The sequence below is a fragment of the Kribbella speibonae genome (genome assembly GCF_004331375.1).
GTDB classification, from domain to species: domain Bacteria; phylum Actinomycetota; class Actinomycetes; order Propionibacteriales; family Kribbellaceae; genus Kribbella; species Kribbella sindirgiensis.
On sequence record NZ_SJKC01000009.1, the window covers coordinates 1 to 56,462 of the forward strand.

Sequence of the window (56,462 nt, forward strand, 5' to 3'; positions counted from 1 at the left end):
CGCCCCGTCGGGCGCCCGCGTCCTGAACGGCTCGACCTTCGCGTACGGCTGCTTCCTCGTCGGCCGCTGCCCGTCGAACTGGACGGTCCCCTCCCCCGATGCGGCCTCGCAGAAGACGGTCGCGACCATGGTCGCCAACATCGCCGAGTGGGTCTCCCGCGGCACCATCGCCGTACCGGCCGAAACCACAGCCGCGAAGATCCGCGTCGCCGTACCGAAACACCCACTCCAAGCCAACAGCCAGCCCTAAGCGGCCACAGCGCACGACCAATTCTCGACATGTCTGACGAGCGGCCCGGTTGCCTGTCGGCGAGCAGCCGCGGCCGTCGCCACGACCCTGGTGATCTGGACGGACCGCTAGGGCGTAGATCGCGGGTCATGACGGAGCCCTGTGTCTGCAGGGCGGCCATGACCAGACCGAAAACGTCCCATCCAGCAGTTCGACGACCCAGGTGTGGTGCGGCCGAGGCCGTTCGGCCGACTCTCGGAGGAGACTCCGGCGCCAGTCGGCGGCGGACGACAAGTCACGCGCAGTCCGACGCAAAACCTCGAGTCGAACTCCTGGGAAGATAAGTCGACGCTTATCTTCCCAGATCACAGAGCCGGTGACGGGATTCGAACCCGTAGCCCCCGCTTTACAAGAGCGGTGCGCTGCCAGTTGCGCCACACCGGCCGGTGTGCGGATACATACTAGTGGATTGTGTGGGGGGTGCTGCGGGGGTCGGGGGCGTTTGGGGCGCTTTGGGGGGCTCGGGCGGTTTCTGTTTTGGGGGACTCGCTGGGGTTGGTGGCGTTGCTGCTTTATGTGCAGGCGTCTACAGGGGCGGCGATCGCGGTGGCGTTGCTGTTGCTGGCGGGGGACTTTGTGCCGGGGTTGTTCGGGGCGTTCGCGGGGGTGGTGGGCGACCGGTTCGATCTCCGGCGGGTGATGGTGGTTTGCGACCTCGTCCAGGGTGCGCTGACGCTCGTCATGGCCCTCGTCCTGCCGCCACTCGAAGTTTTGCTGGTGATGGTGGCGGTCCGGAGTGTTGCGGCGCAGGTGTTTCTGGCGGCTTCGCGGAGCGCTCTGCCGGCGTTGGTGCGGGACGATCAGCTCGAGGCGGCGAACTCGGCGCTCGGGGCGGGGACGAGCGGGTTGGAGGCGGTCGGGCCGATCGTCGCGGCGGGGTTGTTCCTGGTCACCGACGTACGTGGGATTCTGCTGGTCGACGCGGTGACGTTCTTCGTGTCCGCGGGGCTGCTCGCCAGGTTGCCGAAGATCCCGCCGACCGAGGCGACGGGCCACAGTGTGTTGAAGGACGCGCGCGACGGGCTCGGGTACATCCTCAGAACAGCCCAGATCCGCGTCATCGGGATCGGGTTCTTCGCCACGGTCGCGTTCAATGGGGTGGACGACGTCGCGATGGTGTTCCTCGCGAAGGACGAGTTGCGCGGGAGCGATTCGGCGTCGGCGACGTTGTACGCCGGGGTGGGCATCGGACTGATCGTCGGCTTCGCGATCCTGGCGCGGTACGCGGGCCGCCTGACGATGCCGATCCTCATCCTCCTCGGCTTCGCGGTGAGCAGCGCGGGCAACCTGGTCACCGGTCTCGCGTGGGCGATCTGGGCGGCGCTCGCGCTGCAGGTGATCCGCGGGCTCGGGATCGCGGGCGTCGACGTCGGCGTCAACACCCACCTGCAACGCGTCGTACCGCCGCAGCTGCGCAGTCGCGTGTTCGGCAATCTGTACGGCGCGATCGGGCTCGCGGCCGGGATCTCGTACGTGCTCGGCGGCCTGCTCCTCCAGCACACCGACGCCCGTACGACGTTCGTCACCGCGGGCGTGGGTGGATTGATCGCTACAGCTGCGACTGCGATCGCAATGCAGCGATCGGGGCGCGAAGAGCGCGAGCCCCCGGTACCGCGATGAGCGCGATCGCGGCCATCACGAGGAACGCCGCGAGCGGGTGATCGACGAGCAGGCCGACGACGACCGCGACGACCAGGCCGCCGAGGTTGCCGGCCATCCAGATCAGACCGGCTGCGGTGCCTTCGGCTTCTCCGGTACGGCGCTCGACGAGTTCGAGCACGATCGGGAGGGCCGGGAGGAGGAGCAGGCCGATGACGGTGATCGCGACGAAGCCGACGACCGCGCCGGGGGCGACGGCGAGGAGGACGCAGGCTGCGGCGGTGACGGTGAGACTGATGACGAGGAGGCTTGATTCGGCGCGGCGGCGGACCACGAGGATCGGGATGGTCGCGCTGCCGGCGACTCCGGCGATGACCTGGAGCAGGAGGATCGTGCTGGCGGTGCCGCCGCTGACGCCGGCCGGTTCGAGGAGCGCCTGGGCGAAGGTGCTCATGGCAACGAAGACGCCGAACGGGAAGATCGCGAGCACGCACAGGCGACGGATCAGAGGGTCGCCCCAAGCGGCTGCCAACGCACCACGGTCAGGCCCGTCGTGTGCGGCGGGGGTGTCGGTGGGCGTGGCGGCGGGGGTGAAGGGGCCGTTGGTGCGGAGGGCGGTGGCCAGGGTGATGGCTGCAAGGACGCAGAAGGTGGCGCTGAGGGTGAGCATGGTGGGGATGGATGCGGACGTGGTGAAGACGGCGGAGAGGAGGAAGGCGATGACGATGCCGGCGAAGATGCTGGCCGTGCCGATGGCGATGCCTGTCGGGCGATCCTTCTCGGAAAGGTAGCGGCCGGAGATGCCGGTGACGGCGTTCAGGACCAGCGGCTGTGCGATCGAGGCGAGGATCTGCCCCGCGAGCAGCCAGCCGAAGTCGTCGCCGATCAGCCGCACCACGGCGCCCAGAGCAGTCAGTACGGCGCCCGCGAGCAGCCCGCCGCGGAACCAGCGGTCCAGCACGAGGCCGCACGGGATCGCGAGGACGACGTACAGCAGCGGGAAGACCTGGGCGAGCCACCCGATCGCGCTCTCGGACACGCCGTACCGGGAGGCGGCGACGGTGGTGACGCCCGCGAAGTTCAGCCAGACCAGCTGGGTCGCCGCGCCGACCAGGGAATAGCCGACGATCGCCGACCACCGGCTCCGGATTTGCATGGGCGCACTGTACGGCCAGCCGACCCCGCAGGCGTACAAAAGAGGCATGGTTGATTGGGAGGGGCCGCTCAGCGAGGCGTACGAGCGGGCGACGGCGTACCTGAAAGGGCTTCCGGAGCGGCGGGTCGGGCCGCGGGCGAGCTCCAAGGAACTTCACGAGACGCTCGGCGGGCCGCTGCCGAGCGGGCCGACGGACCCGCGCGAGGTGGTGGCGCGGCTCGCGGAGGGGGTCGAGGACGGGCTGCTGCCGAGCGGGAGCGGCCGGTTCTTCGGGTTCGTATTCGGCGGCGCCACGCCGGCGGCGCTGGCCGCGGACTGGCTCACGACGACGTGGGACCAGAACGCCGGTCTGTACGCCGCCTCGCCGGCGGCCGCCGTGGTCGAGGACATCACCGCGGGCTGGCTGGTCGAGCTCTTCGGGCTGCCGCGCGGTACGTCGGTGGGCTTCGTGACCGGTGCGCAGATGGCGAACTTCACCGGGCTGGCGGCCGCGCGGCACGAGGTACTGCGGCGTGCCGGGTGGGATGTCGAACGGGACGGCCTGATCGGCGCGCCTCCGATCCGCGTGCTGGCCGGGGCCGAGCGGCACGACACCATCGACCGGGCGCTGCGGTTCCTGGGCCTGGGGACGAGCTGCATCGTGCCGATCGCGGTCGACGACCAGGGCCGGATGCGCCCGGACGCCCTCGCCGAGGCGCTGGACGACGACGGCCCGCAGATCGTCTGTGCGCAGGTCGGCAACGTGAACACCGGAGCAATTGACCCCATAACCGAGATCTGCGAGCTCGCGCAGCAGGCCTGGGTCCACGTCGACGCCGCCTTCGGCCTCTGGGCGGCGGTCAGCTCGCAGCTGAGCCCGCTGGTCGACGGGATCGAGCTGGCCGACTCGTGGGCGACCGACGCGCACAAGTGGCTCAACGTGCCGTACGACTCCGGCCTCGTCCTGTGTGCCCATCCCGAGGCCCATCGCGCCGCGATGTCGATCCGCGCCGCGTACCTGATCCAGGACGAGAACGGCGAACGCGACCCGCTCGACTTCAACCCGGAGTTCTCGCGGCGGGCCCGAGGGATCCCGGTGTACGCCGCGATTCGGGCGCTCGGCCGTACCGGGATCGCCGAGATCGTCGACCGCTGCCACGCGATGGCGCAACGGTTCGCCGGCATCTTGGCGGCCAACGACGTCCAGGTGCTGAACGACGTGGTCCTCAACCAGGTCCTGGTCCGCTTCGGGGACGACGACGCGGTCACCCGGCGTGTGGTCGCCGAGGTCCAGGACGAGGGCACCTGCTGGATGTCGGGCACCACCTGGCAGGGCCGGGCCGCGATGCGCATCTCGGTCTCCAACTGGACCACCGGGCCGGCCGACATCGACCGCTCGGCGGAAACTGTGCTCGCGGTGTTGCGGAAAGTTTCCTGATCGTCGGTGTCGATTTCCGCACGAGCCGCCCGACGCAGGGGTGTACGACCACCACCTCAGGAGGAAAACGATGTCGTTCCAGGCGTACTTGGACAAGATCGAGGAAAAGACCGGAAAGACCCCGCGGGAGCTGGTCGACGAGGCGCATCAGCACGGGTACGGGTCCGCCGACGTGAAGGCCGGCACGATCCTCGACTGGCTGAAGGCGGACTACGACCTCGGCCGCGGTCACGGGATGGCGCTGGTGCAGGTGATCAAGAACGGCGCGCAGATCAGCGACAAGCACGTCGGCAGCACCGGCCCGCACGCGGACCCGAGCAACATGCTCTGGCTGGACGGTAAGGCAACGAACCCGGCGCTACGGTAGGCGGGTGGATTCGAAGAAATCGCCTCGTGACAAGTGGATCACCGTCTACGGGCGCAAACCCGTGCTGGAGGCGCTGCACGATCCGGGCCTGTCGGTGGCGAAGGTCGTGCTCGCCGACAACGCGACCGGCCACTCGATGCAGGAGATCCTGCGGGCGGCCGAGCGGTACGGGACGCCGGTCGAGCGGGCGACCGCCAGCCGGGTGAAGTGGCTGGCCGGAAACGGTAAGCACGACCAGGGCGTGGTCGCGGACGTGGACGCGCCCCGGATGACCCCGCTGGAGGAGTTCGTGCGGGCCCGCGGAAAACGGCCGACCAACGTTTTCCTGCTCGACGGCGTGACCAATCCCGGAAACGTCGGAATGATTCTGCGGACCGCGACCGGCGCCGGGTTCGACGGCGTGATCCTCCCCCGGGCCGGTACGCCGCACGTCGGGCCGCTCGTCATCAAGGCGTCGGCCGGCGTCGCGTTCCAGGCGCCGATCGTGAACACGTCGACGGCGAAGGCGGCGGTCGACGTACTGCGGACCGCCGGGTACCACGTGTACGGGCTGTCGGCGCGTTCGCAGGACTCGCTGTTCAAAACCGAGCTCGCCCCGCGCGCCGTCTACGTACTCGGCGGCGAGACCAACGGGATCACGGTCACCACCGACTCCGACCTGCAGATCCCCCTGCACTCCGGCGTCGAGTCCCTGAACGTCGCCGTCGCCGCCGCGGTCGTCGCTTTCGAGGTCACCAACCGCTGAAATCAGCCGGTGATCTTCTTGGCGAGGGCCTCGGCGGTGGCGCGGGTGTAGCCGCCGGAGATCTGGACCTGGCCGCCGGTGATCTCGGACTGGACGGCCGGGGCGGCGGCCACCTCGCCGTGGATGACGATCGCCAGCTGGTTCGCCGGGGGCTGCTGCTTGGCGATGCTGCCGGTCAGCTGGCCGAAGAGCTTGGCGCCCTCGGCGTCGAGGGTGAGGTTCACGTACCAGGAGGTGCCCTGGGCCGGGTCGTACCCGGCCTTCACGTCGGACACGTTGCTGCCGTCGAGCTCGACCTTGCCCAGTGTGTAGAGGTTGCCCTGGTCGTCACACGCCGTACCGGCCGGCGACGGGGTCGCGCAGCGGCCGGGCTTCGAGGTGAGCACGCGGCGGAACTCGACGGCCTTGGGATCGGAAGGTTTCGTCCGGGCCGGTGGGGTCGATTCGGATACAGCAGCCGGTTTGCCGTCACCGCGATTCATGATCAGGACGAGGCCGGTGACGATCACAACGACGAGCAGCAGGACCAGACCGCCGACGATGAGCAACGGCCCCCGCGACTGCTTCGGCGGAACGGGCGGCAGGACCGGCGGCTGTGTCATGGAAGAACATGCTAGGTAGTCAGGAAGTCACCTTGAGCAGACGTGCGGCGAGTTCGGCGTTGCGCCGGGCGAATGGCTGCCACAGCTCAGGCGTCGCCGCCACTCGCGACCGCGCCGTCGCCTCGCCCACCGCGCGCTGCGTCCACGTGGACATCCGACCGCCCCGTACCTCGAACCGCACGAGTACGCCGTCCGCCCACCCGTACACGTCCGCGTCCCGCGGCTCGAGCCAAGTCACCTTCTGCTCGGAACAGATCCACTCGAGCGCCTCGATCTCGCCCTGCACCTTGGCCGCGAACTCGTACCGCAGCTCCCCCGCGGCCCGATCTCGCCGCAGGACCAAGGCATCGCGCAACGCCGCCACCGCGGCCGGGTCACGAGAAAGCACGGCGATCGCGGTCCGCGCCAACGCCTCCCGATCCGCCGGCCCGATCCCGAACAACCGTCCGAACTCCTCCGCCGACCCGTCCCCCGCGACCGTGTACTGCAGCGGCAGCACGCGATGCAGCCCCGAGATCGCCTGCCGGATCCGCAGCCCACCGAGATAGGGCCCGAAGCATGGCCCGCTGCCGTCAGCCGTGTGCGAGAAACGCAAGCCTGGCTTGGATCCGTCGGCGAGCCGGATGTACCCGACGACCTCCGCGCCGCCCTCCATCCGGTTCCAGCGCGGCTTGGACTGTTCGAGCAGATTGCGTTCGAGCCATGCCGCTTCGTGGTCGGAGTCGCACCAGACACCTTCCACGCGGGCGATCCGCCGTACCATCCGCCGCAGATGCGGACGGTCGCCGAGGTTCACCCAGTACGACTGCACGCGCCGCCGCAGATTGCGCGCCCGCCCGATGTACAGCACCTTCCCGGCCTCGTCCCGGAAACGATAGACACCGGGGCCCGTCGGCAGCTCCCGGACAGTGCGGATCATCAGCCCAGTGTGCCCGGTCCGGTCGGCGGAGTGACCACGCGGTGGATTGTTTGAAACGAATGCTGGCCGGGTCTTGCGCCGCGTCACCGGTGGAGGTCATCCTGACGCGGTCCGAGTGCCCGCAGGGGGTTATGAGGGGCCGGGTACCGGATTTCTGGCCTGGGGGGCTTTGTGAGGATTTCTGCCCGGTGGCTGCGCTGCGCGCTGTCCACGTTGTGCGTCGTACTGCTGCTGCCGCTGGTCGCGATCACGCCGGCACGCGCTGCTGTCACGCCCACCGGTTTCGGTGAGCAGGTGGTGTTCACCGGACTGAACAGTCCGACGAACGTCGCGTTCTCGCCGGACGGCCGGGTGTTCGTCGCCGAGAAGAGCGGCCTGATCAAGGTCTTCGACTCGCTCGACGATCCGGCGCCGAGCGTGTACGCCGACCTGCGGACCGAGGTGCACAACTACTGGGACCGCGGGCTTCTCGGCCTCGCGCTGCATCCGGACTTCCCGACGGATCCACGGATCTACGTGCTGTACACGCACGACGGCCTGATCGGCGGCCCGACGCCGAAGTGGGGTACGCCGGACACCGACGCGGACCCGTGCCCGTCGCCGCCCGGCCCGACCGCTGACGGCTGTCAGGTCAGCGCCCGGGTCTCGGTCCTGAACGCGAACGGCGCGGAGCAGGTACTCGTCGAGGACTGGTGCCAGCAATATCCGAGCCACTCGATCGGCTCGATCGAATTCGGCCCGGACGGGTTCCTGTACGCCGGCGGCGGTGACGGCGGCAGCTTCAACTACGTCGACTACGGGCAGGACAGCTTCCCCGCCAGCGATCTGACGCCGGACAATCCGTGTGCTGACGGGCCGGCGCCGGTCGGCGCGACGCTCACACCACCGACCGCCGAGGGCGGCGCGCTGCGTGCGCAGGACCTGCGGACACCGGCCGACCCGACCACGCTGGACGGCTCGATCATCCGCATCGACCCCGACACCGGGCAGGCCGCGCCGAACAACCCCTTGATCAAGAGCGCCGACCTGAACGCGCGCCGGATCGTCGCCGAAGGTCTGCGCAACCCGATGCGGTTCACGTTTCGTCCCGGGACGAACGAGCTGTGGATCGGCGACGTCGGCTACTCGACGTGGGAGGAGATCAACCGCATCGTCGTACCGACCGCGGGCGTCACCAACTTCGGCTGGCCGTGCTACGAGGGCGCCGCCCGCCAGCCCGGGTATGACGGCGCGAACCTGAACATCTGCGAGAACCTGTACGCCGCGGGCTCGTCCGCGGTAGCGGCGCCGTACTACGCCTACCGGCACGCGGACAAGATCGCCAACACCTGCACCAGCGGCAGCTCGTCCATCTCCGGCCTCTCGTTCTACAAGGGCGGCAACTATCCGGCGGCGTACGACGGGGCGTTGTTCTTCAGCGACTACAGCCGCAAGTGCGTGTGGGCGATGATGAAGGGCAGCAACGGCCTCCCGGATCCCGCGAACATCCAGCTGTTCGCGTCCGGGTACGGCGCCACGCGCCTGCAGACAGGTCCTGGTGGCGATCTGTTCACGGTCGACTACGACGGCGGCCGGATCCTGCGCTACGTCTACAACGGCACGAACAACCCGCCGACCGCCGTCATCCAGGCCGACCCGTCCAGTGGACCGACGCCGTTGACGGTGACGTTCGACGGGACCGCGTCGAACGACGCCGACGGCGATCCGCTCACGTACGCGTGGGATCTCGACGGTGACGGCGTGTACGACGACTCGACGGCCGCGACTGCGCAGCACACGTACACCACCACAGGGACCGTGACCGCGCGATTGCGGGTGTCCGACGGGAAGACGACCAGTACGACGACCACACAGATCAATGTCGCGAACACGGCGCCGACCGCGACGATCATGTCACCTGGTCCGGCGCTGACCTGGAAGGTTGGCGATGCCATCAACTTCTCCGGGTCGGCGACCGATCCCGAGCAAGGTACCTTGCCGCCGTCCGCGTTGACGTGGTCGCTGATCATGCACCACTGCCCGAGCGATTGCCACACGCATACGATCACCTCGCTGACCGGGGTGGCGAGCGGCTCGTTCACGGCGCCGGATCATGAGTATCCGTCGTACCTGGAGCTGAAGCTGACGGCGCGGGACGCTCAGGGGCTGACCGACTCGAAGAGCGTGCGGCTGGACCCGAAGACGGTGAAGACGACGTACGCGACGACACCGACCGGTTTGCCGGTGACGGTCGCCGACAAGAGCGGGGCGAGTCCGCTCGGCGTGACGACGATCATCGGTTCGAGCGTCTCGGTGGCGACGGACCCGACGCCGAACGCGGCGAACCTGCTGTACCGGTTCGGCGTGTGGTCCGACGGCGGGGCACGCGACCACAACATCGTCGCACCGGCGACGCCGACGACGTACACGGCCGCCTTCGGCCTGAAACGCAACCTCGCCCGCGGCCGGCCGGTTGTTGCCTCCAGCGTCTATCTGGCCGGGCGTGAGGCGTCCAAGGCCGTGGATGGTTCGATGAGTACGGCGTGGTCGAGCGCGCGGTCGGATCCGCAGTGGTTCCAGGTCGATCTGGGGTCGGTGCAGGTCGTCAATCGCGTGATGACGAACTGGCTGTCGACGGCGTACGCGAAGTCCTTCCAGATCCAGGTGTCCGGGAGCGGGCGCACCTGGAAGACGGTGGCGTCGAGTGTCGGCGGGGACGGCGGGACGGACAACATCAAGTTCACGGCGAACTACGCGCGGTACGTCCGGCTCGTCATGACGAAGCGGGCTGTTGCCGGGAGCTACTACTCGTTCTGGGAGTTCGGGGTGTTCCAGGACACCGGGCCCGCGACCGGGATCGGCGGCAAGTGCATCGACGTCTACCAGGCGTTGACCGCGGACGGTACGCCGACGACGCTCTACACCTGCAAGGGCTCCGTCAACCAGCAGTGGACACCGTCGACGGTCGACGGCACCATCCGTACGATGGGCAAGTGCTTGTCCGCGCGTGCCACCGCTCTCAACACGCCCGCGGTGTTGTGGACCTGCGACGACTCACCCGGTCAACGTTGGATCCCCCAACCGAACGGCGCCTTCGTCAACGCCGCGGCGAACCTCTGCCTCGACGCGACCGGCGGATCGTCCGCCAACGGCACCAAGCTGATCCTCAACACCTGCAACAGCGCCCTCAACCAGAAATGGGGGCTCCCGTAATTCGATCGTCGTTCCGGCCGTCCCAGGCCTATCGTCGTGCCCATGACTTGGGTGGATGAGGGGTTCGGGGCGGTCGCGGACACCTTCGCGGAGAACTTCTCCTTGTTTCCGGAGCTGGGAGCCGCCGTCAGCGTGTACGTCGACGGGCGGCAGGTGGTCGAGCTCTGGGACGGGGACGCGGCGCCGGGACGGCCGTGGGCGCGGGACACCGTCGTACCGGTGTTCTCCTGTGCGAAAGGGCTGGTGAGTGTCGTCGTACACCTGCTGGCGCAGGAGGGGCGGCTCGACCTGGATGCGCCGATCGGTACGTACTGGCCGTCATTCGTTGCTGAGGGCAAAGAGGCGATCACGTGCCGGATGGTGCTCGGGCACCGGGCCGGGATCCCGGTGCTCGACAAGACGTTGACATTCGACGAGATCGCGGCGTGGACGCCGGTGATCGCGGCCCTCGAAGAGCAGAGGCCGTTGTGGGAGCCGGGGACGGCGTACGAGTATCACGGGCACGTGTTCGGGTTCGTACTCGGTGAAGTGGTACGGCGGATCACGGGGCAGCTGCCCGGGGCGTACTTCCGCACCGTCATCGGCGATCCGCTCGGGCTGCGGGCCTGGATCGGGCTACCGGCCGCGGAACTGCCCACGCTCGCGCGGCTGGAGGAGGCCGAGGGGCGGCCGCCGGCGCTGGATCCCGAACACCTGTTGATGCGGATCGTGACGATGAACGGGGCGCTCGAGTTCCCCGGTCTCGACGTACCGCACGGCTGGAACGACCCCGACCTACTAGCGATGGAACTGCCCGGAGCCGGTGCGGTCGCGTCCGCGAGCGGGCTCGCCGGGGTGTACGCCGCCGCGATCACCGGGATCGACGGCTCGCCGCGGCTGCTGAGTCCGGAGACGATCGATGACGCGGTGCGCGAGGTCTCTTCCGGTGCAGGGTTCCTCGGGTTCGACGCCGGCGCTCGCTGGGGGTCTGGATTCCTGCTGGACTCCCCGTTCCGGCCGACCTTGGGTCCACGCAGTTTCGGCAACGACGGTGCGGGCGGGCAGTTCGCGTTCGGCGACGACGAGTACGGTGTCGCCTTCGCCTACACCGCCAACCGGATGCTCGGCCACGGCGATCCCCGCGCCACCCGCCTGATCACCGCCCTCCGCACCTGCCTCTAACTGGACAGCGGGTGCCAGGTGTAGGCGGCGCCGTCGCGTTGGACGTGGCCAAGGCCTGGGAACGGGAGGTGGTAGGCGTGGATCAGGAGCTGTTCGTCGGCGGCGCGGGACAGGAGTTGACGGCGGGTGCTGATCGAGGCCGGGGCGTCGAGGTCCCACGGGGTGGCCCAGGCCGGGTTGGTGAGTTGGAGCGGGTCATAGAACGTGTCGCCGACGCAGAGCAGGCGTTCGCCCTGGGACTGCAGGAGGATGGCGGAGTGACCCGGGGTGTGGCCGGGCGCGGAGAGGGCTTGGACGCCGGGCAGGATCTCGGCGTCGTACTCGAACGGCTGTAGCTTCTCGCCGAACAGCCGGATCGTTTCCCGAGCCGCCTCGAGGTGTGGCTGCGCCGACGGGAGGTCGACGGCGCCGGACCAGAACGCGACCTCCGAGGCATGCGCGAACGCGGTCGCCGCGGGGAAGGTCAGCTCGCCCGACCAGATCGCGCCGCGTGAATGATCCTGGTGGAGATGCGTGAACACGACCGCGGCCAGGTCCGACCGCGACAGTCCGGCGGAGGACATGCCGCCGTCCAGTTGTCCGACGAGCGGCTCGATGTACTCGCCGTACCCGAGGAAGCTCGCCCCCAGCCCCGTGTCGATCACCGCCGTCCCGTCCGGGGTGCTCACGAACAGGCAGTTGTATCCACAGGTCAGCGTCGAGCGGCCGTGGCACGCGTCCCGCAGTACGTCATCAGGTACGCCGGACTCAGGCGTGAAGAAGTCCTCCAACCGCGGCTCGAACGGCGGCCCAGGCTGACCGTCGCTCACCACCACACACTCCAACCGCCCGACCGAGAACCTGTAGATCATCACCCCACCCTCCCACGGTTTTCCGGGGGTTCATGGGATGGCGTGGTGGTGTTCATTCGGGCGGGTGAGGGTCACGTGAACCGGTGTGAGGGGAGTTGGAATGAGTCGGCGTGCGTGGGTGGTGGCGGCTTCTGTGGTGGGGGTTGCCGCGTTGATCGGCAGCTCGGTGCAGGCGGCTTCCGCCGATGAGCGCGGACCGCGAGTGGCCGGTACGGCGATCTTGCCGGACGTGTCGCTCGGGAAGTTCTCCAACGGGCTGATCCGCGGGTCGGTGGACGACGACCGTAAGGTCGATCTCGGCGGAATCGGGAGCGACATCTTCCCGGCCGGGAAGAGTGACGAGTTCTGGACTGTCACGGACCGCGGGCCGAACGGGCAGATCAAGGTCGACGGCACGAACCGCCGGACGTTCCCGGTGCCGGGGTTCGACCCGGCGATCGTGAAGGTGAAGGTCGCCGGCAAGAAGCTGAAGGTGATCGACGCGATCCCGATCACGACCCGGCACGGCAAGCCCGTGACCGGCCTCTCGAACCAGGAAAGCCGCGACGAACTCCCCTACACGTACGACGCCTCGACGCGGCTCCCGATCAACCCGAACGGTCTCGACACCGAGGGCATCGTGCGGGCGTCCGACGGCACGTTCTGGCTCGTCGACGAGTACAGCCCGTCGCTCGTGCACGTCTCGAGCCGCGGGCAGGTGCTCGCGCGGTACGTACCGAAGGGCCTGAACCTCACTGGTGCCGACTACCCGGTGATCGAGTCGCTGCCGGCGATCTTCCTGACCCGCAAGATCAACCGCGGCTTCGAAGGCCTCGCGCAGCTGCCCGGCGGCGACCTGGTGCTCGCGCTGCAGAGCCCGCTGTCGAACCCGAGCAAGAAGGTCGGCGAGGCCTCGCTCAACACGCGGATCCTGAGGTTCTCGCCGCGGGCCGGGAAGGTGACGGCGGAGTACGCGTACCGGTTCGACCCGGTCGGCGTGGTCGACCCGGGCGAGGACGACACGAGTGAGCTGAAGATCTCCTCGATCGTTGCCGCGGGCCCCGAAACACTGCTGGTCGAAGAGCGGACCGACAACGCCGCCCGGTTGCAGCGCGTCGTACTGCGGCCGTCCGCGAACATCCTCGGCTCTCGGTGGGACGATGCCGCGACGACACCGTCGTACGAAGCCTCGACCGACGCGCCGGCGCTGCCCAAGACGCCGTTCCTCGACCTGAACACGGTCAAGGACGCGCCGAAGAAGATCGAGGGTGTTGCGCTGCTGCCGCACAACACCCTCGTCGTGATCAACGACAACGACTTCGGCATGACCGACGGACCGGACGCTTTCGATGCCGACGGCAACCTGATCGACAGCGGCATCGAAACCACGCTCGTGACGATCCGCCTTCGTTAACACTTGTCGCGGCAGATCGTGGTGATCCAGGTCCAGCCGAGGATCACCGCGAGGTCGAACGCGATGATCGTGGGCCGGCTCCCGGCGCCGGCGCTGAGGCCCGCGAACGCGGCGAAGAACAGGATGCCGGTCACCACCGAGAAGCGGGCGAGGGTACGGCGGCCGGCCGCGCGGTAGTGCGCGCCGAACACCAGGCAGGCGGCGATCAGCCCGGAGAACCCGATCGTCCCGGCCACGAAATGCCCCATGCCCCGGGTGCTGATCTCGGCGTAGTCGGCCGGCGTACCGACCGGGAACCCGGCGGCCGGATCCGCCGGGAACGCGGCCGCGAGCAGCAGGCCGAGTCCGTACGCCGCCACCAGCCGCGGACCCCACACCCCGCCGCGAGCGACGGAACTGCGGGCGGTCATCCGTTGGCGGAGACCGATCGCGGCTCCGATGCAGAGCAGCCCGCTCACGATGAAGTTCGTGGTCTGGATCCACCCCGGGCCGCCGTTCGCGAGCAGGCTGGCGGGGTGGCGGGTGATGTCGAACCCGCCCCGGGTGAACGCCTGGATCAGCCACACCGCGACGTACAGCGGGCCGGCGACAACCCCGCCGGTCAGCAGCGCGCGGGTGGAGACACGGGCGGCCGGGAGCGTCACAGTACTCATGGCGAAGTCCTTTCACAGAGGAGAACAGTCACCACTGCGTCGACCGGGCCACCGCGGAATCGACACCACGGCCGATGACAGACGAAATAGCCCGGTGTTTTGTGATGTGGCGTTGTTCACGTCACACGGGCCACTCGGCGGCCGTCAGGTGTTTGTTCGATGAGGGCCAACGCAAAGGAACGTCATGAGCGCAGTAGTCGAAGGATTCGCTGGAAAGATCGTCGGACCGGAAGACCCCGAGTACGACGCCGCGAGCCGGACCGTGCTGGTCGGCGGCAGCCCGGCGTACGTCCTCAGGCCGGAAACCGTCGAGGACGTCCGGAAGGCCGTTCGGTACGCCGCCGGCAGCGGACTGCCGCTCGCGGTGCGCGGCGGTGGACACGCGTTCCCGGGATTCGGGACGAACGACGGCGGGGTGGTGATCGATCTCGTCGACCTGGCCGGGATCGAGCTCGTGGACAAGGACCGGCACATCGTGCGGATCGGCGGCGGCGCCACCTGGGGGCAGGTCGCGGCCGCGCTGGCGCCGCACGGGCTGGCGATCTCGTCGGGTGACACCAGGAGCGTCGGCGTCGGCGGGTTGACGCTGACCGGCGGCATCGGGTGGAAGGTCCGCAAGTACGGTCTCGCGCTGGACAGCCTGGTCGCCGCGGAGGTCGTGACCGCCGCGGGTGACGTCGTCCGGGCGTCCGTCGACCAGAACCCGGAGCTGTTCTGGGCGATCCGCGGTGGCGGCGGGAACTTCGGGATCGTGACCGCGTTCGAGTTCGCGGCGCACCCGACGACCGACATCCACTTCGGCAAGGTCGTGTTCGCCGCCAACGAGATCGCCGACGTGCTGCCGCGCTGGGCGGAGTACCTGCGCACCGCGCCCGCGGAGCTGACCTCGATCGCGTCGTTCGCGAACCCGTTCCTCGGCGGCCCTGAGGCGCCGCTGGAGATCCAGGTCGCGTACGACGGTGACGACGCGGAACTCGCCGCGCGGGCGATCGACCCGATCCGCGCCCTCGGTACCGTGGTCGCCGACGAGGTCGCGCTGACGCCGTACGCCGAGGTGCTCGTGGACGGACTCGTGCCGCCGCCCGGGATCCGGTTCGAGACCCGGAGTGCCTTTGTCGACAAGGATTCCGTGCCCGAGGTCCTGGGGATCCTCGCCGAGGCCGGTACCTCGCAGGGCTCTCCGGTCATCGCCGTCCGCAGCGTCGGCGGGGCCGTGGCGCAGGTCGCCGACGACGCGACGGCGTACGCGCATCGCCAGGCAGAGCTGATGTTCGTCACCATGACGGTCGGCCCGCCGCCGGTGCTCGAGGCGACGCGTCCGGCCCGGCAGCAGCTGTGGGATCGCCTGAGCCCGAACGTCAGCGGTGCGTACGCGAACTTCCTGTCCGCTGCCGAGGACGCCGACGTCGCCGCGGTCTATCCCGCGAAGACGTACGAGCGGCTCGCGGCGGTGAAGCGCGAGTACGATCCGGAAAACGTGTTCTCCGGCAACCACAACGTCCGGCCGGCTAGCTAGGTTCGCGATGCAGCCCGACCGCGACGACGATGATCGCGACCGCCACGAGTTCGGCGGCCTGCGGGATCTGCCGGAGAACGACGGCGCCGATCACCGTCGCCGTGGCGGGCAGCAACGCCAGCAGCAGCGCGAACGTCGATCGCTGCAGCCGTGCCATCGCCAACTGGTCCGCGACGTACGGAATCACCGACGAGCAGACGCCGACGCCGACGGCGGCGGCCAGCAACCCGACGTCGGTGAACGCCGGGACCGCCGCCCAGGCGCCAACAGGCAGTGCGAGCACCGTCGCCGTACCCATCGCGAGCGCGAGCCCGTCGATCCTTCGCAGGCCGTCCGTCCGTGACACGCGATGCCCGAGGACGACGTACGCCGCGAACAGGAGCGCGTTCGACGCCGTGAAGACCAGGCCGATCCAGTCGCCCGACAGGCGGATGTCGGTCAGCACATAGACCCCGGCCACAGCAAGCACCACTGCAAGCACGTTCCGGATGCTGCGGACCGCGATGGCGGCCAGGACGATCACCGGCGCGAACTCGGCGGCGGCGACCGTACCGAGCGGGATGCGCTCGATCGCCAAATAGAAGCAGGAGTTCATCAGCGCAAGCACCGCACCCCACCCGACAACGAGGCGTCGGGCGGGTCCGGACAGGACTCGCCACGCCCGCCACGGACGACGCCAGACAGCGAAGATCAGTCCGGCCGAGGCGATCCGCAGCCACGCGACACCGAGCGGTTCGATGCGCACGAACAGCAGCACCGCAAGGGCGGGGCCCAGGTAGTGAAACACTGCGCTGACGACGAAGTAGGTCTGCGGCGGAACGGTTCTTCGCACCAAGCCGACGCTAGGGAGCGGCCCGCCGGACGACCATGGCGTTCCGGTAAGCCCGCGGCCGTTGTGCTTTCCAGATCGGCAATGACCCCGGCGCTCGAAATACTGTGCGCCATGCGTCGATCAGGGATGTTTGCCGCGCTGGCCGGATGCCTACTTCTTGCCGTGTCACCGTTGACGGCGCACGCGAAGGTGGAGGCCACGACCGTGAAGACTCTGACGTTCAACATCCACCACGGCGCGGGCGTCGACGGCAGGCTCGATCTCGAGCGGGTCGCCAAGACCATCGAGGCGTCCGGGGCCGCGGTCGTCGGTCTGCAGGAGGTCGACAAGTTCTTCGACGCCCGCAGCAACTGGGTGGATCAGCCGGCCTGGCTGGCGGCGCGGCTGCAGATGAACTACGTCTTCGCCGCCAACCTGGACTGGGACCCCGCCGAGCCGGGCAAGCCCCGCCGTCAGTACGGCACGCTGGTGCTCTCGAAGTACCCGATCGTGGACTCCCGCAACACCTTGCTGCCGCTGCACGCGGGCAGTGAGCAGCGTGGTCTGCTCGAAACGCTGATCGACGTGAACGGTACGCCGCTGCGCTTCGCCGACACGCACCTCACCACGATCAACGACGGCGAGCGCATCGAGCAGGTGAACGCGATCGTCGCGCTGATGAAGGACGCTCCCGAGGCGACTCTCCTCGTCGGCGACCTGAACGCCGTACCGACGTCGGCCGAGGTGAAGACGCTGACGACGCACTGGACGGACACCTGGCCGCAGAAGGGGTTCGGACTCGGGCTCACCAGCCCGGTGCCGTTGCCGACCAAGCGGATCGACTACCACCTGCACAGTTCGCAGCTGGTGCCGACCGCCGCGTCGGTTCCGGTGAGCTTCGCGTCCGACCACCTCCCCGTCGCAGCCACCTATTCGCTCAGCTGACGCTCGTATGCCTCGGGTGACCAGCCGGCCGCGGTCTTGGTGACCAGTTTGGCGCCGAGGCGTTCGTAGAAGCGGTAGCCGGCTGTGTTCTCCAGGCGCAGACCCCAGCCGATCGGCAGCCGGTCGGGCAGTGCGTGCCGGGCCAGCTCCAGCATGAGCTTCCGTCCGAGGCCGGCGTCACGGAACTTGTCCCGGACGTAGAGGTCGTCCAACGCCAACTGGTCTCCGCCGACCCACAGGTACGGTCGCCGCAGCGCCGAAACGTACCCCGCCGCCTGGCCGTCGGCCTCCGCGATCAGCACGATCACCTCGTCGCGCCCGAGGAACCCTTGCCAGTCCTCGACGCTCGCCAGCACATAAGCGCCCTGGTCCTGGTAGTCGGCCAGCTCGCGCAACATGGTCAGCACAGTTTCCGCATCCGCGACCACCGCGCGGCGAATCTCAATGGGCATGGACTTCTCCACTCGAAGGCTTGAACGAAGGTACGACGATCAGCGCGAGGACGGCCGCCACCGCGGCAGTGACCGCGGCGAACGTGAACCCGCGGGTGAATCCGGTCGACACGGTCCCGGCCAGACTCGCCGCCGCGATGCTCGACACCACAGCGACTCCGAGCGAGGCGCCGAACTCGTGGAACGTGCTGAGCAGTCCGGACGCCAGACCTGCTTCCCGGTAGTCGATCTGCGCGAACGTCGTGGTCGACGACGCCACGAACGCGGCGCCCAGCCCGACCGTCCCCACAGACATCCCGATCACGACCATGGCAGCACCCTCCCAGATCGCGGGGACAGTCACACCCGCCGCCGTGATCAGGAACCCGGCGATCGCGATCGGCCGCGCGCCGGTCCGGCCGATGACGTGCCCGGCGAGCTGGGCGCCGACGATCGCCGCGACCGCCACCGGCAGGAACAGCAGCCCGGTGCGCAGAGCGCCGTACTGCTGGAAATGCTGCAGGTAGAACGAGCCCAGGAAGAACATCGAGATCATCAGCGCGGTCGCGACCAGGATCATGAAGATACCGGCGGTGACCGGCCGGCGGGTGAAGATCCGCAGGTCCATCAGCGGTGACCGTACGGTGCGCTGGACCCAGGCGAAGACGCCGTACAGAACCAGGGCTCCGGCCAGCGTGCCGAGGGTCGCGAGCGAGAGCCAACCGCGATCGCCGGCGTTGATCAGCGCGTAGATCGCCGTACCCGTTCCGGCCGTGACCAGCAGCGCACCCGGTACGTCGAGACGTCCCGGCTGCTCGCTCGGCCGGTCGGCGGGGAGCATGCGGAGCAGTACCGCGAACACGACCAGACCGATCGGCAGGTTGATGTAGAACACCCACTGCCAGCCGGGGCCAGCGGTGAGCAGACCACCGAGCAGCACGCCGATCGCGGAGCCGCCACCGCCCATCGCGGACCAGATGCCGAGCGCCTTGTTGCGCTCCTCGGCGTCGAACGTCTTGGTGACGACGGAAAGCGCTGCAGGCGAGAGCATCGCGGCGCCGATGCCCTGTGCGACGCGACCGCCGAGCAGGAGCTCAGGCCCGTTCGCGAGACCTGTGACGAGCGAGGCCAGCGTGAACACCAGCAGGCCGGTCAGCACGACACGGCGGGAGCCGAACAGGTCGGCGGCGCGGCCGCCGAGCAGCATCAGACCGCCGAACATCAGCGTGTACGCGCTGACCACCCAGGTCAGCGTCTCGCGCTGCAACTGGAGGTCGGTCTCGATGTTCGGCAGCGCGATCGCCACCACGGTGACGTCGAGGATCAGCATGAACTGCGCGACGGCGAGCAGCCCCAGCAGTCGCCACCGCCGGGGGTCGGGTTGATTCATGATCTCGTCCTTAAGTTGAACAGCTGTGTACGGGTTATGGTCGTACGGTAACTCGTACACTGGTGTTCGACAAGAGGAATTCGTACAGTGGTGTTCGAGATCATGGAGGTTCGATGGCTGTCACCACCCGGCGCGCGGACGCGCAACGGAACATCGCGGCGATCCTCACCGCCGCGGCCGACTGCCTGGGCCGTGATCCGGGCGCGAGTACGTCGGAGATCGCGAAGGCGGCCGGGGTCGGGCGGGTCACCCTGTACGGCCACTTCCCGTCCCGGGCCGAGCTGGTCGACGCCGTCTTCGTCCAGGCGATCGCGACCGGCGAGGAGACGCTGGGGCAGGTCGATCTGACCGGCGATCCGCGCGACGCGCTGACCCGGTTGATCGAATCGAGCTGGCACCTGGTCGACCAGTACCGGGCGCTGCTGCTCGCGGCTCAGGACGCACTGCCCCCCGGGCGGGTGCAGGAACTGCACGCCGATCCGATGGCGCGCGTGGAACGGCTGCTCGAACGCGGCCGGAGCGAAAACGTTTTCCGTACCGACCTGCCGACGTCCTGGCTGGTCAGCGTCATGCACAACGTGATGCACGGCGCCGCGAGCGAGATCCAGGCCGGACGCATCACGTCCGATCAAGCAGCGCCGTACATCACCGCGACCCTGCTGGCCGCGTTCACTCCCCCTCAGTCGGAGTAGCTACTTACTCCAGCCAGGTGGTTTCGAAGGTTGCGTTGGCGTGGATGTGCACTGCTTCGTAGCCGCCCGGACCGGTGCGGAACTTGTGCGGGGTCTCGGCCGGGACGACCAGGATCTGGCCGGCCTTGCCGACGATCTCCTCGGTGCCCACGGTGAACGTCGCCGAACCACGCCGGATGATGAACGTCTCGGCGTACGGATGCAGATGCAACCGCGGGCCGACGCCCTCCTGCGTGGTCGACTCGAGAATCAGCGAGACACCGGCGCCACCCGGCAGCTCGGTGTAGTTCTCGGTCCACTCCTCGCCGTCGTCCCGCCCGTCCGCCCGGCTGATCACCGCAGCCCCGGATTCCGCGATCTCCGTCATACACCCTCCTCGATCGATCCAGTCACCGTAGCGTCGCACTGGACGCTTTCACATCCCTTTCGGCGTGGGGCGAATCCGCTCGTGCGCCAACCGGCCGGCCACCGGAGCGAGCGCGGCGACGACCACCGCCAGTACGGCGACACTGGCCAAAGCGGCCGGCAGGGACCAGGCCGAGGAGAGCGCGCCGACCGCCGCGGGACCGATCAGGAAACCGAGGTACGCGATCGTGGTCACCACCGCGATCGCCCCCGCGCGCCGCTCCGGGCCGGCCCAGGCGCCTGCCATCCCGATGATCGTCGGCGCGCACACCGACGTACCGAGACCGGCGAGGCCGATGCCGGCCAGCGCGGTCCACGGGTTGCCGGCGGTGGCCGCGACGAGCGACCCGACCGCGGCAATCGCAGCACCGATGACTAGGAGCCGTACCGGTTGGATGCGTTTCAGGAGGGCGTTGCCGGCGAATCGACCAGTGGCGGCCGCGGCGGCGAACACGGCCGGGGCGATCGACGCGAGGCCCGCTGCGGCGTGCAGGGAGGTGTCGAGATGGACGGCACTCCAGCTCTGCCAGGCGTTCTCGACCAGGTAGGCGAGTGCGCAGAGTGCACCTAGGACGAGCAGCACCGGTTCGAGCCTGGCTCTGGCAGGCTTTCCTGGAAGGCGGGTCCCGGTGTCCTTCGTTGACCCCGGTGCGAGAGCCACGACCGCGGTGATCACGATCAGTGCCGCGGCACCGCCCAGTACCGGCAGCGCGCCCACACCGGCCGCCCGGAGTCCCGCCGTACCGAGGCTCGCCACCACGACCGCGACCGAGAACATGCCGTGGGCAAGGTTCATCACCGGACGTCCAGTGACGGCCTCGGCCTGCGACCCGGCCGCGTTGACAGCCACGTCCGCCGCGCCAGAAGTTGCTCCGAGCAACAACAGCGCGGCGCTCAAAGAGACGGCCGAGTCGGCCAGCGCAGGCAGTACGCCGCAGAGCCCGAACAGCACCATCACCACCGGCAGCACGACACCGCCGTACCGGTCGATCAGGTAACCGGTGAACCGCATCGAGACCAGCGCACCTAGCCCGATCATCAGCAACGCCACACCGAGCTCACCGTCGCTCACACCCGCACCCGACCGGATCGCGGGAAGGATCGCTCCCCACGCACCCCAGAACAGCCCGAACGCCGCGAACCCGGCCACTGGTTTGAGCATCCGGACACCCTAGTTGGCACCCACCGCCGGGCTAGGCTCGGCGGCATGGAGCTGTGTTCTTCCAGGCGGCGGACGGGTTCTGGTGGCTGGACACGCTCGAGGGGACGCTGGAGCGGCTGTGGGCGACCCCGGACGAGTTGCGGGACGTGCTGAACACGGAGGACGGTCAGGACCAGTACCTGCTGGCCGGCCTGGCGTTCGGCGCCGCGAACCAGGGCGTCGTACCGGGTCCGGAGCAGGTGTATTCGTTCACCCACCCGCCGCAGCTCGGCGGCGAACTCACCCTCGACAACGTCGAGGTGCTCGACTTCGTGGTGTCGCTGAACATCCTCGGGCAGATCCACCGCCAGACCCGCGACCTGCCGCCCGGGACGCCGATCTCCGGGATCACGATCAGCTGAGCCGTCTATCGTGTGGCGCATGCCGCTGTATTCGTTCGAAGGTAAGCGCCCGACCGTCCACCCCGACGCGTGGATCGCGCCCACGGCCACGCTGGTCGGCGACGTGGTCGTCGAGGCCGGGGTGTCGATCTGGTACGGCGCGGTGATCCGGGCCGACCTGGGCACGATCACGATCCGCGCCGGCGCGAACATCCAGGACAACACGGTCATCCACGTCGGCCACAACGGCTGCGAGATCGGCCCGAACGCGACCGTCGGCCACCAGTGCCTGGTCCACGACTGCACGATCGGCGAGCAGGCGCTGGTCGGCAACGGCGCGATCGTGCTGGACGGCGCGGTCGTCGGCGAACGTGCCCTGGTCGCCGCGGGATCCACAGTCACGCCCGGCGCGGTCATCCCGCCGGAGTCGGTCGCGATGGGCAGCCCCGCGAAGAAGATCGTCCCGCTCGACGGCATGGCGAAACTCTTCGTGGACCACAACGCCGCCGTGTACCACGCCCTGGCCGAACGCCACGCCGCCACCGTCGAACTCGTCGCGGACTGAGCGCGTCAACAGTTCCGTGATCGACGAATTCGCCAAGGAGTACCTGCACGACAGCCTGCGCTGGGTGCGCGAGTCGCTGCTGTCCAAGGTCGAGGGCCTGTCCGAGTACGACGTACGCCGGCCCTTGACCCACACCGGCACGAACCTTCTCGGCCTGCTCAAACACCTCACGATCACCGAGGCCCGCTACCTCGGCGAGATCTTCGACCGCCCGTACGCCGACCCGCTCCCGGACTTCACCGACCCCGGCTACGCGAACCGCGACCACCTGTGGGTCACCGAACACGAGTCGCGCGCACACATCCTCACCAGCTACCGCCGCGCCTGCGAACACGCCGACGCGACCATCGACGCGCTTCCGATCGACGCCCGCGCCACCGTCCCGTGGTGGCCGCGCCCCGACGTGATGCTGTTCAACGTCATGGTCCACGTCCTCACCGAATCCAACCGCCACGCCGGCCACGCCGACATCCTCCGCGAACAACTCGACGGCACCACGAACAACACCCCCGGCACCGACTGGACCACCCACCGCGCCGCGATAGAACGCGCCGCCCGAGCCGCCGACAGCTGACCATCTCGACAGGACGTATCCGTCCACTGGAAGGCGGTTCACACCCAGCCAAGCGCGAACCAGCCCCAGATCGAGCAACACCTCCTGTCGAGCTGCCGGTTCAGCTGGTGACGCAAGAGGTCCAGCGACCCACGCGTGCTCCGCGAGCGCTTACTTCGTCGCTCCGCTCCTCAACGCGCCCACTCCGCGCGCTCCCACCCACCCCCCCGGCTAGCGCCGGAGCATCCGTTTCCGGCTAACGCCGGGAGTTGCGGGCTGCCGCCCGCGGGCGACAGCTCAACTGACTGCTTCGGTGCAGACGACTGCGATGCGGGGCGAAGGACCCGTGCTGCGGTGGGAACCCAGTCCGTCCGAGAGCGGTCGGCACAGCCGGTGCTTCGGGTGGAACTTGCGTGTCCGAGAGCGGTCGGCACAGCTCGTGCTGCGGTGGGAACCGGCGCGTCGGAGAGCGACAGGTCGAGTCGACACAGTCACCTCCGGCCACCACGGTTGTTGGGCACTCGCTCGCGGGCGGTAGCCCGCAACTCCCGGCGATAGCCGGAAACGGATGCTCCGGGCGTTAGCCCGGGGGTGGGCGGGAGCGCGCGGAGTGGGCGCGTTGAGGAGCGGAGCGACGAAGGTAGCGCCCGCGTAGCACGCGTGGGTCAGAACCGTCAGATTCGCCAGGTGTAGCGGCGTTCGGGGCGGCCGGTGGTGCCGTAGCGGAGGGTTACTTCGGCTTGGCCTTGGGTGGCGAAGAACTCTAGGTAGCGGCGGGCGCTGACGCGGGAGATGCCGACCTTCTCGGCGCACTCGGCGGCGGAGAGGTTGTCGGGGGCAGCACGGAGAGCGGCCGTGACGAGGTCGGCGGTTTCCTGGCTGAGGCCTTTGGGGAGCCGGTTGACCAACTGGCGGGCAGGAGCCAGCACCCGATCGACGTCCGCCTGGGAGGTGACCTGGTCGGGCACGCTGGCGCGGCGGCGGGCGTATTCACGGAGTCGCGCCCGAAGATCCTCGAAACCGAAAGGCTTCAGCAGGTAGTTCACGACCCCCTGCCGTACGGCGCCACGCACGGCGTCGGCCTCACGAGCGGCAGTAATGACGAGGATGTCGACGTCAGGCTGGACCGCGCGCAGGCGGGCGATCAGATCAAGACCGAAGACGTCGGGAAGATATAGGTCAAGAAGTATGAGGTCAGGGGAAAGCTCACCGAGCGCCGCCACGGCCTGGTCACCGGAGTTCGCCGTACCGACGACCTCGAAGCCGTCCACCCGGTCGACGAATCCGCGGTGGATGCGGGCGACCATGAAGTCGTCGTCGACGACCAGCACCGTGATCATCGGGCTCCCTCCGGCGTACGCTGCGTGGACATCCGCGCGACGAACGCGGCCCCGCCCTCGGTGAGGTTGGTGACCGCCACCTCGCCGCCCCGGCGCCGGCAGATCAGGCGGGTCATCGCGAGGCCGATCCCGCGTTCGCCCTCGGCCGCGGCCTTGGTGGTGAAGCCGTGCGCGAACACCTCTTGCGCCAGCTCGGGCGCGACCCCCGGTCCGGAGTCCCGCACCACGATCTCGACGCTGGTCGCGTCCTGCCGGAGTTCGACCTCGACCCACGCGGGCGACAGCGGCGTACCGGACTGGGCGGCCGCGTCGACGGCGTTGTCGACGAGGTTGCCGAGGACGGTCGCGATGTCGGCGGAAAGCGCTGGATCCAGGCGGAGCAGCGTCGTCTTCTCGGACACCCGGAGCTCGACGCGGCGTTCCGCGGCGACAGAGGACTTGGCCATCAGCAGCGCGGCGACCGTGGTGTCGTGGACCCGCCGGGTCACGGTCAGGTCGAGCGATTCGCGATAGCGATTGAGCGCACCGACGTACGTGACCACTTCGTCGTACTCTCCGATCTGGATCAGCCCCGAGATCGTGTGCAGCTGATTCGCGAACTCGTGCGTCTGCGCCCGCAGCAACTCGGCCGACGAACGGAACGACCCGAGTTCGCGCTCCAGCTGCGCCAGCTCGGTCCGGTCCCGCAGTGTTGTCACCGATCCGAGGGACCGCCCGTCCTTGAGCACCTCCATCCGGTTCATCACGAGCACGCGCCCACGCCGTACGACGACCGCGTCGCGCGCCTCGTCCTCGCCGGCCAGTACGTCCCGCAGCCGTCCTTCGACACCCAGTTCCCGCAAGGACTTGCCGACCGCGTCCGACGGGAGGTCGAGGAGCCGCCGGCCGACGTCGTTCACCAGCGTCACGCGCAGATGCGGGTCCAAGGCAACAACTCCCTCGGCGAGCCCGTACAGCATGGCCTCCCGGTGCTCCGCCAGTCCCGCGATCTCCCGCGGTTCGAGCCCGAGCGTCTGCCGTTTGATCCGGCGTGCCAGCAACCACGACCCGAGCAGCCCCAGCACACAGGCGATGCCGAGATAGATCGCCAGGTACGACGACGCGCCCCGCAACCGCTGCAGTACGGACGGAACGCGCTCACCGACCATCACGGTCCCGAGGTGATCGCCCAGTGTCCCGTCCAGCTTGCCCTGAGCGTCCCGGCCCTCGCTCAGCACCGGAACCTGGGCGACCAGCTCCGTGCCGCCGTCGCCCCGCAACTGACCGGACCAGCCCCTCCTGACGTCAGGATCACCCAGCGTGAGCTGAGTACCGATCAGCGTCACATTGGTTGCCGCGATCACCTTTCCGTCGATGTCCGCGACCGTGATCGAGGTGACGCCGGACTGCGCGAGGCTGGTCTGCAGTGTGGGCGCGAGCATCTCCGCGGGCGCCGGGTTGCGGATGTTGAACCGCAGCGCGGGGTTCGACGACAACTGCTCGGCCAGCAAGGTGACCCGGCGGCCTTCGACCCGGTTGAACGTGGCGGCCGACTGGGCGAGCGACACCGCGGCGACGGCGACCAGCACGATCACCACGATCGCCAGCTGCAGCACCAGCAGCTGCCCGGCCAGGGTTGGCCGTCCCCGCAATCGAATCGCCATCGTCACCTCCTCGCCCTTCCGCACCGCATGATCACCGCTCCGGCGGCCAAGTGCCACACTTCAACCAGGTTCCGCCCGTGACCACAATGAACTCAACCACCGCTGCGGTCACAACGCAGACGCCAGTACCGCTGGAGGTCCACGATCGTCGCCACCTGATCCCCTCCAGAAAGGACTCAGCTGATGAGGTCTAGGCCGATGCTCTGGGTCACCACGGCGCTGGTCGCGCTGGTGACCGCGACCGCCTGTGGCGCGACCGCGGAAAAATCCGACAGCTCGAACGCCGACAGCGGAAAGCCGGCCACCGGCCTGCGGCTGATGGTGCCGAACACCGCGGGCGGCGGGTACGACACCACCGCCCGGACCGCCGCGAAGGTGCTGGACGACGCGAAGATCGCGACCGGGGTCCAGGTGTTCAACCTGCCCGGCGCGGGCGGCACGGTCGGCCTGCAGCGGATCGTGAACGAGAAGGGCAACGGCAAGCTCGCGATGCAGATGGGGCTCGGCGTGGTCGGCGCGACGTACACGTCGAAGTCGAAGGCGACGCTCACCCAGACCACCCCGATCGCGAAGATGATCGAGGAGGCCGGCGCGATCGTCGTACCGAAGAACTCGCCGTACAAGACGATCCAGGATCTCGTCACAGCCTGGAAGGCGAACCCGAAGGGCCTGGCCGTCGGCGGCGGCTCGTCGCCCGGCGGACCGGACCACCTGCTGCCGATGCAGCTCGCGCAGGCCGTCGGGATCAACCCGAAGGACGTCAACTTCGTCTCGTACGACGGCGGCGGCGAACTGCTGCCCGCGCTGCTCGGCAGCAAGATCGCGTTCGGGGCCAGCGGATTCGGCGAGTTCCTGGACCAGGTGGAGAGTGGTCAGGTCCGCGTACTCGCGGTGACCAGTGAGAAGCCGATCGACGCGCTCAAGGACGTGCCGACGCTGAAGGACTCCGGGATCGACCTGGTGTTCACGAACTGGCGTGGCATCGTGGCGCCGCCGGAGATCAGCGACGGCGACAAGAAGGTCTGGATCGACGCGCTGACCAAGATGCACGACTCCCCGCAGTGGAAGGCGGAGCTGACCAAGCACGGCTGGACCGACGCGTTCGTGACCGGTGACGAGTTCGGCACCTTCCTCACCGAACAGGACAAGGCCGTCGCCGACATCCTGACGAAACTGGGTCTGGCGGCATGAACGAGGCCGCTGCCCGGCGGCCGGATCGTGCGCAGTACGGAGTGTGCGGGTTCCTGGCGGTGGTCGGCGCCCTGGTGATCGTCGACGCCGCCCGGATCCAGCACATTGCCAACAGCAACGATCCGATCGGCCCGAAGCCGGTCCCGATCGTGCTCGGCGTACTGCTGCTCGTGGTCGCCGTTCTGTACGCCGTCGACGTCGCCCGCGGCGGCACCGGTGAGGCCGAGGAAGGCGAGGACGTCGACGTCACGTCATCCGTCGACTGGCGCACCGTACTGCTGCTGATCGCCGCGTTCGTGGTGAACCTGGTGCTGATCGACCCGCTGGGGTGGGTGATCAGCGGGACCCTGCTGTTCTGGGGTTCGGCGTTCGCGCTCGGCAGCCGGCACCACATCCGGAACGTGTTCATCGCGGTCGCGCTGGCGCTGATCACGTTCTACGCGTTCGCGATCGGGCTCGGCGTCAACCTGCCGGCCGGCGTACTGCAAGGGATTCTGTGATGGACAACCTGACGAATCTGCTGAACGGGTTCGGCGACGTGCTGACGCCGATCAACCTGTTGCTGGCACTGCTAGGAGTCACGGTCGGTACGGCGGTCGGCGTACTGCCCGGGATCGGGCCCGCGATGACCGTCGCGCTGCTGCTCCCCATCACGTATGGGCTCGAGCCCGTCCAGGCGTTCATCATGTTCGCCGGCATCTTCTACGGCGGCATGTACGGCGGCTCGACCACGTCGATCCTGCTCAACACGCCCGGGGAGTCGTCATCGGTGGTGACGGCGATCGAGGGCAACAAGATGGCCCGCGCCGGACGGGCCGCGCAGGCGCTGGCGACGGCGGCGATCGGGTCGTTCGTGGCCGGGACGATCGGGACGCTCCTGCTGGTGCTGGTCGCGCCGCAGGTGGTGAAGTTCGCGATCAGCCTGGGCGCGCCGGACTACCTGGCGATCATGCTGCTCGCGTTCGCCGGCGCGACGTCGGTGCTCGGGTCGTCGCGGATCCGCGGGTTCGCGGCGCTGCTGCTCGGGCTGGTGATCGGGCTGGTCGGGATCGACAAGGTGACCGGCCAGCAGCGGCTGACACTCGGCATCCCACAACTTGCCGACGGCATCGATGTCGTTGTGGTTGCCGTGGGCATCTTCGCGGTCGGCGAGGCGCTCTGGGTCGCGGCACATCTGCGGCGCAACCCGGGCACGGTGATTCCGGTCGGACGGCCGTGGATGGGGAAGTCGGACTGGCGCCGCTCGTGGAAGCCGTGGCTGCGCGGTACGGCGTACGGTTTCCCGATCGGCGCGCTGCCGGCCGGCGGCGCGGAAATCCCGACTTTCCTGTCGTACGCGACTGAGAAGAAGCTGTCCAAGCACCCGGAGGAGTTCGGGCACGGCGCGATCGAGGGTGTCGCGGGACCCGAGGCTGCGAACAACGCGTCGGCCGCCGGCACGCTGGTTCCGATGCTCGCACTCGGTCTGCCCACGAACGCGACCGCTGCGGTGATGCTGGCGGCGTTCACGTCGTACGGCATCCAGCCCGGACCGCTGCTGTTCCAGCGCGAGCCGAAGCTGGTGTGGGCGCTGATCGCGAGCCTGTTCATCGGCAACCTGTTCCTGTTGCTGCTCAACCTGCCGCTCGCGCCGGCCTGGGCGAAGCTCCTGCAGATCCCGCGCCCGTACCTTTACGCCGGGATCATCTTCTTCGCCTCGATGGGCGCGTACGCCGTGAACGCCCAGCCGCTCGACCTACTACTGCTCCTGGTGCTCGGGCTGCTCGGGTTCGCGATGCGGCGCTTCGGGCTGCCCGTACTGCCGCTGATCATCGGGGTGATCCTCGGACCGATTGCCGAACGGCAGGCCCGGATGGCGCTGCAACTGTCCAACGGCGACGCGTCGGGGCTGATCGGCGGGCCGATCGCCTACGTGATCTATGCGGTCATCCTGCTGATGATCAGTGCGCCGCTGCTCGCCAAACTCCGCCGGAAAATTATGACGAAAGATGTCGTATATACGCCCTGAAACTAGGTGCATGAACGATGTGCAACGGGCCTGGCTGGGTGTGGTCTCCGGGGATCACGCCCAGCGGGCCGTCGAGGGCGGATTCATCCAGCTCAACCACGGCAAGCGGTACGGCGTCGCGCGGCTCCGCGAAGGCGACGGGTTCGCGATCTACTCCCCTACCGAGCGTTATCGGTCGAAGGAACCGCTGCGGGCGTTCACCGCACTCGGGGTGGTCGCCGACGCCGCGCCGTACCAGGCCGAACCGATGTCGATGGGTGAGCGCGGCATGATCCAGCCGTGGCGGCGGCGGATCGAGTTCCTGCCCGTCCACCGCGCGGCGCTCCGCGACCTCGACCTCAAACTGACCCGCGCGCCGAACTGGGGCTACCAACTCCGTCGCGGCCTGGTCCCGCTCGAACCGGACGATTTCGAGATTCTTCGGGAGGCCATGTCAATTTCCTGAGGTCGCGTCCGACGTAAGGGTATGACGACGACATTCAGGCGGTTGCTGATCAACACGTTGGTGGCGAACGTGACGACCACGTTCCTGAGCTTCGGCTTCGCCTTCTGGGTGTACCTGGTGACGCATTCGGTGCTCGCCGCGTCACTCGTCTCCGGTGTCTCGATGCTGATCGGCGCCGCCTCCGGGACGATCTTCGGAGCGGTCGTGGACTCGCACCGCAAGAAGACCGCGATGGCGCTGTCCACCTCGATCACCGGCGTCGCCTTCGCGCTCGCCGGCCTCCTGTACGCCGTCGTCGGCCGGCAGCTCACCGACTGGCACGGGCCGTGGTTCTGGGCGTTCACGCTGCTGGTCCTGGTCGGCAGCACGGCCGGTCAGCTCCGCAGCATCGCGCTCTCGACCGCGGTCACGTTGCTCGTCCCGGCCGATCGCCGCGACAAGGCGAACGGTCTCGTCGGCACGGTGACAGGCGTCTCGCATCTGATCACGAGCGTTCTCAGCGGCCTGTCGGTCGGCTTCGTCGGCATGGGCGGCACGGTCGCGATCGCGGTCGTGTTCACCGGCGCCGTTCTCGTCCACCTGCTGGTCGCGATCCACCTCGACGAGCCGCGGCCGGAGCACCACGACCGCACCCGCATCGACATCCGGAGCGCCTGGCAGACGATGCGCGCCGTACCCGGACTGCTTCCGCTGGTCCTGTTCAGCACGTTCAACAACCTGATCATGGGCGTGTTCATGGCGCTGATGGACCCGTACGGGCTGAACCTGTTCTCGGTCCAGTCCTGGGGCCTCGTCCTCGGCCTCACCAGCATCGGTTTCATCGCCGGCGGCGCGCTCGTCGCCCGCTTCGGCCTCGGCCGTTCGCCGCTGCGGCTGCTGATGCTGGCGAACGTCGCGATCGCGATCGTCGGCCTGGGGACGGCGGCGCGCGAGTGGCAGTCGCTGCTGGTGCTGGGCATGTTCGGCTTCATGCTGGTGATCCCGGTCGCCGAGGCGGCCGAGCAGACGATCCTGCAGCGGATGGTCCCGTTCGAGAAGCAGGGCCGGGTGTTCGGCTTCGCGCAGAGCATCGAGACCGCCTCCACCCCGATCGCCGCCTTCGCCATCGGCCCCGCCGCCCAGTTCCTGCTGATCCCCTACATGGACTCCACAGCCGGCCGCACCACCTTCGGCTGGCTCCTCGGCGAAGGCCAGGCCCGCGGCATCGCCCTAGCCTTCATCGCAGCCAGCCTCCTGATGCTGATCGTCGTCCTCCTAGCCTTCCTCAGCACCGCCTACCGCCGCCTAAACCTCAGCTACACAGCCGAACTGGTCCCCGCCTAATCCGTCAGCCTGTGGAGGTCGCGAGCAATGGCCTCGAGCTCTTCGGGCGACAGAATAAGCAGCGTCTCCACCCTCCAGTAGGTGTGGCGCCGGCTGTTGTGGAGTTTGACTGTGACCCTGAAGTGATCCGGGCCCCCGGACGGTCGAGGGCCGCGATCGACCTGGAACTGGAGCGCGCTGCTTCTTCCCCAGACCATGAACGAGTTGTTCCACTCGGGCCAGTGCGCGACGACCTGATCGAAGAACTGCACCAGACCGGCGTACTCGTGCATCAGGTCGATCCTGGCGGTGGCGGTCAGGTCGTGGATCCGGAGTTCGGCGTCCAGATAGCGGCGCTTCTCCCTCGGCAGGTGCTCCGGGAGGTTGTCCGGCCGCCGGCGTACGGCGGACAGCCGGAGGTACTCGGGTGGCTTTCCGATCGTGATGAACTGCATGAAGCCAGTGTCGCGCTATAGGTTCGGTTCATGGCGGCCGTAGGTGATGAGATCTCGGTGGGCGTTGCTCGGCGGATTGCCCTGGGTGCGCAGGGGTTTGGGGACGGACGACCCAAGCGCGGTGATGTGAGGGCCGTGCGTGGGGCGATCGGGCAGGCAGGGGTGCTGCAGCTGGATTCGGTGAATGTGTTGTGCCGGTCGCATTATCTGCCGGTGTTCTCGCGGGTGGGGAACTACTCGCGGGCCCGTCTGGACGAGCTGAGTTGGGGTGCGGGCCGGGAGTTGTTCGAGTATGTCTGGGGACACAAGGCCGCGCTGCTCCCGTTGACGACGTACCCGTTGATGCGGTGGCGGATGCGGGCGGCGGAGCGGCAGGTGTGGGATCAGGAGCTGAGTCCGGACCTGGCCGTGCCGTGGTCGGTCGTGGTCGGGATGCGCCGGCTGACGGCGGAGCGGCCCGGGTACGTCGACCAAATCCTGCGGATCGTGACGGAGCAGGGGCCGCTGACCGCGGGCGAGGCGAGTCCGGACGACGTACGGCGGAAGCGGTCCGACCCCGATCCGGATCCGACGACCGGCAAGATGTGGAACTGGCAGGACGCGAAGATCGCGATCGAGTACCTGTTCAGCACGGGCCAGGTGACGATCGCGGGCCGGCGGCACTTCGAGCGGGTCTACGACCTCACCGAGCGGGTACTGCCCGCCGATGTACTCAACGCACCGGAGCCGACCGCCGACGAGGCCCGCCGCGAGCTGATCCGGATCGCGGCCCGCGGGCTGGGAGTCGCAACGCAGAAGGAGCTCTGCGGCGGCAGCGGCCAGGCGCACTTTCCGTTGCCCGCAGCAACCGGTCGCGAGGTGATCGGCGAGCTGGTCGAGTCTGGTGAGCTGATCCCGGTGCGGGTCGAGGGTGTGAAGCAGCAGGCGTACCGCTGGCACGAGGCCAAGGACCGGCCGATCGACGCGCAGGCGCTGCTGTCGCCGTTCGACCCGCTGATCTGGAACCGCGACCGCACCCATCACCTGTTCGACTTCTTCTACCGGATCAGCATCTACACGCCGGCCCCGCAACGCATCCACGGCTACTACGTCCTGCCGTTCCTCCTGGGCGACCAGCTGGTGGCCCGCGTAGACCTCAAAGCCGACCGCCAAGCCTCAACCCTGGTCATCCCCACCCTCACCGCCGAACCGAACGCCCCAGATTTCGTCGACCAACTAGCCACCGAACTCCACCTCATGACCAACTGGCTCAACCTCAACCACATCCAGATAACCGCAAGCACATCCCTCGCCCGCACCTTGTCCCGCCGACTGTGAACAAGCCCCGGCCGACTTGAGTTTCGGAGTGGAGACTGCAGCACACCTGCAATCACCAGCAGGACTCCCCACCTCCAACACATCCGCCCCGCAACTCAACCCGCAGGTACCGGGGGTCTCGAGTCGTGGGTTTCGGCGGCCGCGCAGCCTCGATCCACGACTCGCGGTGTCGGGGCCCGACCACATGCCACGACTCGGGGCTGGGCGCGCGAGTTGTCGCGCCGGCGTGGGGTGCGTTGTCGTGGCGGGCAAGAAATTGTGCAGTCGGTCGAAGGCCGGTCGGCGTACCGAAGAACGGGTGGTGGTGTGCGGCGTGGTTCATTCGGTAGGCGTGCGACGGCTCGGCACGCGGCGGGGCCGCGCCACTACCCGTTCTTCGGTACGTGTCGGGCGGGCGCTCAGTTGACGGAGCGGATTCGGGTGACGAGTACGCCAGCCAGGAGGGTTACCGCGGAGGCCGAGAGGTAGAGGACCGGGTAGCCGCCCAGGTGTTTGACGATGGGGGCGGCGATGGCAGGGGCCAGGACCTGGGGAAGGGAGTTCGCGATGTTGATGACGCCGAGGTCCTTGCCGCGGCTGCGCGCGCTGGGGAGGACCTCCGTAAGGAGCGCGAAGTCGACGGACAGGTACACGCCGAAGCCTGCGCCGAGGATGACGGCCCCGAGGATCGCGCCCGGCCAGGTCGGCCACACGGCGAGTACGACGCCGGCGGCCGCCATCACCCACCCGGACGCGGTCACGAACACCTTGCGTCGCGCGGAACGGTCCGACCACCGGCCGAAGCTGATCGCAGTGACCAGTACGCACACGCTGTAGATCGCCGTCAGAATCAGTACGCCGCTATCCGGGTCGGCGACACCGACCTCGTCCTGCAGGTAGTAGAAGAGGTACAACGTCCCCAACGCGTTGCCTACGTTGAAGAGGAAACGGGTCAGCCACGCCCACCCGAAGTCCGGGTAGCGCCGCGGGCTGATCCAGAAACTCTTCAGAAACTCACCGAGCACGAAGGCCGGTCGCTCCGTCAACGTGGCGTCGCCGCTCCGCAACAGGTACGGCACCACCGACAGCATCAAGAAAACGGCGCAGGCGACGTACCCGAGGGTGAAGCTGTCGAACGCGGCGGCCAACGCCGTCCCGACCAAGGCGCCCAGGACCTGGGAGATCGCGACCCACCCGCCGACGACGCCGCGCTGCGCGACCGGCACCCGGTCCGGTACGACGGCTGTGGCCGCAGCCAGCAATGCGTTGCCGAAGAGCTGCATCAAGCACCAGCCGAGGAGCATCAACGCGATCACGTGCGCACCCGACAGGATGCCGAGCCCGATCGCGCCGCCGACGGCGCCCGCGACCACCCACGGAACACGTCGTCCGTAGCGGGACGTCGTCCGGTCCGACAGTGCGCCGAAGGCCGGATTCGCCACCACTGAAACCGCTGCACCGACCCCGGTCACCAGCCCGAAAACGTATTCCTTATTGCCGGGAGCAACAGCTTCGGACTGCTTCGCCAGCAGTACCTGGATCGGACCGAGCCAGGCCGCGAACACCCCGACGTTGGCGAGTACGACGGCCGCGGTCCAGCCGCCTCGCACCCGGACAGTCGGTTCCGCCAACGCGGACGGCACCACGCCCGGCTCGGGAATCATGGCCGACCCGGTACCGAACGGCTCTGGGCAATCAGGTCACGTAGCCAGTGGTACGACGCTTTCGGCGTCCGCTGCTGCGTCTCGAAGTCGACGTGCACGAGCCCGAACCGCTGCGAGTACCCGGCCGCCCACTCGAAGTTGTCCAGCAACGACCACTGGAAGTACCCGCGAACGTCGATCCCGTCGTCCATCGCGGCCTTCAACGACCGCAGATATCCGTCCAGGTAGTCGATCCGCCGCTGATCCGCGACCACCCCGTCGACGGGCCCGTCGTTGATCGCGCACCCGTTCTCGGTGATGTAGAGCGGCGGCAGCTTGTCGCCGTACCGCTCCCGGAAGATCCGCAGGGTCTCGCCGAACGCGTCCGGCACGACCGGCCAGCCGAAGTCCGTGGTCGGGTATCCGTCGAGCCGGCGCGGTTCAAACGGCAGGCCCGGCGGCAGCAGGACGCCGTCGGTGGCCGCGGTGTCGGCCTGTCCGGTGGCGACGCCGACCGAGACCGGCGCGTAGTGGTTGATGCCGAAGAAGTCGAGCGGCGTCGAGATGACCGCGAGGTCGTCGGCGACCGGGCCGGGCATCGCGTCGCCCAGGCCGGACGGGTACTCCCCGAGCAAGATCGGGTCGGCGAACATCCAGTTGATCAGGTTGTCGTACAGCGCGGCCGCTTCCTTGTCCTCCGCGCTGTCGCTCGCGGGCCAGGTCGGTGCGTGGTTGGAGGCGATGCCGATACTCGGGGCGCCGGCCGCCCGCAGCGCCTGTACGGCCCGGCCGTGGGCAAGCAGCTGGTGATGCGCGACTGGCAGCGCGTCGAACAGCAACTCCTTGCCGGGGGCGTGCGCGCCGAGCGAATAGCCCATCAGCGTCAGCACCATCGGCTCGTTGATGGTGATCCACATCGGCACCCGGTCCGCGAAGTGCGCGGCCAGAATTCCGGCGTATTCCGCGAACCGGTCGGTGATGTCGCGGGACAGCCAGCCGCCGGCGTCCTCGAGCGGTTGCGGGGTGTCCCAGTGGTACAGCGTCGGCGCCGGCTGGATCCCGGCGCCGAGCAGCGTGTCGATCAGCCGGTCGTAGAAGTCCAGGCCGGCCGCGTTGCCCGGCCCGGTTCCCGACGGCTGGATCCGCGGCCAGGAGAACGAGAACCGGTAGGTGTCCACCCCCAGCTCACGCATCAGCGCCACGTCCTCGGCGTACCGGTGATAGTGGTCGCAGGCGACCGCGCCGGTGTCACCGCCCAGGATCCGGCCGGGCTCGGCGCAGAACGTGTCCCAGGTGGAGGGGCCGCGGCCGTCCTCGGCCACGGCACCCTCGATCTGGTACGCCGACGTCGAGACCCCCCACCGGAAACCCTCCGGAAACTTGAGGTCAGCTGTCATTGGCATCGTCCTCGTCGGGAGTGCTGTCCTTGGGTCGCGGCGCCTCGATCTTGCGGACGACGACCGCCGTACCGTAGGCCGCCACCTCGCTCATGGTCTGCGCGATCTCGTTGCAGTCGAACCGCATCGCGAGCACCGCGTTGGCTCCCATCTGCTGCGCCATCTGGCACATCCGCATCACGGCGACGTGCCGCGACTCGGCCAGCATCTGGGTGTACTCCGGGATCTCGCCGCCGCCCAGCGACCGGAAGCTGGCGGTGAAGTTCGACCCGAAGTTCCGGCTCCGCACGGTCAGCCCGAAGACCTCGCCGAACACGTTTTCCGCGACGTACCCGGGCAGGTCGTTCATGGTCGAGACCAGCACCGGGTACGGCGATCCCTGCGGAGCGACGTGCGGCACGTTCGACGGCGCCGGCTGGTAATTGCCCTGCTGGCCGTAGCCCTGCTGCGGCGGCGGCCCCTGCTGATACCCCTGCTGCTGCGGCGGACCTTGGTACCCGGGCGGCGGGCCCTGCTGGTAACCGGGCTGCTGCGGCGGATACGGCTGGTTCGGGGGAAAGTTCTGGCTCATGCCCTAATCCTGACAGGCCATGGGGCATCACCATCTGAAGACTTGCAGCTCGTAGAGTGAATGCCCGTACGACGTCGCGCGCTGCGTCCCCGTCACCCGCACGTACCGGGCCGGTACGGCGCCGAACCGGACCACATCCTCCCCACCGTCACCGGCCGTCGTCGCGTACACCTGCTGCCAGGTCGACCCGTCCCGCGACACCTCCACGCGGTAGCTCTTCGCGTACGCCGCCTCCCACCGCAGCACCACCCGGCCGACCGTCTGCTCGTTGCCGAGGTCAACCTTCAGCCACTGCGGGTCGGACCAGTCGCTGGCCCAACGGGTGTCGAGCTTCCCGTCGACCGCGTTGGCCGGCGGCGAGTTGTACCAGCCCTTCTCATAGCTGCTCGCGGTCGCCGTCTTCCCGGCCGCCAGGTTGCTGACGTCGTCACCGCGCCTCGCCGGGAACTCGATCACCTGCTGGTACGTCGGCCGGTTCACCCACGCGATCCGGTCCTGCGTGATGCCGCCCATCGGGTTGTGCGCGATCTGATCGGCGCAGAACTGGTCGCCCGCCGCACAGTCCGCCGTCGCCGGGTACGTCGTCGACGCCGGCACCTTGGTCGCCGCCAGCAACGTCTCGGTGAGGGTGCTGCGGCACGCGGCCAGCGATCCGGCACCGCAGTACGTCACCGGCTGATCGGTCTTGACCGGGTCGCCGAGGACCTTCCGGAGGTCGCGCTGGACGAAGCCCCACCAGCCGCTCTGGAACGCGGATCCCTGGGCACTCGGCCGCTCGTCGATCTTCAGGTTGGCGGTCAGTGCTCCGTACAGATCTGGTCCGAGATCCTTGAACTGTGCAGGGACAAGCAGCGGCCACCAGGCGTCGAGGATGCGGATGGCGTCGGCGTTGTCGTAGGTGCGTGACGCGGCATTCGGACTCTTCCGGTGGGCGCCGGCCTGGTCCCAAGCGGTCAGCTTGGCGACGGCGTCCGCAACAGCCGGATCCGTGATCGGCGCCGACTTGAGGACTCTCAGGAGATAGGGCAGGACCTGGTCGCCGCGGAGGTCGACCGTCGCCGCGTCCTCCATCGCCTCGACCAGCTTGCCGCGGGTGAACTTCTGGCCGTCGTCGATGACCGCCTTGATCCGGTCGTCGAGCGGCTGGCTCCGGTAGACCGCGTTGTATCCCCACTGCCCGTCCGACGCGGAGAACCCGGGCGCCTGCTTGTTGTTCCAGCTGGTCAGGTAGTCCTGGTTCACCACCTGCGGATGCTGGGCCGGCGGCGTATACGTCGCGCGGTTCGTGGCCGGGTTCCAGCCCTGCCACTCGTACGTGCTCCAGGACGGCAGGTTCGGGTCGGCGCTGGCCGCGCGGACCGGGTTGTCGCCGGAGTTGAAGTACGCGATCGAGGTCTTGTCGGTGTAGAACCAGTTGAACGTGTACCCAATGTTCGCCGCGGCCTTCTGGAAGTCGGCGGCGGAGTGGATCTTGTCCGGGTCGTTGAACTGCATGAAGCCGAGCGCCGACCCCGCCTCGTTGCCGTACGTCGACCGGTTCTTGGTGAACAGCACCGGTTTTCCGCCGACCGTTCCGCGGTGCGTGACGATTCCGTACTTGGTGCGCAGGGCAACCAACGTGTACGACCCGGCGGGCTCCGACGAGCCGAGGCTGGCGTACCACGCGTTGTGCCGCTCGAGCCGCTCGATCGGTACGCACTGGCCACGGAAAACGTAGTACTGCGAGTTCTTGGTCGGCGTCCCGCCACCGGGCTCACACAGCGGAACGGCGAACGTGTCGGTGATGTCCTGCCCCGCGGACGTGGCGCTCCACGAGTAGTCGGGGCCGCGGCCGATCAGCGTGTAGAAGTTCAGCCCGGCGAACGCGATTCCGCGCGAGCTGACCCCGGGACCCTGCAGTTCCTGACGGAGCAGCAGCTGCGGGGCGAAGTACCCGGTCTGCGGGCCGTAGACGGCGATCGGGTTGCCGGACTGCGTGTGCGCGCCGGAAACGAGCAGGGCGTTCGACATGCCCTTCTTTCCGAAACCTTCCGGAAAGAGTCCGCCGTCGAAGATTCCGCGCAGACTTTCCGCGTTCTTCGGGGCCGGCTTCGCGGTCGCCGTCTTGTTCACCGTCTGATCGATCACCTCGGGCTCCGGAGTGACCGAGCCGCGGTCCGGCAGCGCACGACCGGCCGGGTTCGGGCCGGTGGTTCCGTACGGGAACGTCGTACCGTTGTGCACCGTCGTACTGGCTTCCGGGTCGTTCTGGGAACGGAACGACTCCCACACCTTGGTGCCCTGGGCAACGCCGTACTTCGCCTGCGCCTCGAGGAGTGCCAGCGCGGACGTGACCTCGGCGCCGCCGCCGGTGCCGAAGATGCCAGCGACCACGGCCGCGGTCGCGACCACGTCAGTCACCTTCCAGTGCGGCGTCGGCCAGTCGAGACCGAGGGCGACGTACTCACCGGGGTACGCGATACCGATCGTGTCGATGTAGTGGTTGACGCCGTCGACCCAGGCCTGGATGTCCTGCTGCATCTTCACGCCGTCGGCGCCGTACAACTCGTCCGCGTCGTCGAACTGCCGCTGCAGATCCGCCTCGGTGTACGGCGCGGTCCGCCAGAACTCCTGCTCGAACGCACGGTTCGCCGCCGCACCGCCCGCGAACGGTGTCAGTTGGCCGCGCCCGAGATGCCGGAACACGTCCATCACGAACAGCCGGTCCTGCGCTCCGGCGTACCCGGCGCCGAACATCGTGCCCAGCCGGGTGGTGCCGGTGATGTGCGGGATCCCGCGCGACTTGTCGCGGACGATCGTGACATCGCTGCGCGGCTGCACAGTGCTTGCCACGTCACCCGGTTTCACCCCGAACGACGAGTCGTCGAAGTACGGCGCGAGACCGGCGTCGGTGATGCCCTGCGAGTTCCAGACCAGGTCCTGGTACGGCTTCACCGTGTCACTGAAGTGCGCGGGACGGAGCCCCAAAGCCTTGAAAGCAAGGAGATCCGTGAACGTCGCGTTACCGTTCTGGCCCGGCGGCAGGATGTCGCGACATTGCTCGAGGCAATAGTCTCCGGGGCTCGCGGCAACAGCTTGGGATGTCGCTCGCGGCGCCGCTTGGGTCGGCGCGGGCAGGGCCGCGAGCACGCCGGTGACGGCGGCCGCGGCGAGGATCGTACGAAGGCGGGTTCGGAGTGCGGGGCGGGGCACGGTTCCCTCCTCAGGTCGGTAAAAGTGAGAATGACTCACGAGTAGCTTCGGGTCAATAACTCGCACCGACAGACTCTCGCCAATTGCAGTCCGTGACCACTACGCTCGGCAACACCATGAGCATCCACGATCGTTATCGATTGAGTGTGGTGATCAATGCCAAGGGGACGTACACCCCGCTGGGGGTGTCGAGGAGCTCCGACGGGGTGGCGGCGGCCGTCGCACAGGCATTACCTGAATTCTTCGTGATGGACGAGCTCGGCGACCGCGCCAGCGAAGCCATCGCCCAAGTGACCGGCGCCCAGGCGGGCGCCGTCGTGCACTGCACCGCGGCCGGCATCACGCTCGCGGTCGCTGCCACCATGACCGGCGGCGACCCACGGCGTACGGCGGCGTTGCCGGACGCAACGGACATGCACAACCGCGTCGTCCTGCCGGCCTGCCACGTGGTCGACTACGGGCACTCCAACCTGCAGGGCATCCGGCTCGCCGGGGCGCAGGTCGACCTGGCCGGCGACGAGGACGCGTGCACGATCGCGGACCTGGAGGCCGAGCTCGACGGGCCCGACATCGCCTGCCTGATGCTGGTGTCGTCGCGGTTGACGGCGGGTGAGCCGATTGATCTCGTGGCCGCGGTACGGGCCGCGCACCGTCGCGGCGTACCGGCGATCATCGACGGTGCGGCGCAGTTCCCGCGGATCGCGGACCTGCTGGCGACCGGCGCGGATCTGGTGCTGGTCAGCGGCCAGAAGTACCTCGGTTCGCCGACCGCCGGGATGGCGGCCGGGAGCTGGGCGCTGGTGCAGGCGCTGCGGGCGCAGGAGAAGGGCATCGGGCGGGTGATGAAGCCGACGAAGGAGGCGATCGTCGGAGTACTCGCGGCGCTCGAGGAGTGGCAGGCGTTCGACCGGGTGAAGTGGGAGGCGGACGAGCTCGCCAAGGTGGACGCGTTCGTCGCCGCGGTCGTGCGGATCCCGGGTGTCACGGCCGAGGTCGTCCCGGACCCGACCGGTCTGCAGGTGTCGCGGGTCCTGCTGCAGGTGCCTGACGCCAAACGCGTCGCCACCGAACTCGAGGCCGGTACGCCGCCCATCTACGTGATGACCGACCGCGTGGCCGACGACGAACTGATGCTGGAACTCATCCCCCTGGACCCCGACGAGATCGAAACCATCCTCGCCCGCCTGTGGGCCGTCCTGACCTGAGGCGCTGCACACAAAACGGTGGGCTGACACAGGTTATTTCCTGTGCCAGCCCACCGTTTGTTGTGCTCAGTACTGGACTCAGTGCTGGTAGGACTTGCCGTCGCTTCGGCGGCCGCCGTTGCCGTTGCGGCGCGGGCCGTTGCCGCCGCGGCTGTCGTGGCCGCGACCCGGGCGGGTGCTGCCGAAGCGCTTGCCACCGCCCTTGTTGAAGCGCTGCGGCTTCGGGGCCGGCAGCTTCACCGGGTACCCGGACGGCTTGCTGCCGCCGGTGAGCTCGGTGACCAGCTCGTCGCCCGGACGAGCCCGAACCGGCTCGGCCTTGACGCCGGCCGACTCGGCCATCCGGATCATCCCGCGACGCTGGTGCGGCAGAACCAGGGTGACGACAGCACCCTTGCCGCCGGCGCGCGCCGTACGACCGGCACGGTGCAGGTAGTCCTTGTGCTCGGCCGGCGGGTCAGCCTGAACGACCAGGCCGACGTCGTCGACGTGGATACCGCGCGCGGCGACATCCGTTGCCACGAGCACCGGAACCGAACCGTCCTTGAACTGGTCCAGCGTCCGGTTCCGCATGCCCTGAGTGAGTCCGCCGTGCAGAGCCGCCGCCATCACGCCACGGTCGCGCAGCTGCGTCGCGATCCGGTCCGCGCCCAGCTTGGTCCGGACGAACACGATGGTCCGGCCGTCGCGGCTGGCCAGCTCGGCGGTCAGCGACTGCTTGTGCGCCGGCTCGATCACCAGCAGGTGGTGCTCCATCGTGCTGACCGAGGCCTGGCCGGACTCGGTCGAGTGCTGCACCGGGTCCTTCAGGTAGGTACGGACGATCTTGTCGACGTCGTTGTCCAGCGTCGCCGAGAACAGCAGGCGCTGGCCTTCGGCCGGCGTCATGTCGAGCAGCGTGGTGACAGCCGGCATGAAGCCCATGTCGCACATGTGGTCGGCCTCGTCCAGGACCGCGACCTCGACGGCGCCCAGGTCGGCCGCACCCTGCTCGCACAGGTCGATCAGGCGGCCCGGCGTGGCGATCAGCAGGTCGACACCGCGCCGGAGCGCGTCGATCTGCTTCGGGTACGGGAGACCGCCGGCGATCAGCTTCAGCGACACGTTCATCACGTGCGCGAGCGGCTCGAGGGCGTCGTGCACCTGCATCGCGAGCTCACGGGTCGGCACCAGGATCATGCCGCGCGGACGGCGCGACTCGGTGTGACCGCCGGACAGCCGCATCAGCGTCGGAAGACCGAAGCCGAGCGTCTTACCGGAGCCGGTCTGACCGCGGCCGAGCACGTCCTTGCCGGCCAGCGCGTCCGGGATGGTCGCGGCCTGGATCGGGAACGGCGTGGTGATCCCGTCCCGGGCCAGCCGCTGCACGAGCCGCGGCGCGAGGCCGAGCGCGGCGAACTGGTTGTCGTCAGCAACAGTACCGAGATCCACCGGCTGCTCCGCCTGCTCACTCCGCCGGTCGTCCCGGTTGTTCACCCGCTCATCCCTCCGAAAACTCTTGTTGTCCCGCTCGTTGGTGTAGCGCGGCCGCTCGTCCCGGTTGTACGACGGGCGGTCGTCCCGGTTGAAGCGCGACCGGTCGTCGCGGTTGTACGACGGACGCTCGTCGCGGTTGAACCGGGGACGCTCGTCGCGGTTGCCCTGCGAACGGTCGTCGCGGTTGAACCGCGAACGGTCATCCCGGTTGTACGACGGACGGTCGCTCCGGTTGTAGGACGAACGGTCGTCGCGGTTGAACCGAGGACGCTCGTCCCGGTTGCCCTGCGGACGCTCGTCCCGGTTGTACGACGGACGGTCATCGCGGTTGAAGCGCGAACGGTCGTCGCGGTTGTACGACGGACGCTCGTCGCGGTTGAACCGGGGACGCTCGTCGCGGTTGCCCTGCGAGCGGTCATCGCGGTTGAAACGCGACCGGTCGTCACGGTTGTACGAAGAACGGTCGTCGCGGTTGAAGCGCGGACGCTCGTCGCGGTTGCCCTGCGAGCGGTCATCGCGGTTGAAACGCGACCGGTCATCCCGGTTGTACGAAGAACGGTCGTCACGGTTGTAGGACGGACGGTCGTCGCGCTTGTACGTCGGGCGGTCGTCGCGGTTGGGGCGCTGGCCGCGGTCGGCGCGCGGCTGTTCGGAGCGGTAGCCCTTGACCGGCGCATTGTCCGCGCGCGGTGCTTCGTAGCTCGGGTCCGCCGCGAGGCGTTCGCCGTACGACTGGTTCTGGTGTTTCTTGTGCCGTGGCTTCTTGATCCGCCCGTCGGCGGACTCGGGGTCGTGCTGGTGGTGCTGGGTCACGCAAACTCTCTCTCGGATTCACGGACGAATTGCCGGATCGCAGCCGCACGGGAGCGCCGGTCACGAATATGACCGGACAACAACGTGCTCAGCAGGAGACGGGCATCGACCTGCGGGTGCTATCGCGTTGCACCCATGTCGCCGGACTTTCAGCGGATGCCGAAACCGACGGGTCGGAGCGCCTGGGAACATCTCTGGTGACGCGACGCGCGCACCGACACCCCAAAAGTATAACCGATCGTGACCGCCTCCCCGACCACAGACCCGACCCGCACCCGACCGTCAGACCACCCCTCCAAGTGGTCTCCCCCCGCACTTCAAGCAAGGTTGAGTTTTTGGGACGGGGTTCTAGGGTGGCGGGTATGGGAGAGGAGAACGTCCCCAGCAAGGAGCACTGGCTCTCGATCGGGGAGATCGCGCATCGTTCCGGGGTGGCGGCGTCGGCGTTGCGCTTCTACGAGGACCAGGGCCTGATCGCATCCCGGCGTACGGCCGGCAACCAGCGGCAGTACCAGCGGAGCACGCTCCGGCGGATCGCGTTCGTGCAGGCGGCGCAGCGGGTCGGTCTCGCGCTGGCGGAGATCAAGCAGGCACTGGATTCGCTCCCCGAGGACCGTACGCCGACGCGCGCCGACTGGAGCAAGCTGTCGAAGACCTGGCGCAGCCGTCTCGACGAACGCATCGCCGAGCTCGAACGCCTCCGTGACGACCTGGACTCCTGCATCGGCTGCGGCTGCCTCAGCCTCCAACGCTGCAACCTCTACAACAAGGAAGACCGCCTCTCCACCCGCGGCCCCGGCGCCCGCCTCCTCAACGTAGGCATTCCCACCGAGGCCTAGGACAGCAGGCCGCGCTCCACCACGTCGACGAGGAGCTCGGCGGCGGCTGCGGCGTCGTACGACGGGTCGGTGAGGGACTCGGAGACGATCGCGTCGATGCCGCCGCCGATCAGCAGCGCGGCGGACCGCGCGTCCAGCTCGCCGGGGAGCCCGCGGGCGGCACGCGCCGCGGACACGAGCTCCGCGACCACCGACCAGCGCGCCTCCGAGTCGGCCGGCGACGTACCGGACGTGATCCCTTCGATGATCATCCGGACATGCCGCGGCCGCTCCCGGAGGTGCCCGATCATCGACCGGATGTACGCCGCCGGGCCCTCCGCCGGCCCTGCCGCCTCGACCGCCGCGCCGACCGTTGCCACCAGCCCCGACAGGACGTGCTCGTGCGCAGCCTCGACCAGCGCCTGCTTCGACCGGTAGTGATACAGCACGCCCGCCTTCGTGATCCCGGCCTTCTCCGCGATCCGCCCGAGCGAGGAAGCGGCGTACCCGTGCTCGGCGATCAGCTCGATCGTGACGTCGATGAGCTGCGCCCGCCGGGCCTCTTCGGTGAACGTCAGGTTCCGGCCGCGCGCTGAAGGCATGACCTCAACTTACCATATGGTGGGATCACCTACCGATCGGTTAGGAGAAGTCATGACCAAGAACCCACGCCGCCGCAAGCGCAGCCTGATCGCGCTCGGCGTCGTCGGCGCGCTCGTCGCCGGCGTCGCCTTCGTACTCCGCACTCCGTCGCCGGTCGGCCATTGGAACAGCGCGGACGGCTTCGACGACTACCGCTCGAAGTACGACGCCGCGATGCGGGACCTGCCCGCGCCGACCGCGGTACGAGACATCCGCACGGACTTCGGACTCGTCCGCCTCTACCGGTACGACGGCGCGAAACGCGGACTGCACCCGCTGGTCCTGCTGCCCGGCACGTCGTCGGGTACGCCGGTGTGGGCCGACAACCTGAAGTCGCTGCTCGAGATCACCGAGGTGTACGCGATCGACCTGCTCGGCGAACCGGGAATGAGCATCCAGGACAAGCCGATCACCTCCGACGAGGACAAGGCGGACTGGCTGGATCAGACCCTGGCGGCGCTACCGGAGAAGCGGTTCAACCTCCTCGGCCTGTCCATCGGCGGCTGGACCGCGATGAACCTCGCGGTCCGCCGGCCGGACCGGATCGCCACGGTCACCACCTTGGACGCGCCCTTCGTGTACGACGGCCTGCCGCTGAAGACCGTGATTCGCTCGATCCCGGCCACGGTGAAGTGGCTGCCGCGGTCCTGGCGGGACAGCTTCAACTCCTACACCGCCGGCGGCGCCCCGGTGGAGCACGTCCCGGTCGCCGACATGATCGAGGCCGGCATGAAGAACTACACGCTGCGCCAGCCGCAGCCGCACCGCATCACCGAGTCACAGCTGGGCGCACTGCCGATGCCGGTGCTCGCGATCATCGCCGGGCGCTCGGTGATGCACGACCCGCCGAAGGCGCGCAGTACGGCGGAACGCGCGCTGCGGACGAAGACGGTCGTGCTGTACCCGGACGCGTCGCACGCGATCAACGGCGAGTACCCGGACCGGATCGCCGGCGACCTGAAGACCTTCCTCGAAGCGCACGACCACTCATAACCCGAGGGCTATGTCCGGCATAGAACGGGCGGCTTGATACGCGGGTTAACCCGAGGGTTTTGCGGGAAGCGATGCGGAAAATCGGGAGTCTTGGGAGCATCCGAAGGTGGCGATCGGTAATCCGCCCGTCGCTATCCGCCACCGATTCGGAGTGAGGCCCTCCATGTCGCATCGCCGTATCCTCTCCAGCCTCGCGGGGCTCGCCGCCGCCGCGCTGGCCGTCCCCGCGCTGGCAGCGTCCCCCTCGACTGCCGCGCCCGCCGTCGACTCGCACAGCTCCACCGCCACCACCCGCGCGGCGTACGTCGGCTCGCCGCAGGACGAAGCCGCCACGAAGGCGTTCTACGACGCCGTGATGAAGTCCGCGAAGGCCAAGATGGCCCAGCAGGCGAGGTCGGGCCGCAAGGTCACCGCGGTCACCGTCACGTACGCCGTCGACGCGCCGACGTTCGCGTCCCAGATCTCGTCCAGCACGCAGATCTGGAACTCGTCGGTCAGCAACGTGAAGCTCGTCGAGGGCAGCAACTACGACTTCTACTACACCGAGGGCAACGACTCGCGTGGTTCGTACGCGTCCACCGACGGGCACGGCAGCGGGTACATCTTCATCGACTACGCCCAGTCGGAGCAGTACGACAAGACCCGGATCGTCGCCCACGAGACCGGCCACGTGCTCGGCCTGCCGGACCACTACTCCGGCCCCTGCTCCGAGCTGATGTCCGGCGGCGGCCCCGGCCCGTCCTGCACGAACGCCTACCCGGACTCGACCGAACGCTCCAAGGTCAACCAGCTCTGGGCCAACGGCAAGACCGCACTGCCCGGCGCAGCGTTCCACACCGCTCGCTGACCGACCTCCGGCCCGGAGCCTCCCGGCAGGGGGCGGCTTCCGGGCCGGAGCTCTACTTTGTGCACCCACCGCCCATTTTCCCGCCCCGAGAATGGTCGGTAGGTGCACAAAGTGCGGTTCAGCGGGGGCCGGTGGAGCCGCGGACGACGAGTTCTGGGCGGAACAGGAACTCTGTGTGTGGTGTGGCGTGGCCGCGGACCTCTTCCAGTAAGGACTGGACCGCGGCCAGGCCCATCGCCTGGACGGGTTGGCGGATCGTGGTCATCGGCGGGTCGGTGAACTCCATCATCGGCGCGTCGTCGTACCCGACCACCGAGACATCACCCGGTACCGAGAGGCCCCGTTGGCGGGCGGCGCGGATGACGCCGAGCGCCATCATGTCCGAGCCGCAGACGACCGCGGTGACCTCGGCGTCCAGCAACTGCCGGCCGGCCGCCTCGCCGCCCTCCACGCCGAACATGCTCAAGGCAACCATCGGCTCCAGGTCCTCGTCGGACAGGCCGAGCTGAGCCTTCATCGAGGTCCGGTACCCGGCCAGCTTCCGCTGGACGACGATGAACCGCTCGGGACCGGACGCGAAACCGATCCGGCGGTGCCCGAGCGCGACCAGATGCGTGACCGCCTGCTCCATCGCGGCGTACTCGTCCGACGACACGAACGGCGCCTCGACCGACGGCAGCCAGCCGTTCACGAACACCACCGGCAGCCGCCGCTCGACCAGCGCCTGGTACCGCTCGTGGTCCGCGCCGGTGTCCGCGTGCAGGCCGGAGACGAAGATGATCCCGGAGACGCCGCGCTCGAGCAGCATCTCGACGTACTCCTCCTCGGTCGCGCCGGACGGCGACTGGGTGCACAGCACCGGGGTGTACCCGCGCTGCGACAACGCCGACTCGATCACCTGGGCGAACGCCGGGAAGATCGGGTTGATCAGCTCCGGCATCACCAGCCCGATCAGCCCCGCGGACCGGCGCCGCAACCGCGACGGCCGCTCGAACCCCAGTACGTCGAGGGCGGTCAGGACGGACTGTTTCGTGTCCTCGGCGACCCCCGGCTTCCCGTTCAGCACCCGCGAGACCGTCGCCTCACTGACCCCCGCCTTGGCCGCGATGTCCGCCAGCCGTGCTCTGCTGCTCACGCCCGGCACTGTACCCAGGCACTGCTGACTTTTCAGCAAGATCCTGCAAGAACTTGCAGACTGCGCGTGGGTGTCCACAACGTGAACAGAACGGACACGTCACACGCCGGATACCTTGTCAGGACGAGCGCGCCAGGTGAGGATAGGCGCACTCCCCCGGCTTGGGGGGCCTTTACTCGGATCGTCCGGCACGTTCCTGCCGGTGAAGGGAAAGATCAGTCATGGCTACTGTGTCGTTCAAGGCGGCAACCCGGATCTACCCCGGTGGTGACACCCCCGCCGTCGACAAGCTCAACCTCGAGATCGAGGACGGCGAGTTCATGGTGCTCGTCGGCCCGTCGGGTTGCGGCAAGTCCACCTCGCTCCGGATGCTCGCCGGCCTCGAAGAGGTCAACGAAGGTTCCATCTACATCGGCGACCGCGACGTCACGCACCGTCCGCCGAAGGAGCGGGACATCGCGATGGTGTTCCAGAACTACGCGCTCTACCCGCACATGTCGGTCGCGGACAACATGGGCTTCGCGCTGAAGATGCAGGGTGTCTCCAAGGAGGACCGGGCGAAGCGGGTCGGCGAAGCCGCCAAGCTGCTCGGCCTGGAGGAGTACCTGGACCGCAAGCCGAAGGCTCTGTCCGGTGGTCAGCGTCAGCGTGTCGCGATGGGCCGCGCGATCGTCCGTAACCCGCAGGTCTTCCTGATGGACGAGCCGCTGTCGAACCTCGACGCCAAGCTGCGTGTCCAGACCCGCACCCAGATCGCCGAGCTGCAGCAGCGTCTCGGTGTCACGACCGTCTACGTCACCCACGACCAGGTCGAGGCCATGACGATGGGCGACCGGGTCGCGGTGCTCAAGGACGGTCTGCTCCAGCAGGTCGACACCCCGCTGAACCTGTACGACAACCCGAAGAACAAGTTCGTCGCGGGCTTCATCGGCTCGCCGGCCATGAACCTGCTGACCGCGGACATCGCCGAGGGCGGCGCCAAGGTCGGGGACTACACCATCCCGATCGGCCGCGACCTGCTGGCCAAGGCCGGTAGCGACAAGACCCTGACCGTGGGCGTTCGCCCGGAGGCCTTCAAGGTCGCCGACGAGGGCCTGCCGGTGAAGGTCGCCGTGGTCGAGGAGCTCGGCGCGGACGCGTACCTGTACGGCACCTCGGAGCACAACGGCGAGCACCAGCAGATCGTCGCCCGGATCGACGCCCGGATGACGGTCGAGAAGGGTTCGACCATCCGCCTGGCGGCCGTCCCGGACAAGCTGCACCTGTTCTCGACGTCCACCGAGGAGCGGCTCACCGCCTGATCCTCAGCAGTAGCTGTTACCGGCCCCGGGTGGTTCGTCCACCCGGGGCCGGTGCCTTTGTCAGCTGCTCCGCTCCAACCGGTCCGCCGGGTCCATGTTGGTCTGCTTGAGCAGGTAGTGCGGGCGCTTCTTGGTCTCGTAGTAGATCCGGCCGATGTACTCGCCGATCACGCCGAGCATCACCATCTGCAGTCCGCCGAGGCCGGTGATCGCGGCGATCAGCGTGACGTACCCGGGCATCTCGACCCCGTGCACGATCGCGGCCACGATCACCCAGATCGCGTACCCGGCGGCGACCGCGGTGAGCAGCAGGCCGACGTAGATCGCCATCCGCAGCGGCTTGTTGTTGAACGACAGCAGCCCGTCCAGCCCGTACTCCAGCAACCGCCGGAACGTCCACCGGCTCTTCCGGTCCGGCGGCGGCTTCACGTTGTCGTACTCGAACAGGAGCGACTCGAACCCGATCCAGGCGAACAGCCCCTTCGAGAACCGGTTGTACTCGTTCAGCTCGAGCAGCCCGTCGACCGCGCGCCGGGACAGCAGCCGGAAGTCGCCGACCCCGTCCATCAGCTCGACGTCGGCCCACTTGTTGATCAGCCAGTAGTACGCCCGCGCCGCCAGCGTCCGGGTCGCCGGGTCCCCGGTCCGGTTGCGGCGCGCGATCACCTGATCGAAGCCGCGCTCGTACTCCGCCAGCATCCGGCCGATCAGCTCCGGCGGGTGCTGCAGGTCCGCGTCCATGATCACCACGGCGTCGCCGGTCGCATACCGCAGGCCGGCCAGCATCGCGGCCTCCTTGCCGAAGTTCCGGCTGAACGACAGGTATCGCACCGACTCGTCGGTCGCTGCCAACCCGACCAGGGTCTCGAGCGTCCCATCAGAACTACCGTCGTCGACGTACACGATCTCGTACGGCCGCCCGGTCTCCTCGAGCTCGTGACTGAGCGCCTGATGGAACCGCGAGATCACCTCGACCTCGTTGTAACACGGCACCACCAGACTCAACCGCATCGTCGTCCCCATCCGCCCCGTACGTCGACCATGATGCGATTCTTGTCCAGACCAGAACTACCCGCTAGCTTTGGCGACCGGGTGAGCGGAGCGAAGGGGCGGCCAATGGCTTCCGAGGACAGTGCTGACGGAGGGACTGTCCGGCGACGATCGGCGTTACTGCCGGCCGTCGTCGCAGCTGTCGTGGTGGCGGCGGTGTTCGCCGCCTCCGGAATCATCCGCGGTACCTTTCCCTTCGGTTCGCTGTCCCGCAGTACCAACGATCTTGGCACCCAGTACATCCCCTTCTTCGCCCATCTCTGGGACGTCCTGCACGGCCAGGGCCAGGGCGACCTGCTGTTCAACTGGCAGAGCGCCTTCGGCGTCGGCTTCCTCGCGGACGTCGGGGTCGATCTCGGCAGCCCATTGTCCCTGCTGGTGGGTCTGTTCCCCCGCGACCAGATCGACCTCGCCGTCTACGTCGTCACCACGCTCAAGCTGAGCCTCGCCGCGGCCGCCATGGCCGCCCTACTTCTCAAGATGCGTCCTGGACCCCGTTGGGTTGCAGCGATCCTGGGAGTCTCGTACGGCGTCTGCGGCTGGGCACTCGACGACGGAGCCTACGTGCCGATGTGGCTGGACGGCCTCATCGCCCTGCCGATGTTCTTCCTGGTCGCCGAGTGGTCACTGCGCCGGACCAACCGGGTGCTGAGTGTGCTGGTGGTCGCCGTCTTCTGGCTGTCCAACTTCTACACCGCCTACATGGCAACGATCGCGGGTGGGATCTACCTGCTCGCCCGGCTGCTCAGCAGCGACCTCAGTTGGTCGCTGCGCCTCCGGTCGGTCGTCCGGCACGGCGTCTCGTTCGTGCTCGGCATGGCCTTGGTCGCGCCCATCCTGCTACCGATCATCACCACCAACCGCGCCGCAACGCCGTCCCCGTCCGGGATCTTCCACGCCTCGGCGATGGATCTGTTCCTGTCCCGGCTGCTGCCGCTGTCCGAGGGCGTCGGCCGGACCGCCAGCCTGTACGTCGGAACGATCGCCCTGCTGCTCGCGCTGACGATGCCGTTCAACAAGTTCGTGCCGTGGCTGTCGAAGGTCGTGTGGGTGATCACGATCGGCGCTGTCGGGTGGTCGTTCCGGTGGGCGCCGACGCAGGAGGTCTGGCACGCGTTCGACACCCCCAACGGCAGCCAGTACCGCGAGGCGTTCGTGCTCTGCGGGCTGCTCGTCGCGGTCGCGTGGGTCTCGGTCTCGTGGAAGTTGCCCGGTCCGGTCGCCCTGCTGGGCGGTGCGGTCCTGCTGGCGTTGATCGCCGTACTTTCCGACGGCAGTCCGCTGCTGACCGAGCACTGGATGGAGGTGCTGATCGCGTCCGGGGCGGTGACGCTGGTTGCGTTCGGCACCATCTGGACGTTGCGCCGGTTCCCGCGGACGCGGCGGGTGAAGTGGCCGGTCGTTGCCGCGTTCGCCGTACTGCTGGTGGTTGTGGCGGTGGAGACCACTTGGACCGCGGTGATCACGGACGAGCGACGGTCGAAGGTACTCAGCACTTCGGCGGTGCCGTGGAACGACCTGCAGACCACGCGGTACGACGCGCTGCGGGAGGTCGACGGCTGGCCGGCGTACCGGACCGAGCCGGGGACGTCGGTCACGCCGAACGATCCGATTCTGCTCGGCGGGCAGGGCGCCGGCCTGTACAGCAGCCTGTTGCCGCACTCGGTGAACGAGATGATGACCTCGCTCGGGTTCGGCTGGTCCGGGTACGGCCGCGCGGCGCGCACGCTCGACAACCCGGTGACCGACGCGATCTTCTCGGTCGGCGCCCGGATGCGGCTCGTCGACGGCAACCCGAAGATCACCCGGGCGACCGTTCCGCCGCTGGTCACGGTACGGCGCCGGCTCGACGCGGCGGTCCCGGTCGACACCGACGCCCCGAACGCGTACGCCGCCCAGGAGCGCCTGCTCGGCGCCAAGGTGTACGACGTCCCGGAGTACAAGGGCACGCGGTTCGCGACCGGTGACGTCAAGCTGGTCGCGGCCTGCACGCCGGGAAGTACGGCGTACCTCTACATGCCGCGGGTCGGCGGGCGCGCCCGGCTGGCCGATGGCGAGTGGCACGAACTGAGCTCGACACGGCGCCCGGGGATCAACACCAGCAGCGCGATGATCGAGCTCGGCGCCGTGCCGGCCAGCGGGGTCGCGCTGATCGAGGTCAACTTCGGCGACGCCCCGCAAGGCATTCCGCCGCGGAACGCGATCGGCTGCCTCGACCAGCAGGCGTTGCGCAACGCGGTCAAGAAGCTGCGGGCGACCGGGGCGACGGACGTGGACACGAGCGGTCACTCCCTGCACGCCACGCTGCCCGCGGGCAGCAAGGGCTGGGCGGTGCTCGGCGTACCGAAAATCGACGGCTGGACCTGCCAGGTCGCCGGCGGCAAGCCGCAGACTCCGCGGGACTTCGGCGGCCTGATCGCCGTACCGCTGACGGGTACGGCGGACCGGGTGGACTGCACGTTCGTGCCGCCGGGGCTCCGCCGCGGGCTGGCGGTCGGTGCGGCCGCCGCCGTCGCCACGCTGGGGATCGCATTGATCGGCGCGCTACGACGACGGCGGCACTCCAGGCTCGCCTAGTTGACGTCGCGGCGGTGGAAGACCCAACCGCCGAGGAGTACCAGGACCACGGTGAAGATCGCCAGGTACCAAGCGCCGTGCTCGAACGAAAGCGTTTTCTGTACGTAGTCGCAGAGGTAACTGCCGTCCGCACCGGTCTTGCATTCCGTCACGTAGTACTGCGCGTCGTGCCGGACGAAGGCGTCGAAGTTGAGTTTGATCAACCAGGGCTGGGCTTTCTCCAGGAACGCCGCGAAAACGCCTTCCGCCAGGACCAGGTACGCCATCACGACACCGATCGCGGCGGCAGTGTGCCGGAGCAGGAGTCCGACGATGCAGCCGAGCGCGGCGGCCAGCGCGGTCGTCAGCACGGCCCGACCGCCGATCGCGGTGAGATCGCCCCAGACCTTCCCCGTCGTATTCGAGGAATCACCGAGTCTGGTGACGATCACGAACGTTCCGAGCAGGATGCTCGCCAGCACCACGGCGGCGATCGGCACGAACCCGGTCGCGGCCGCGAGCAGCTTGCTGCCGTACACCCGCAACCGGCGCGGCTCGAACGTCAACCAGTTGCCGATAGCACCTGAACTGAACTCGGCGCCGAAGAAACTGGCCCCGATCAGGAACGCCGCGAAGGCCAGGAAGTACGACGACCCCTGCAGCAGCTCCGGCATGATCTCGGCGAAGATCGTCGGCGGCTTGCCGAAGTCCTCCGGCCGCGGCTCGGGATAGGTACACATCTCCTCGAGCTTCGGCTTCGGGTCGGGCTGCTTCGCCCAGTCCGCCTCGCACAGCTTCAGGTTCTCGGCCGCGTGATCAACCCAGTCCTTGTGCGCCATCTCGTACTGCTGCTGCGCCTGCAACTGCTCGGTGGCGGACAACGGCCGCGCCTCGAAGTACGTGGCGACCAGCAGCAGGATCGTGATCAGGAACAGGCCGAGGAGACCGACCGCCGTCAAACGACGCGCGATCAACCGACGGAGCTCGACCTTCGTCAGGCGGATCATCACAGCCCCTCGCCTTCGGTGAGCTCGAGGAACACCGACTCGAGGTCGGCGCGGACCGGGACCAGCTCGGACACGTACAGCTCCTGATGGGCGAGGCGGCGCGTCACGTCGGCGGGATCCGGCGCGCCCTCGACGAGCAGGTAGTTGCCGTCGGTACGCACCGTCATCCCGGCGGCGGTCAGGATCCGGGTCGCGGCCTCATGGTTGTCGACAGCAACCTTCACCGTTGGCGCCGTACCACCGCCGATCACCTCGGCGACCGTGCCGGATGCGAGCAACCGGCCGTGGCCGATGATCGACACGGTATCGGCGACCTGCTCCACCTCGGCCAGGATGTGGCTGCTGACCAGAACCGTCTTACCCTGCTCGCCGAGCCCGCGCATGGTCTCGCGGATCTCCCGGATACCGGCCGGGTCGAGACCGTTGGTCGGCTCGTCGAAAATCAGCAGGTCAGGCTCCTTGAGCAACGTGGCCGCGATCGCCAACCGCTGCTTCATCCCCAACGAGTACGACCGGAACCGGTCGTTGCCGCGCTCACCGAGCGACGTCTGCTCCAGCACCTCACCGACCCTGGCGCGTGGTGCGCCGATCGCCTCCGCGAGCAGTTCGAGGTTCTTCCGCCCGGTGAACGCCGGAAAGAACTTCGGCGACTCGACAATCGCCCCGATCCGCCCCACCACCTCCGGCAACTTCGCCGGCACCGGCTGATCGAACACCGTCATCGTCCCCGCATCAGCACGCACCAACCCGAGCAACATCCGGATCGACGTCGTCTTCCCCGACCCGTTAGGCCCAAGAAACCCATGCACCCCACCAGCCGGAACCTCCAGATCCAGCCCCTGCACAGCCACCACCTTGCGCCCCCGCAACGTCCGATACGTCTTGCGCAACCCCCGCGTACTGACGGCCAGCTCGGACATCCACACCCCTCTCGTCCCACTCGTCTCTCAGCAGACGCACAGCGTGACAGGTTTGTTCAGCGATCGCATTCCTCCGCGGTCTGACCGCAAGTACGGCCGTGGGTGGATGCGGTGAGGGGTGGATGTGGTCAGCCCCACGCGGGCTGCGCGGACGCTTGCTTCGTCGCTGCGCTCCTCACCGCGTCCGCTCCGCGCGCTCCCACCCACCCTCCGGCTGGCGCCGGCATGCTTCCGGCTGGCGCCGGGCCGCGAGCTAGCGCTCGCAGTGACTGCTTGGTGGACGTACTACATGGAGCTAGCGTGGTGAGTGGTGCATGTGAGTGAGGCGATCCCGCCGCCAGCCGAGCGTCAGACAGCCCGGAGCGCGTCCTCTAGGCCAACCACAGTCCCTTCGCCGCGGAACCGTCGCCGCAGCTCTTGGTCCAACTCGCTCGCGATCATCCGCAACTGGTTGCCCTACCTCCACGCTCGGGTCGTATCTCCCATCGCCTTCCGGCGTTATCTACGACCAGGAGCCACTCGACCGGGCACGTGAGCGGGGGCGTGCGGGCGCTGTCACCACGGTGAGCTCCGTGTAGTGCGGCCACCAAGCAGTCGCTGCGAGCGCCAGCTCGCTATTCCGGCGCCAGCCGGGGAGATGCCGGCGCCAGCCGGAGGGTGGGTGGGTGGGAGCTCGCGGAGTGGGCCGCGGGGCTGACCACATCCCCTCCCCCAGCATTCTACAGATACCCCCGGTTGGTATGTGCTCGGGACTTGCGTTCTATACCCGGAGGGGGTAACTTCTTGGGCGTGGAGATACCCCGGAGGGGTAGCTGAGGGCGAGAGGATCGCGAGATGGCCAGCGACGAGGGACATGTGCACGGATATACCGCCGAGAAGAGCAGTCATCTGAAGCGGTTGCGGCGGATCGAGGGGCAGGTTCGGGGGCTGCAGCGGATGGTCGAGGAGGACAAGTACTGCATCGACATCCTGACTCAGGTGTCCGCGGCCACGAAGGCGTTGCAGTCGTTCTCGCTGGAACTGCTCGACGAGCACCTGTCGCATTGCGTGGTCGAGGCCGCGCAGAAGGGCGGTCCGGAGGCCGACGAGAAGGTTCGGGAAGCCTCGGACGCGATCGCCCGCCTGGTCCGCAGCTGACGATCTCCCATCACACCCCGTTTCGAGCAAGGAGCTTTGATATGAGCACGACTACGACGTACTCCGTTTCCGGTATGACCTGTGGGCACTGCACTTCGGCTGTTACCGAGGAGCTGAGCAAGCTTGTCGGTGTGCAGGGCGTGAAGATCGACCTCGTTGCGGGTGGCACCTCCGCGGTGCATGTGACGAGTGAGTCCGCTCTCGACGAGGACGCCGTACGCGACGCCGTCGACGAGGCGGGTTACGAACTGGCCGCGTCATGAGCCGGGCCGTCGCGCTCCGGCTCGGCGCGTTCGCCGGTGCGGTGGTGCTGGCCTTCGGGGCGGCGTACGGCATCGGCTCCGCGGTCGATCCGATCGCGGCGGCCGAGGACACCTCCGGGGCACCGGCCCACGGAGAGGAGATGGGTGGCATGGAGCAGCCTGCAGGCACCTCGGAACACGGCGGACACGAGTCGGCCGGGCAGCTGCCCGGACTGGCCGTGTCGGATGCCGGCTACACCTTCGCGCCGGCGAAGACGTTCTTCACCAGCGGCGCGAAGACCGAGCTGCGCTTCACGATCCAAGGACCGGACGGCAAGCCGGTCACGAAGTACACGAAGACCCACGAGAAGGACCTGCACCTGATCGTGGTCCGGCGGGACCTGTCCGGCTTCCATCACGTGCACCCGACGCTGGCGGCGGACGGGACGTGGAGCATCCCGTTCACGTTCACCGCCGGCGGGACCTGGCGGCTGTACGCCGACTTCCAGCCGGCCGGCCACGACAGCACGATCACCCTCGGCACGGACGTGAACGTCACCGGGCTGTACGTCCCGGTCCCGGTCGCCGAACCGGCGAGCGTCTACAGCTTCGACGGGTACGACGTGACGCTGCAGGGCACCCC

At 68.5% G+C, this 56,462-nt stretch carries 52 protein-coding genes and 1 tRNA gene (1 of these 53 running past the window's edge); 29 read left to right on the forward strand and 24 right to left on the reverse strand.

Translation table 11 applies throughout. The features are described 5' to 3' along the window. Window positions 1-250, forward strand: a 250-nt coding sequence (locus tag E0H92_RS44540; protein WP_165550260.1) for a hypothetical protein, incomplete at its 5' end; no start/stop codon positions are given. Between the two features lie 350 nt (window positions 251-600). Here the strand turns inward: E0H92_RS44540 and E0H92_RS40895 are convergent. After that, window positions 601-673: transfer RNA gene (locus tag E0H92_RS40895), tRNA-Thr, on the reverse strand. Window positions 674-709: 36 nt separating this feature from the next. On the opposite strand from E0H92_RS40895, the gene E0H92_RS40900 reads away from it, so the two are divergent. Then, complete coding sequence (locus E0H92_RS40900) at window positions 710-1,909, forward strand: MFS transporter (RefSeq protein ID WP_238173817.1); 1,200 nt, start codon at window positions 710-712, stop codon at window positions 1,907-1,909. Here the strand turns inward: E0H92_RS40900 and E0H92_RS40905 are convergent. Further along, on the reverse strand, window positions 1,839-3,044 hold the full coding sequence (locus tag E0H92_RS40905; RefSeq protein WP_131500102.1) for an MFS transporter: 1,206 nt from the start codon (window positions 3,042-3,044) through the stop codon (window positions 1,839-1,841). The genes E0H92_RS40900 and E0H92_RS40905 overlap by 71 nt on opposite strands. Before the next feature lie 46 nt (window positions 3,045-3,090). Here E0H92_RS40905 and E0H92_RS40910 point away from each other — a divergent pair, with 46 nt between their 5' ends. The 3 genes from E0H92_RS40910 to E0H92_RS40920 all read left to right on the forward strand — a co-directional run bounded on the left by E0H92_RS40910 (window position 3,091) and on the right by E0H92_RS40920 (window position 5,573). Further along, on the forward strand, window positions 3,091-4,461 hold the full coding sequence (locus E0H92_RS40910) for a pyridoxal phosphate-dependent decarboxylase family protein (protein WP_131500103.1): 1,371 nt from the start codon (window positions 3,091-3,093) through the stop codon (window positions 4,459-4,461). Between the two features lie 70 nt (window positions 4,462-4,531). Beyond that, entirely contained in the window at window positions 4,532-4,828 is a 297-nt protein-coding gene (locus E0H92_RS40915; protein WP_131500104.1) for a DUF4287 domain-containing protein, read from the forward strand. 4 nt (window positions 4,829-4,832) lie between these two features. Then, window positions 4,833-5,573: a TrmH family RNA methyltransferase gene (locus E0H92_RS40920; protein ID WP_131460509.1), complete on the forward strand. Its 741-nt coding sequence runs from the start codon at window positions 4,833-4,835 to the stop codon at window positions 5,571-5,573. Window positions 5,574-5,575: 2 nt separating this feature from the next. Here E0H92_RS40920 and E0H92_RS40925 read toward each other — a convergent pair whose 3' ends face one another. Continuing rightward, window positions 5,576-6,175, reverse strand: coding sequence for a SecDF P1 head subdomain-containing protein (locus E0H92_RS40925; RefSeq protein ID WP_131500105.1), 600 nt, complete (start codon window positions 6,173-6,175; stop codon window positions 5,576-5,578). A gap of 19 nt (window positions 6,176-6,194) precedes the next feature. Continuing rightward, window positions 6,195-7,094 carry a GIY-YIG nuclease family protein gene (locus E0H92_RS40930; RefSeq protein WP_131500106.1) on the reverse strand — a complete coding sequence of 300 codons (900 nt, stop codon included), beginning with the start codon at window positions 7,092-7,094 and terminating at the stop codon, window positions 6,195-6,197. 171 nt (window positions 7,095-7,265) lie between these two features. On the opposite strand from E0H92_RS40930, the gene E0H92_RS40935 reads away from it, so the two are divergent. Then, window positions 7,266-10,286 carry a PQQ-dependent sugar dehydrogenase gene (locus E0H92_RS40935; protein ID WP_131460512.1) on the forward strand — a complete coding sequence of 1,007 codons (3,021 nt, stop codon included), beginning with the start codon at window positions 7,266-7,268 and terminating at the stop codon, window positions 10,284-10,286. Window positions 10,287-10,328: 42 nt separating this feature from the next. Beyond that, window positions 10,329-11,447, forward strand: coding sequence for a serine hydrolase domain-containing protein (locus E0H92_RS40940; RefSeq protein ID WP_131500107.1), 1,119 nt, complete (start codon window positions 10,329-10,331; stop codon window positions 11,445-11,447). Here the strand turns inward: E0H92_RS40940 and E0H92_RS40945 are convergent. Beyond that, window positions 11,444-12,298 (reverse strand): MBL fold metallo-hydrolase, encoded by an 855-nt coding sequence (locus E0H92_RS40945; protein ID WP_165550261.1) that lies wholly within the window; start codon window positions 12,296-12,298, stop codon window positions 11,444-11,446. The two genes, E0H92_RS40940 and E0H92_RS40945, sit on opposite strands and share 4 nt — an antisense overlap. A 100-nt stretch (window positions 12,299-12,398) precedes the next feature. Here E0H92_RS40945 and E0H92_RS40950 point away from each other — a divergent pair, with 100 nt between their 5' ends. After that, window positions 12,399-13,691: an esterase-like activity of phytase family protein gene (locus E0H92_RS40950; protein ID WP_131500109.1), complete on the forward strand. Its 1,293-nt coding sequence runs from the start codon at window positions 12,399-12,401 to the stop codon at window positions 13,689-13,691. Here E0H92_RS40950 and E0H92_RS40955 read toward each other — a convergent pair. Then, window positions 13,688-14,344 (reverse strand): DUF998 domain-containing protein, encoded by a 657-nt coding sequence (locus E0H92_RS40955; RefSeq protein ID WP_131500110.1) that lies wholly within the window; start codon window positions 14,342-14,344, stop codon window positions 13,688-13,690. The two genes, E0H92_RS40950 and E0H92_RS40955, sit on opposite strands and share 4 nt — an antisense overlap. A gap of 184 nt (window positions 14,345-14,528) precedes the next feature. On the opposite strand from E0H92_RS40955, the gene E0H92_RS40960 reads away from it, so the two are divergent. Next, entirely contained in the window at window positions 14,529-15,860 is a 1,332-nt protein-coding gene (locus E0H92_RS40960; protein ID WP_131500111.1) for an FAD-binding oxidoreductase, read from the forward strand. Here the strand turns inward: E0H92_RS40960 and E0H92_RS40965 are convergent. Further along, on the reverse strand, window positions 15,853-16,692 hold the full coding sequence (locus E0H92_RS40965; RefSeq protein WP_202874098.1) for an EamA family transporter: 840 nt from the start codon (window positions 16,690-16,692) through the stop codon (window positions 15,853-15,855). The two genes, E0H92_RS40960 and E0H92_RS40965, sit on opposite strands and share 8 nt — an antisense overlap. 111 nt (window positions 16,693-16,803) lie before the next feature. Between E0H92_RS40965 and E0H92_RS40970 the strand changes: the two genes are divergently transcribed. After that, entirely contained in the window at window positions 16,804-17,616 is an 813-nt protein-coding gene (locus tag E0H92_RS40970) for an endonuclease/exonuclease/phosphatase family protein (protein ID WP_131500112.1), read from the forward strand. On the opposite strand, the gene E0H92_RS40975 is transcribed toward E0H92_RS40970, so the two are convergent. Together E0H92_RS40975 and E0H92_RS40980 are read right to left on the reverse strand one after the other, a co-directional pair. Then, window positions 17,601-18,068: a GNAT family N-acetyltransferase gene (locus E0H92_RS40975; protein ID WP_131500113.1), complete on the reverse strand. Its 468-nt coding sequence runs from the start codon at window positions 18,066-18,068 to the stop codon at window positions 17,601-17,603. The two genes, E0H92_RS40970 and E0H92_RS40975, sit on opposite strands and share 16 nt — an antisense overlap. Continuing rightward, window positions 18,058-19,437 (reverse strand): MFS transporter, encoded by a 1,380-nt coding sequence (locus tag E0H92_RS40980; protein WP_131500114.1) that lies wholly within the window; start codon window positions 19,435-19,437, stop codon window positions 18,058-18,060. Before E0H92_RS40980 ends, E0H92_RS40975 begins: the two co-directional genes overlap by 11 nt. 113 nt (window positions 19,438-19,550) lie before the next feature. Between E0H92_RS40980 and E0H92_RS40985 the strand changes: the two genes are divergently transcribed. Beyond that, entirely contained in the window at window positions 19,551-20,129 is a 579-nt protein-coding gene (locus E0H92_RS40985) for a TetR/AcrR family transcriptional regulator (protein WP_131460522.1), read from the forward strand. A gap of 4 nt (window positions 20,130-20,133) precedes the next feature. On the opposite strand, the gene E0H92_RS40990 is transcribed toward E0H92_RS40985, so the two are convergent. Together E0H92_RS40990 and E0H92_RS40995 are read right to left on the reverse strand one after the other, a co-directional pair. Then, window positions 20,134-20,496 (reverse strand): cupin domain-containing protein, encoded by a 363-nt coding sequence (locus E0H92_RS40990; RefSeq protein WP_131460523.1) that lies wholly within the window; start codon window positions 20,494-20,496, stop codon window positions 20,134-20,136. Window positions 20,497-20,544: 48 nt separating this feature from the next. After that, window positions 20,545-21,696, reverse strand: coding sequence for an MFS transporter (locus E0H92_RS40995; protein WP_131500115.1), 1,152 nt, complete (start codon window positions 21,694-21,696; stop codon window positions 20,545-20,547). Between the two features lie 53 nt (window positions 21,697-21,749). Between E0H92_RS40995 and E0H92_RS41000 the strand changes: the two genes are divergently transcribed. From E0H92_RS41000 to E0H92_RS41010, 3 genes are read left to right on the forward strand one after another with little or no spacing between them, the layout of a single operon-like run. Then, window positions 21,750-22,097, forward strand: a complete 348-nt coding sequence (locus E0H92_RS41000; RefSeq protein WP_131500116.1) for a T6SS immunity protein Tdi1 domain-containing protein — start codon at window positions 21,750-21,752, stop codon at window positions 22,095-22,097. A gap of 19 nt (window positions 22,098-22,116) precedes the next feature. Beyond that, complete coding sequence (locus E0H92_RS41005) at window positions 22,117-22,641, forward strand: gamma carbonic anhydrase family protein (RefSeq protein ID WP_131460526.1); 525 nt, start codon at window positions 22,117-22,119, stop codon at window positions 22,639-22,641. 16 nt (window positions 22,642-22,657) lie between these two features. Next, complete coding sequence (locus E0H92_RS41010; protein ID WP_131500117.1) at window positions 22,658-23,215, forward strand: DinB family protein; 558 nt, start codon at window positions 22,658-22,660, stop codon at window positions 23,213-23,215. Between the two features lie 653 nt (window positions 23,216-23,868). On the opposite strand, the gene E0H92_RS41015 is transcribed toward E0H92_RS41010, so the two are convergent. Together E0H92_RS41015 and E0H92_RS41020 are read right to left on the reverse strand one after the other, a co-directional pair. Continuing rightward, window positions 23,869-24,534 carry a response regulator gene (locus tag E0H92_RS41015; protein WP_131460528.1) on the reverse strand — a complete coding sequence of 222 codons (666 nt, stop codon included), beginning with the start codon at window positions 24,532-24,534 and terminating at the stop codon, window positions 23,869-23,871. Continuing rightward, the gene (locus E0H92_RS41020; RefSeq protein ID WP_131460529.1) at window positions 24,531-26,177 is read right to left on the reverse strand and encodes a sensor histidine kinase; all 1,647 of its coding nucleotides are present in this window, start codon (window positions 26,175-26,177) and stop codon (window positions 24,531-24,533) included. Before E0H92_RS41020 ends, E0H92_RS41015 begins: the two co-directional genes overlap by 4 nt. Window positions 26,178-26,360: 183 nt before the next feature. On the opposite strand from E0H92_RS41020, the gene E0H92_RS41025 reads away from it, so the two are divergent. From E0H92_RS41025 to E0H92_RS41045, 5 genes are read left to right on the forward strand one after another with little or no spacing between them, the layout of a single operon-like run. After that, entirely contained in the window at window positions 26,361-27,368 is a 1,008-nt protein-coding gene (locus E0H92_RS41025) for a Bug family tripartite tricarboxylate transporter substrate binding protein (protein WP_131500118.1), read from the forward strand. Beyond that, complete coding sequence (locus E0H92_RS41030) at window positions 27,365-27,868, forward strand: tripartite tricarboxylate transporter TctB family protein (protein WP_131500119.1); 504 nt, start codon at window positions 27,365-27,367, stop codon at window positions 27,866-27,868. The genes E0H92_RS41025 and E0H92_RS41030 overlap by 4 nt, the downstream gene beginning before the upstream one ends. Next, window positions 27,868-29,376: a tripartite tricarboxylate transporter permease gene (locus tag E0H92_RS41035; protein WP_131460532.1), complete on the forward strand. Its 1,509-nt coding sequence runs from the start codon at window positions 27,868-27,870 to the stop codon at window positions 29,374-29,376. Before E0H92_RS41030 ends, E0H92_RS41035 begins: the two co-directional genes overlap by 1 nt. Before the next feature lie 10 nt (window positions 29,377-29,386). Continuing rightward, complete coding sequence (locus E0H92_RS41040; protein ID WP_131460533.1) at window positions 29,387-29,821, forward strand: EVE domain-containing protein; 435 nt, start codon at window positions 29,387-29,389, stop codon at window positions 29,819-29,821. 21 nt (window positions 29,822-29,842) lie between these two features. Next, window positions 29,843-31,144: an MFS transporter gene (locus E0H92_RS41045; protein ID WP_131460534.1), complete on the forward strand. Its 1,302-nt coding sequence runs from the start codon at window positions 29,843-29,845 to the stop codon at window positions 31,142-31,144. Here the strand turns inward: E0H92_RS41045 and E0H92_RS41050 are convergent. Continuing rightward, a complete protein-coding gene (locus E0H92_RS41050) occupies window positions 31,141-31,578 on the reverse strand; it encodes a DUF6228 family protein (RefSeq protein ID WP_131500120.1) in 438 nt (145 codons plus the stop codon). The two genes, E0H92_RS41045 and E0H92_RS41050, sit on opposite strands and share 4 nt — an antisense overlap. 135 nt (window positions 31,579-31,713) lie before the next feature. Here E0H92_RS41050 and E0H92_RS41055 point away from each other — a divergent pair, with 135 nt between their 5' ends. Beyond that, on the forward strand, window positions 31,714-32,895 hold the full coding sequence (locus tag E0H92_RS41055) for a winged helix-turn-helix domain-containing protein (protein WP_238173818.1): 1,182 nt from the start codon (window positions 31,714-31,716) through the stop codon (window positions 32,893-32,895). 398 nt (window positions 32,896-33,293) lie between these two features. Here E0H92_RS41055 and E0H92_RS41060 read toward each other — a convergent pair whose 3' ends face one another. From E0H92_RS41060 to E0H92_RS41075, 4 genes are read right to left on the reverse strand one after another with little or no spacing between them, the layout of a single operon-like run. Beyond that, on the reverse strand, window positions 33,294-34,538 hold the full coding sequence (locus E0H92_RS41060) for an MFS transporter (RefSeq protein ID WP_131500122.1): 1,245 nt from the start codon (window positions 34,536-34,538) through the stop codon (window positions 33,294-33,296). Continuing rightward, window positions 34,535-35,914 carry a GH1 family beta-glucosidase gene (locus E0H92_RS41065; protein ID WP_131500123.1) on the reverse strand — a complete coding sequence of 460 codons (1,380 nt, stop codon included), beginning with the start codon at window positions 35,912-35,914 and terminating at the stop codon, window positions 34,535-34,537. The genes E0H92_RS41060 and E0H92_RS41065 overlap by 4 nt, the downstream gene beginning before the upstream one ends. After that, window positions 35,904-36,485 (reverse strand): YbjQ family protein, encoded by a 582-nt coding sequence (locus E0H92_RS41070; protein WP_131500124.1) that lies wholly within the window; start codon window positions 36,483-36,485, stop codon window positions 35,904-35,906. Before E0H92_RS41070 ends, E0H92_RS41065 begins: the two co-directional genes overlap by 11 nt. Before the next feature lie 27 nt (window positions 36,486-36,512). Further along, entirely contained in the window at window positions 36,513-39,677 is a 3,165-nt protein-coding gene (locus E0H92_RS41075; RefSeq protein WP_131500125.1) for a penicillin acylase family protein, read from the reverse strand. Between the two features lie 116 nt (window positions 39,678-39,793). On the opposite strand from E0H92_RS41075, the gene E0H92_RS41080 reads away from it, so the two are divergent. Continuing rightward, window positions 39,794-40,882: an aminotransferase class V-fold PLP-dependent enzyme gene (locus tag E0H92_RS41080; protein WP_131460541.1), complete on the forward strand. Its 1,089-nt coding sequence runs from the start codon at window positions 39,794-39,796 to the stop codon at window positions 40,880-40,882. Between the two features lie 78 nt (window positions 40,883-40,960). Here the strand turns inward: E0H92_RS41080 and E0H92_RS41085 are convergent, their stop codons facing one another. Next, complete coding sequence (locus tag E0H92_RS41085; protein ID WP_131500126.1) at window positions 40,961-43,171, reverse strand: DEAD/DEAH box helicase; 2,211 nt, start codon at window positions 43,169-43,171, stop codon at window positions 40,961-40,963. 362 nt (window positions 43,172-43,533) lie between these two features. On the opposite strand from E0H92_RS41085, the gene soxR reads away from it, so the two are divergent. After that, a complete protein-coding gene (soxR, locus tag E0H92_RS41090; protein WP_131294015.1) occupies window positions 43,534-44,010 on the forward strand; it encodes a redox-sensitive transcriptional activator SoxR in 477 nt (158 codons plus the stop codon). Here soxR and E0H92_RS41095 read toward each other — a convergent pair. After that, window positions 44,007-44,591 carry a TetR/AcrR family transcriptional regulator gene (locus E0H92_RS41095; RefSeq protein WP_131500127.1) on the reverse strand — a complete coding sequence of 195 codons (585 nt, stop codon included), beginning with the start codon at window positions 44,589-44,591 and terminating at the stop codon, window positions 44,007-44,009. The two genes, soxR and E0H92_RS41095, sit on opposite strands and share 4 nt — an antisense overlap. A 52-nt stretch (window positions 44,592-44,643) precedes the next feature. Between E0H92_RS41095 and E0H92_RS41100 the strand changes: the two genes are divergently transcribed. Beyond that, window positions 44,644-45,624, forward strand: a complete 981-nt coding sequence (locus E0H92_RS41100) for an alpha/beta fold hydrolase (RefSeq protein WP_131500128.1) — start codon at window positions 44,644-44,646, stop codon at window positions 45,622-45,624. A 163-nt stretch (window positions 45,625-45,787) separates the two neighbouring features. Beyond that, the gene (gene snpA, locus E0H92_RS41105) at window positions 45,788-46,471 is read left to right on the forward strand and encodes a snapalysin (protein WP_131500129.1); all 684 of its coding nucleotides are present in this window, start codon (window positions 45,788-45,790) and stop codon (window positions 46,469-46,471) included. Window positions 46,472-46,589: 118 nt separating this feature from the next. On the opposite strand, the gene E0H92_RS41110 is transcribed toward snpA, so the two are convergent. Beyond that, a complete protein-coding gene (locus tag E0H92_RS41110) occupies window positions 46,590-47,606 on the reverse strand; it encodes a LacI family DNA-binding transcriptional regulator (protein WP_131500130.1) in 1,017 nt (338 codons plus the stop codon). Between the two features lie 221 nt (window positions 47,607-47,827). On the opposite strand from E0H92_RS41110, the gene E0H92_RS41115 reads away from it, so the two are divergent. Then, window positions 47,828-48,907, forward strand: a complete 1,080-nt coding sequence (locus tag E0H92_RS41115) for an ABC transporter ATP-binding protein (protein ID WP_131500131.1) — start codon at window positions 47,828-47,830, stop codon at window positions 48,905-48,907. Between the two features lie 60 nt (window positions 48,908-48,967). Here the strand turns inward: E0H92_RS41115 and E0H92_RS41120 are convergent, their stop codons facing one another. Beyond that, window positions 48,968-49,918, reverse strand: a complete 951-nt coding sequence (locus tag E0H92_RS41120) for a glycosyltransferase family 2 protein (RefSeq protein WP_131460548.1) — start codon at window positions 49,916-49,918, stop codon at window positions 48,968-48,970. A 105-nt stretch (window positions 49,919-50,023) separates the two neighbouring features. Between E0H92_RS41120 and E0H92_RS41125 the strand changes: the two genes are divergently transcribed. Beyond that, a complete protein-coding gene (locus E0H92_RS41125; RefSeq protein WP_165550262.1) occupies window positions 50,024-52,534 on the forward strand; it encodes a YfhO family protein in 2,511 nt (836 codons plus the stop codon). On the opposite strand, the gene E0H92_RS41130 is transcribed toward E0H92_RS41125, so the two are convergent. Both E0H92_RS41130 and E0H92_RS41135 read right to left on the reverse strand, forming a co-directional pair. Next, complete coding sequence (locus E0H92_RS41130) at window positions 52,531-53,520, reverse strand: ABC transporter permease subunit (RefSeq protein ID WP_131500133.1); 990 nt, start codon at window positions 53,518-53,520, stop codon at window positions 52,531-52,533. The genes E0H92_RS41125 and E0H92_RS41130 overlap by 4 nt on opposite strands. Further along, window positions 53,520-54,440: an ABC transporter ATP-binding protein gene (locus E0H92_RS41135; RefSeq protein ID WP_131500134.1), complete on the reverse strand. Its 921-nt coding sequence runs from the start codon at window positions 54,438-54,440 to the stop codon at window positions 53,520-53,522. Before E0H92_RS41135 ends, E0H92_RS41130 begins: the two co-directional genes overlap by 1 nt. Before the next feature lie 834 nt (window positions 54,441-55,274). Here E0H92_RS41135 and E0H92_RS41140 point away from each other — a divergent pair. The 3 genes in view from E0H92_RS41140 to E0H92_RS41150 are tightly spaced (at most 41 nt apart) and all read left to right on the forward strand, a layout consistent with a single transcriptional unit that may run on beyond the window. Further along, entirely contained in the window at window positions 55,275-55,577 is a 303-nt protein-coding gene (locus tag E0H92_RS41140) for a metal-sensitive transcriptional regulator (protein ID WP_202871073.1), read from the forward strand. A gap of 41 nt (window positions 55,578-55,618) precedes the next feature. Beyond that, window positions 55,619-55,840 (forward strand): heavy-metal-associated domain-containing protein, encoded by a 222-nt coding sequence (locus tag E0H92_RS41145; RefSeq protein ID WP_131460552.1) that lies wholly within the window; start codon window positions 55,619-55,621, stop codon window positions 55,838-55,840. Beyond that, on the forward strand, window positions 55,837-56,462 hold the 5' portion of the coding sequence (locus E0H92_RS41150; RefSeq protein ID WP_131500135.1) for a hypothetical protein. Its footprint extends 382 nt past the window's final position; only the first 626 of its 1,008 coding nucleotides appear in the window; the start codon lies at window positions 55,837-55,839; the stop codon falls past the right edge of the window. The genes E0H92_RS41145 and E0H92_RS41150 overlap by 4 nt, the downstream gene beginning before the upstream one ends.

Bases quoted from the DNA above. Each gene is read 5' to 3' on its own strand.
- E0H92_RS40905 (WP_131500102.1), bottom strand. From the start codon at position 3,044: ATGCAAATCCGGAGCCGGTGGTCGGCGATCGTCGGCTATTCCCTGGTC.
- E0H92_RS40910 (WP_131500103.1), top strand. From the start codon at position 3,091: ATGGTTGATTGGGAGGGGCCGCTCAGCGAGGCGTACGAGCGGGCGACG.
- E0H92_RS40915 (WP_131500104.1), top strand. From the start codon at position 4,532: ATGTCGTTCCAGGCGTACTTGGACAAGATCGAGGAAAAGACCGGAAAG.
- E0H92_RS40925 (WP_131500105.1), bottom strand. From the start codon at position 6,175: ATGACACAGCCGCCGGTCCTGCCGCCCGTTCCGCCGAAGCAGTCGCGG.
- E0H92_RS40930 (WP_131500106.1), bottom strand. From the start codon at position 7,094: ATGATCCGCACTGTCCGGGAGCTGCCGACGGGCCCCGGTGTCTATCGT.
- E0H92_RS40940 (WP_131500107.1), top strand. From the start codon at position 10,329: ATGACTTGGGTGGATGAGGGGTTCGGGGCGGTCGCGGACACCTTCGCG.
- E0H92_RS40945 (WP_165550261.1), bottom strand. From the start codon at position 12,298: ATGATCTACAGGTTCTCGGTCGGGCGGTTGGAGTGTGTGGTGGTGAGC.
- E0H92_RS40950 (WP_131500109.1), top strand. From the start codon at position 12,399: ATGAGTCGGCGTGCGTGGGTGGTGGCGGCTTCTGTGGTGGGGGTTGCC.
- E0H92_RS40955 (WP_131500110.1), bottom strand. From the start codon at position 14,344: ATGAGTACTGTGACGCTCCCGGCCGCCCGTGTCTCCACCCGCGCGCTG.
- E0H92_RS40960 (WP_131500111.1), top strand. From the start codon at position 14,529: ATGAGCGCAGTAGTCGAAGGATTCGCTGGAAAGATCGTCGGACCGGAA.
- E0H92_RS40970 (WP_131500112.1), top strand. From the start codon at position 16,804: ATGCGTCGATCAGGGATGTTTGCCGCGCTGGCCGGATGCCTACTTCTT.
- E0H92_RS40975 (WP_131500113.1), bottom strand. From the start codon at position 18,068: ATGCCCATTGAGATTCGCCGCGCGGTGGTCGCGGATGCGGAAACTGTG.
- E0H92_RS40980 (WP_131500114.1), bottom strand. From the start codon at position 19,437: ATGAATCAACCCGACCCCCGGCGGTGGCGACTGCTGGGGCTGCTCGCC.
- E0H92_RS40985 (WP_131460522.1), top strand. From the start codon at position 19,551: ATGGCTGTCACCACCCGGCGCGCGGACGCGCAACGGAACATCGCGGCG.
- E0H92_RS40990 (WP_131460523.1), bottom strand. From the start codon at position 20,496: ATGACGGAGATCGCGGAATCCGGGGCTGCGGTGATCAGCCGGGCGGAC.
- E0H92_RS40995 (WP_131500115.1), bottom strand. From the start codon at position 21,696: ATGCTCAAACCAGTGGCCGGGTTCGCGGCGTTCGGGCTGTTCTGGGGT.
- E0H92_RS41005 (WP_131460526.1), top strand. From the start codon at position 22,117: ATGCCGCTGTATTCGTTCGAAGGTAAGCGCCCGACCGTCCACCCCGAC.
- E0H92_RS41015 (WP_131460528.1), bottom strand. From the start codon at position 24,534: ATGATCACGGTGCTGGTCGTCGACGACGACTTCATGGTCGCCCGCATC.
- E0H92_RS41020 (WP_131460529.1), bottom strand. From the start codon at position 26,177: ATGGCGATTCGATTGCGGGGACGGCCAACCCTGGCCGGGCAGCTGCTG.
- E0H92_RS41025 (WP_131500118.1), top strand. From the start codon at position 26,361: ATGAGGTCTAGGCCGATGCTCTGGGTCACCACGGCGCTGGTCGCGCTG.
- E0H92_RS41030 (WP_131500119.1), top strand. From the start codon at position 27,365: ATGAACGAGGCCGCTGCCCGGCGGCCGGATCGTGCGCAGTACGGAGTG.
- E0H92_RS41035 (WP_131460532.1), top strand. From the start codon at position 27,868: ATGGACAACCTGACGAATCTGCTGAACGGGTTCGGCGACGTGCTGACG.
- E0H92_RS41040 (WP_131460533.1), top strand. From the start codon at position 29,387: ATGAACGATGTGCAACGGGCCTGGCTGGGTGTGGTCTCCGGGGATCAC.
- E0H92_RS41045 (WP_131460534.1), top strand. From the start codon at position 29,843: ATGACGACGACATTCAGGCGGTTGCTGATCAACACGTTGGTGGCGAAC.
- E0H92_RS41050 (WP_131500120.1), bottom strand. From the start codon at position 31,578: ATGCAGTTCATCACGATCGGAAAGCCACCCGAGTACCTCCGGCTGTCC.
- E0H92_RS41060 (WP_131500122.1), bottom strand. From the start codon at position 34,538: ATGATTCCCGAGCCGGGCGTGGTGCCGTCCGCGTTGGCGGAACCGACT.
- E0H92_RS41065 (WP_131500123.1), bottom strand. From the start codon at position 35,914: ATGACAGCTGACCTCAAGTTTCCGGAGGGTTTCCGGTGGGGGGTCTCG.
- E0H92_RS41070 (WP_131500124.1), bottom strand. From the start codon at position 36,485: ATGAGCCAGAACTTTCCCCCGAACCAGCCGTATCCGCCGCAGCAGCCC.
- E0H92_RS41080 (WP_131460541.1), top strand. From the start codon at position 39,794: ATGAGCATCCACGATCGTTATCGATTGAGTGTGGTGATCAATGCCAAG.
- soxR (WP_131294015.1), top strand. From the start codon at position 43,534: ATGGGAGAGGAGAACGTCCCCAGCAAGGAGCACTGGCTCTCGATCGGG.
- E0H92_RS41095 (WP_131500127.1), bottom strand. From the start codon at position 44,591: ATGCCTTCAGCGCGCGGCCGGAACCTGACGTTCACCGAAGAGGCCCGG.
- E0H92_RS41100 (WP_131500128.1), top strand. From the start codon at position 44,644: ATGACCAAGAACCCACGCCGCCGCAAGCGCAGCCTGATCGCGCTCGGC.
- snpA (WP_131500129.1), top strand. From the start codon at position 45,788: ATGTCGCATCGCCGTATCCTCTCCAGCCTCGCGGGGCTCGCCGCCGCC.
- E0H92_RS41115 (WP_131500131.1), top strand. From the start codon at position 47,828: ATGGCTACTGTGTCGTTCAAGGCGGCAACCCGGATCTACCCCGGTGGT.
- E0H92_RS41120 (WP_131460548.1), bottom strand. From the start codon at position 49,918: ATGCGGTTGAGTCTGGTGGTGCCGTGTTACAACGAGGTCGAGGTGATC.
- E0H92_RS41125 (WP_165550262.1), top strand. From the start codon at position 50,024: ATGGCTTCCGAGGACAGTGCTGACGGAGGGACTGTCCGGCGACGATCG.
- E0H92_RS41130 (WP_131500133.1), bottom strand. From the start codon at position 53,520: ATGATCCGCCTGACGAAGGTCGAGCTCCGTCGGTTGATCGCGCGTCGT.
- E0H92_RS41135 (WP_131500134.1), bottom strand. From the start codon at position 54,440: ATGTCCGAGCTGGCCGTCAGTACGCGGGGGTTGCGCAAGACGTATCGG.
- E0H92_RS41140 (WP_202871073.1), top strand. From the start codon at position 55,275: ATGGCCAGCGACGAGGGACATGTGCACGGATATACCGCCGAGAAGAGC.
- E0H92_RS41145 (WP_131460552.1), top strand. From the start codon at position 55,619: ATGAGCACGACTACGACGTACTCCGTTTCCGGTATGACCTGTGGGCAC.